This is a genomic window from Flexivirga alba (assembly GCF_042661025.1).
Lineage (GTDB): Bacteria > Actinomycetota > Actinomycetes > Actinomycetales > Dermatophilaceae > Flexivirga > Flexivirga alba.
In genome coordinates this window covers 3,235,433-3,291,209 of record NZ_JBHSWH010000001.1, presented here as the reverse complement: position 1 = coordinate 3,291,209, position 55,777 = coordinate 3,235,433, and the positions used below count along the sequence as shown (strand labels likewise).

At 66.9% G+C, this 55,777-nt stretch carries 57 protein-coding genes and 3 pseudogenes (2 of these 60 cut by a window edge); 25 read left to right on the top strand and 35 right to left on the bottom strand.

Going from position 1 to position 55,777, the window contains the following annotated elements; all coding sequences use genetic code 11:
• From ACFQDH_RS16165 to ACFQDH_RS16140, 6 genes are all read left to right on the top strand, one after another.
• Positions 1-68 carry the 3' end of a hypothetical protein gene (locus ACFQDH_RS16165; protein ID WP_382403438.1) on the top strand. The gene continues 439 nt to the left of window position 1, outside the view, so only the last 68 of its 507 coding nucleotides appear in the window; its start codon lies off the left edge, out of view; the stop codon is at positions 66-68.
• A gap of 204 nt (positions 69-272) precedes the next feature.
• Entirely contained in the window at positions 273-1,664 is a 1,392-nt protein-coding gene (locus tag ACFQDH_RS16160; protein ID WP_382403437.1) for a chymotrypsin family serine protease, read from the top strand.
• Between the two features lie 2 nt (positions 1,665-1,666).
• Complete coding sequence (locus ACFQDH_RS16155; RefSeq protein WP_382403436.1) at positions 1,667-1,978, top strand: hypothetical protein; 312 nt, start codon at positions 1,667-1,669, stop codon at positions 1,976-1,978.
• Positions 1,942-2,592 (top strand): aminoglycoside phosphotransferase family protein, encoded by a 651-nt coding sequence (locus ACFQDH_RS16150; protein WP_382403435.1) that lies wholly within the window; start codon positions 1,942-1,944, stop codon positions 2,590-2,592. The genes ACFQDH_RS16155 and ACFQDH_RS16150 overlap by 37 nt, the downstream gene beginning before the upstream one ends.
• Positions 2,589-3,485, top strand: a complete 897-nt coding sequence (locus tag ACFQDH_RS16145; protein ID WP_382403434.1) for a T3SS effector HopA1 family protein — start codon at positions 2,589-2,591, stop codon at positions 3,483-3,485. Before ACFQDH_RS16150 ends, ACFQDH_RS16145 begins: the two co-directional genes overlap by 4 nt.
• Positions 3,486-3,549: 64 nt before the next feature.
• A complete protein-coding gene (locus ACFQDH_RS16140) occupies positions 3,550-4,815 on the top strand; it encodes a lanthionine synthetase LanC family protein (RefSeq protein WP_382403433.1) in 1,266 nt (421 codons plus the stop codon).
• Positions 4,816-4,832: 17 nt separating this feature from the next.
• On the opposite strand, the gene ACFQDH_RS16135 is transcribed toward ACFQDH_RS16140, so the two are convergent.
• Positions 4,833-5,258, bottom strand: a complete 426-nt coding sequence (locus ACFQDH_RS16135; RefSeq protein WP_382403432.1) for a hypothetical protein — start codon at positions 5,256-5,258, stop codon at positions 4,833-4,835.
• Positions 5,259-5,460: 202 nt separating this feature from the next.
• Between ACFQDH_RS16135 and ACFQDH_RS16130 the strand changes: the two genes are divergently transcribed.
• On the top strand, positions 5,461-6,336 hold the full coding sequence (locus ACFQDH_RS16130) for a hypothetical protein (RefSeq protein ID WP_382403431.1): 876 nt from the start codon (positions 5,461-5,463) through the stop codon (positions 6,334-6,336).
• A gap of 87 nt (positions 6,337-6,423) precedes the next feature.
• Here ACFQDH_RS16130 and ACFQDH_RS16125 read toward each other — a convergent pair whose 3' ends face one another.
• The 11 genes and pseudogenes from ACFQDH_RS16125 to pdxT form a co-directional block, all read right to left on the bottom strand.
• Complete coding sequence (locus ACFQDH_RS16125; RefSeq protein ID WP_382403430.1) at positions 6,424-8,733, bottom strand: RelA/SpoT family protein; 2,310 nt, start codon at positions 8,731-8,733, stop codon at positions 6,424-6,426.
• Between the two features lie 23 nt (positions 8,734-8,756).
• A complete protein-coding gene (locus tag ACFQDH_RS16120) occupies positions 8,757-9,284 on the bottom strand; it encodes an adenine phosphoribosyltransferase (RefSeq protein WP_382403429.1) in 528 nt (175 codons plus the stop codon).
• Positions 9,277-10,434 carry a protein translocase subunit SecF gene (gene secF, locus ACFQDH_RS16115; RefSeq protein WP_382403428.1) on the bottom strand — a complete coding sequence of 386 codons (1,158 nt, stop codon included), beginning with the start codon at positions 10,432-10,434 and terminating at the stop codon, positions 9,277-9,279. The genes ACFQDH_RS16120 and secF overlap by 8 nt, the downstream gene beginning before the upstream one ends.
• Entirely contained in the window at positions 10,434-11,531 is a 1,098-nt protein-coding gene (gene secD, locus ACFQDH_RS16110; RefSeq protein WP_382403427.1) for a protein translocase subunit SecD, read from the bottom strand. The genes secF and secD overlap by 1 nt, the downstream gene beginning before the upstream one ends.
• A 539-nt stretch (positions 11,532-12,070) precedes the next feature.
• Positions 12,071-12,373, bottom strand: a pseudogene (locus tag ACFQDH_RS16105) (protein translocase subunit SecD); the annotation flags it as partial.
• A 30-nt stretch (positions 12,374-12,403) separates the two neighbouring features.
• The gene (gene yajC, locus ACFQDH_RS16100) at positions 12,404-12,742 is read right to left on the bottom strand and encodes a preprotein translocase subunit YajC (protein ID WP_382403426.1); all 339 of its coding nucleotides are present in this window, start codon (positions 12,740-12,742) and stop codon (positions 12,404-12,406) included.
• Positions 12,743-12,964: 222 nt separating this feature from the next.
• Positions 12,965-14,080 (bottom strand): Holliday junction branch migration DNA helicase RuvB, encoded by a 1,116-nt coding sequence (ruvB, locus tag ACFQDH_RS16095; protein ID WP_382403425.1) that lies wholly within the window; start codon positions 14,078-14,080, stop codon positions 12,965-12,967.
• Positions 14,077-14,672: pseudogene (ruvA, locus tag ACFQDH_RS16090) on the bottom strand (Holliday junction branch migration protein RuvA). Before ruvA ends, ruvB begins: the two are co-directional and overlap by 4 nt.
• Positions 14,669-15,202, bottom strand: a complete 534-nt coding sequence (ruvC, locus tag ACFQDH_RS16085) for a crossover junction endodeoxyribonuclease RuvC (RefSeq protein ID WP_382403424.1) — start codon at positions 15,200-15,202, stop codon at positions 14,669-14,671. The pseudogene ruvA and the gene ruvC overlap by 4 nt, the downstream one beginning before the upstream one ends.
• Before the next feature lie 493 nt (positions 15,203-15,695).
• A complete protein-coding gene (locus tag ACFQDH_RS16080) occupies positions 15,696-16,466 on the bottom strand; it encodes a YebC/PmpR family DNA-binding transcriptional regulator (RefSeq protein WP_382403423.1) in 771 nt (256 codons plus the stop codon).
• Positions 16,467-16,574: 108 nt separating this feature from the next.
• Positions 16,575-17,180, bottom strand: coding sequence for a pyridoxal 5'-phosphate synthase glutaminase subunit PdxT (gene pdxT, locus ACFQDH_RS16075; RefSeq protein WP_382403422.1), 606 nt, complete (start codon positions 17,178-17,180; stop codon positions 16,575-16,577).
• A 159-nt stretch (positions 17,181-17,339) separates the two neighbouring features.
• Here pdxT and ACFQDH_RS16070 point away from each other — a divergent pair, with 159 nt between their 5' ends.
• A complete protein-coding gene (locus ACFQDH_RS16070; protein WP_382403421.1) occupies positions 17,340-19,472 on the top strand; it encodes an MMPL family transporter in 2,133 nt (710 codons plus the stop codon).
• A gap of 46 nt (positions 19,473-19,518) precedes the next feature.
• The gene (locus ACFQDH_RS16065) at positions 19,519-20,352 is read left to right on the top strand and encodes a class I SAM-dependent methyltransferase (RefSeq protein ID WP_382403420.1); all 834 of its coding nucleotides are present in this window, start codon (positions 19,519-19,521) and stop codon (positions 20,350-20,352) included.
• A gap of 293 nt (positions 20,353-20,645) precedes the next feature.
• On the opposite strand, the gene ACFQDH_RS16060 is transcribed toward ACFQDH_RS16065, so the two are convergent.
• Positions 20,646-20,975, bottom strand: a complete 330-nt coding sequence (locus ACFQDH_RS16060; RefSeq protein WP_382403419.1) for a hypothetical protein — start codon at positions 20,973-20,975, stop codon at positions 20,646-20,648.
• A 427-nt stretch (positions 20,976-21,402) separates the two neighbouring features.
• Here ACFQDH_RS16060 and ACFQDH_RS16055 point away from each other — a divergent pair, with 427 nt between their 5' ends.
• Positions 21,403-21,693: a hypothetical protein gene (locus tag ACFQDH_RS16055; protein ID WP_382403418.1), complete on the top strand. Its 291-nt coding sequence runs from the start codon at positions 21,403-21,405 to the stop codon at positions 21,691-21,693.
• A 103-nt stretch (positions 21,694-21,796) separates the two neighbouring features.
• Here ACFQDH_RS16055 and ACFQDH_RS16050 read toward each other — a convergent pair whose 3' ends face one another.
• From ACFQDH_RS16050 to ACFQDH_RS16030, 5 genes are all read right to left on the bottom strand, one after another.
• Positions 21,797-23,776 carry a S53 family peptidase gene (locus tag ACFQDH_RS16050; protein WP_382403417.1) on the bottom strand — a complete coding sequence of 660 codons (1,980 nt, stop codon included), beginning with the start codon at positions 23,774-23,776 and terminating at the stop codon, positions 21,797-21,799.
• Between the two features lie 168 nt (positions 23,777-23,944).
• The gene (locus tag ACFQDH_RS16045) at positions 23,945-25,954 is read right to left on the bottom strand and encodes a VWA domain-containing protein (RefSeq protein WP_382403416.1); all 2,010 of its coding nucleotides are present in this window, start codon (positions 25,952-25,954) and stop codon (positions 23,945-23,947) included.
• Positions 25,944-27,284, bottom strand: a complete 1,341-nt coding sequence (locus tag ACFQDH_RS16040; RefSeq protein ID WP_382403415.1) for a bifunctional metallophosphatase/5'-nucleotidase — start codon at positions 27,282-27,284, stop codon at positions 25,944-25,946. The genes ACFQDH_RS16045 and ACFQDH_RS16040 overlap by 11 nt, the downstream gene beginning before the upstream one ends.
• A gap of 25 nt (positions 27,285-27,309) precedes the next feature.
• Positions 27,310-28,431 (bottom strand): WD40/YVTN/BNR-like repeat-containing protein, encoded by a 1,122-nt coding sequence (locus ACFQDH_RS16035; RefSeq protein WP_382403414.1) that lies wholly within the window; start codon positions 28,429-28,431, stop codon positions 27,310-27,312.
• 49 nt (positions 28,432-28,480) lie between these two features.
• Positions 28,481-29,905, bottom strand: a complete 1,425-nt coding sequence (locus ACFQDH_RS16030) for a sigma 54-interacting transcriptional regulator (RefSeq protein WP_382403413.1) — start codon at positions 29,903-29,905, stop codon at positions 28,481-28,483.
• 102 nt (positions 29,906-30,007) lie between these two features.
• Here ACFQDH_RS16030 and ACFQDH_RS16025 point away from each other — a divergent pair, with 102 nt between their 5' ends.
• A complete protein-coding gene (locus tag ACFQDH_RS16025; protein WP_382403412.1) occupies positions 30,008-30,802 on the top strand; it encodes a deoxyribonuclease IV in 795 nt (264 codons plus the stop codon).
• Between the two features lie 106 nt (positions 30,803-30,908).
• Here the strand turns inward: ACFQDH_RS16025 and ACFQDH_RS16020 are convergent, their stop codons facing one another.
• The 3 genes from ACFQDH_RS16020 to ACFQDH_RS16010 are packed head-to-tail and all read right to left on the bottom strand — an operon-like array spanning position 30,909 to position 32,453.
• The gene (locus ACFQDH_RS16020; protein WP_382403411.1) at positions 30,909-31,301 is read right to left on the bottom strand and encodes a VOC family protein; all 393 of its coding nucleotides are present in this window, start codon (positions 31,299-31,301) and stop codon (positions 30,909-30,911) included.
• On the bottom strand, positions 31,298-31,765 hold the full coding sequence (locus tag ACFQDH_RS16015) for a globin domain-containing protein (RefSeq protein WP_382403410.1): 468 nt from the start codon (positions 31,763-31,765) through the stop codon (positions 31,298-31,300). The genes ACFQDH_RS16020 and ACFQDH_RS16015 overlap by 4 nt, the downstream gene beginning before the upstream one ends.
• A gap of 34 nt (positions 31,766-31,799) precedes the next feature.
• Complete coding sequence (locus tag ACFQDH_RS16010; RefSeq protein WP_382403409.1) at positions 31,800-32,453, bottom strand: TetR/AcrR family transcriptional regulator; 654 nt, start codon at positions 32,451-32,453, stop codon at positions 31,800-31,802.
• Between the two features lie 64 nt (positions 32,454-32,517).
• Between ACFQDH_RS16010 and ACFQDH_RS16005 the strand changes: the two genes are divergently transcribed.
• The 3 genes from ACFQDH_RS16005 (at position 32,518) to ACFQDH_RS15995 (ending at position 35,099) form a co-directional block, all read left to right on the top strand.
• Complete coding sequence (locus ACFQDH_RS16005; RefSeq protein WP_382403408.1) at positions 32,518-33,504, top strand: alpha/beta fold hydrolase; 987 nt, start codon at positions 32,518-32,520, stop codon at positions 33,502-33,504.
• 55 nt (positions 33,505-33,559) lie between these two features.
• Positions 33,560-34,075, top strand: a complete 516-nt coding sequence (locus tag ACFQDH_RS16000; protein ID WP_382403407.1) for a GNAT family N-acetyltransferase — start codon at positions 33,560-33,562, stop codon at positions 34,073-34,075.
• Positions 34,076-34,148: 73 nt separating this feature from the next.
• Positions 34,149-35,099 (top strand): LLM class F420-dependent oxidoreductase, encoded by a 951-nt coding sequence (locus tag ACFQDH_RS15995; RefSeq protein ID WP_382403406.1) that lies wholly within the window; start codon positions 34,149-34,151, stop codon positions 35,097-35,099.
• A gap of 3 nt (positions 35,100-35,102) precedes the next feature.
• Here ACFQDH_RS15995 and ACFQDH_RS15990 read toward each other — a convergent pair whose 3' ends face one another.
• From ACFQDH_RS15990 to ACFQDH_RS15945, 10 genes are all read right to left on the bottom strand, one after another.
• Positions 35,103-35,516 carry a PIN domain-containing protein gene (locus ACFQDH_RS15990; RefSeq protein ID WP_382403405.1) on the bottom strand — a complete coding sequence of 138 codons (414 nt, stop codon included), beginning with the start codon at positions 35,514-35,516 and terminating at the stop codon, positions 35,103-35,105.
• Positions 35,513-35,731, bottom strand: a complete 219-nt coding sequence (locus tag ACFQDH_RS15985; protein ID WP_382403404.1) for a type II toxin-antitoxin system VapB family antitoxin — start codon at positions 35,729-35,731, stop codon at positions 35,513-35,515. The genes ACFQDH_RS15990 and ACFQDH_RS15985 overlap by 4 nt, the downstream gene beginning before the upstream one ends.
• 134 nt (positions 35,732-35,865) lie before the next feature.
• On the bottom strand, positions 35,866-36,759 hold the full coding sequence (pdxS, locus tag ACFQDH_RS15980; protein ID WP_382403403.1) for a pyridoxal 5'-phosphate synthase lyase subunit PdxS: 894 nt from the start codon (positions 36,757-36,759) through the stop codon (positions 35,866-35,868).
• Between the two features lie 120 nt (positions 36,760-36,879).
• Positions 36,880-37,155 carry a hypothetical protein gene (locus tag ACFQDH_RS15975; protein WP_382403402.1) on the bottom strand — a complete coding sequence of 92 codons (276 nt, stop codon included), beginning with the start codon at positions 37,153-37,155 and terminating at the stop codon, positions 36,880-36,882.
• Positions 37,152-37,454, bottom strand: a complete 303-nt coding sequence (locus ACFQDH_RS15970; RefSeq protein WP_382403401.1) for a hypothetical protein — start codon at positions 37,452-37,454, stop codon at positions 37,152-37,154. Before ACFQDH_RS15970 ends, ACFQDH_RS15975 begins: the two co-directional genes overlap by 4 nt.
• Positions 37,454-37,870 (bottom strand): glycosyltransferase family 4 protein, encoded by a 417-nt coding sequence (locus ACFQDH_RS15965; RefSeq protein WP_382403400.1) that lies wholly within the window; start codon positions 37,868-37,870, stop codon positions 37,454-37,456. Before ACFQDH_RS15965 ends, ACFQDH_RS15970 begins: the two co-directional genes overlap by 1 nt.
• Positions 37,765-38,628 carry a glycosyltransferase family 4 protein gene (locus tag ACFQDH_RS15960; protein ID WP_382403399.1) on the bottom strand — a complete coding sequence of 288 codons (864 nt, stop codon included), beginning with the start codon at positions 38,626-38,628 and terminating at the stop codon, positions 37,765-37,767. Before ACFQDH_RS15960 ends, ACFQDH_RS15965 begins: the two co-directional genes overlap by 106 nt.
• Positions 38,625-39,533 carry a phosphatidylinositol mannoside acyltransferase gene (locus ACFQDH_RS15955; protein WP_382403398.1) on the bottom strand — a complete coding sequence of 303 codons (909 nt, stop codon included), beginning with the start codon at positions 39,531-39,533 and terminating at the stop codon, positions 38,625-38,627. The genes ACFQDH_RS15960 and ACFQDH_RS15955 overlap by 4 nt, the downstream gene beginning before the upstream one ends.
• A complete protein-coding gene (gene pgsA / locus ACFQDH_RS15950) occupies positions 39,530-40,165 on the bottom strand; it encodes a phosphatidylinositol phosphate synthase (protein ID WP_382403397.1) in 636 nt (211 codons plus the stop codon). The genes ACFQDH_RS15955 and pgsA overlap by 4 nt, the downstream gene beginning before the upstream one ends.
• 29 nt (positions 40,166-40,194) lie before the next feature.
• Positions 40,195-40,728: an HIT family protein gene (locus ACFQDH_RS15945; RefSeq protein WP_382403396.1), complete on the bottom strand. Its 534-nt coding sequence runs from the start codon at positions 40,726-40,728 to the stop codon at positions 40,195-40,197.
• A 167-nt stretch (positions 40,729-40,895) separates the two neighbouring features.
• Between ACFQDH_RS15945 and ACFQDH_RS15940 the strand changes: the two genes are divergently transcribed.
• Positions 40,896-41,333 carry a nitroreductase family deazaflavin-dependent oxidoreductase gene (locus ACFQDH_RS15940; RefSeq protein ID WP_382403395.1) on the top strand — a complete coding sequence of 146 codons (438 nt, stop codon included), beginning with the start codon at positions 40,896-40,898 and terminating at the stop codon, positions 41,331-41,333.
• Between the two features lies 1 nt (position 41,334).
• Here ACFQDH_RS15940 and ACFQDH_RS15935 read toward each other — a convergent pair whose 3' ends face one another.
• Entirely contained in the window at positions 41,335-41,823 is a 489-nt protein-coding gene (locus tag ACFQDH_RS15935; RefSeq protein WP_382403394.1) for a GNAT family N-acetyltransferase, read from the bottom strand.
• Positions 41,824-41,936: 113 nt separating this feature from the next.
• Between ACFQDH_RS15935 and ACFQDH_RS15930 the strand changes: the two genes are divergently transcribed.
• From ACFQDH_RS15930 to ACFQDH_RS15885, 10 genes are all read left to right on the top strand, one after another.
• Positions 41,937-42,353, top strand: a complete 417-nt coding sequence (locus ACFQDH_RS15930) for a VOC family protein (RefSeq protein ID WP_382403393.1) — start codon at positions 41,937-41,939, stop codon at positions 42,351-42,353.
• Between the two features lie 97 nt (positions 42,354-42,450).
• Positions 42,451-42,846, top strand: coding sequence for an EVE domain-containing protein (locus ACFQDH_RS15925; protein WP_382403392.1), 396 nt, complete (start codon positions 42,451-42,453; stop codon positions 42,844-42,846).
• Between the two features lie 113 nt (positions 42,847-42,959).
• Positions 42,960-43,355 (top strand): VOC family protein, encoded by a 396-nt coding sequence (locus ACFQDH_RS15920; RefSeq protein ID WP_382403391.1) that lies wholly within the window; start codon positions 42,960-42,962, stop codon positions 43,353-43,355.
• A 74-nt stretch (positions 43,356-43,429) separates the two neighbouring features.
• On the top strand, positions 43,430-44,128 hold the full coding sequence (locus ACFQDH_RS15915; RefSeq protein WP_382403390.1) for a crotonase/enoyl-CoA hydratase family protein: 699 nt from the start codon (positions 43,430-43,432) through the stop codon (positions 44,126-44,128).
• An 85-nt stretch (positions 44,129-44,213) separates the two neighbouring features.
• Complete coding sequence (locus ACFQDH_RS15910) at positions 44,214-46,208, top strand: acetoacetate--CoA ligase (protein WP_382403389.1); 1,995 nt, start codon at positions 44,214-44,216, stop codon at positions 46,206-46,208.
• Positions 46,205-47,149 carry a 3-hydroxyacyl-CoA dehydrogenase NAD-binding domain-containing protein gene (locus ACFQDH_RS15905; protein WP_382403388.1) on the top strand — a complete coding sequence of 315 codons (945 nt, stop codon included), beginning with the start codon at positions 46,205-46,207 and terminating at the stop codon, positions 47,147-47,149. The genes ACFQDH_RS15910 and ACFQDH_RS15905 overlap by 4 nt, the downstream gene beginning before the upstream one ends.
• Positions 47,146-48,648, top strand: a complete 1,503-nt coding sequence (locus ACFQDH_RS15900; protein ID WP_382403387.1) for an acyl-CoA synthetase — start codon at positions 47,146-47,148, stop codon at positions 48,646-48,648. The genes ACFQDH_RS15905 and ACFQDH_RS15900 overlap by 4 nt, the downstream gene beginning before the upstream one ends.
• Positions 48,645-49,532, top strand: a complete 888-nt coding sequence (locus tag ACFQDH_RS15895) for an amidohydrolase family protein (protein WP_382403386.1) — start codon at positions 48,645-48,647, stop codon at positions 49,530-49,532. Before ACFQDH_RS15900 ends, ACFQDH_RS15895 begins: the two co-directional genes overlap by 4 nt.
• A 13-nt stretch (positions 49,533-49,545) precedes the next feature.
• A complete protein-coding gene (locus ACFQDH_RS15890; protein WP_382403385.1) occupies positions 49,546-50,013 on the top strand; it encodes a MarR family winged helix-turn-helix transcriptional regulator in 468 nt (155 codons plus the stop codon).
• A gap of 113 nt (positions 50,014-50,126) precedes the next feature.
• Positions 50,127-51,818, top strand: a complete 1,692-nt coding sequence (locus ACFQDH_RS15885) for an MFS transporter (protein WP_382403384.1) — start codon at positions 50,127-50,129, stop codon at positions 51,816-51,818.
• A gap of 21 nt (positions 51,819-51,839) precedes the next feature.
• Here the strand turns inward: ACFQDH_RS15885 and ACFQDH_RS15880 are convergent, their stop codons facing one another.
• The 3 genes and pseudogenes from ACFQDH_RS15880 to ACFQDH_RS15870 all read right to left on the bottom strand — a co-directional run.
• A complete protein-coding gene (locus tag ACFQDH_RS15880) occupies positions 51,840-52,673 on the bottom strand; it encodes an alpha/beta fold hydrolase (RefSeq protein ID WP_382403383.1) in 834 nt (277 codons plus the stop codon).
• A 102-nt stretch (positions 52,674-52,775) separates the two neighbouring features.
• Positions 52,776-54,757, bottom strand: a pseudogene (gene thrS / locus ACFQDH_RS15875) (threonine--tRNA ligase).
• A gap of 305 nt (positions 54,758-55,062) precedes the next feature.
• Positions 55,063-55,777 carry the 3' portion of a serine/threonine-protein kinase gene (locus ACFQDH_RS15870; RefSeq protein ID WP_382403382.1) on the bottom strand. The gene runs 380 nt beyond the window's last position, so the window shows 715 of its 1,095 coding nt (coding positions 381-1,095); its start codon lies off the right edge, out of view — the gene reads right to left on this strand; its stop codon occupies positions 55,063-55,065.

The following is a 55,777-nucleotide window of genomic DNA, read 5'->3' as shown; positions in this document are numbered from 1 at the left end:
TGTGTGTCTCCTCGAGACCGGACCCGGTGGCTCCAAGTATGACGCCGGGAGTCTCTCGCCGCCACTGATCCGTGCAGGTTGTGCCGGCTGTCTGCCGCCACCCATCAGGAGTGCGCCTCGCGCCCCGGTGATACATCCCGCGCCGAACTTTTCTCGGGTATGACGAACGGGCGCAGCATCTCCAGAATCCGCATGTATCACCCGGCCGGCCGGCTGCTCCTTCCTTGCATCCGGCCTGAACTCACGGGCCGCATCGAGGGAGGGAGAGTCCCATGGTTGACGAACGAGCACAGGCCAGGGCACAGATACGCGGTACGAAGCAGGGGGCGGAGTCCGACTTGTTGGCCCGTAAGAACGTCATCGGTGTCGACATCGCCGACAAGGAGACCGACGGAAAGAACACGGGGCAGCTGGCCATCGTGGTCTTCGTCGACGCCAAGCAGCCGATGTCGAAGCTCTCGGCCGCCGACCGGGTGCCGAAGGAGATCGACGGGATCCCGACCGACGTGCAGGAGATGACGGTCGAATTGCAGGGGCCGTCAATGGAACTGGTCGACGAGGTGACCCCGCAGGTCGACACCACGGCATACTCGACGTTGCACGGCGGCATCTCCATGGGACCGCTACGCAGCGTCTACCTCACCCCGCCCGACGTGCCGTCCGCCGGCAACTACATCTTCGCCGGGACCCTTGGCGCGATGGTGCGCGATCGCGGCAACGGCGCGACGATGGCGCTGACCAACTTCCACGTGGCGTGCGTCAACAACACCTGGTCGGTGGGCGACCGGATGGTGCAGCCGTCCCTGCTCGATGGTGGCTCCAGTGGCAACCAATTCGGCAGCCTCAGCCGCGCCACGCTCTCCGACGCCGTGGACGGTTCGGTGGTCACGGTCGACACCGGCAAGTCGACGACCGCGAGTGTCCAGGACATCGGTGACGTCGCGGGACACACCGCCGCAACAGTGGGCGCAGCGGTGCGCAAGCGTGGCCGGACCACCGAACTGACATACGGCACAGTGGTTTCCACCGATTTCACGGTGTCCATCAATTACGGCAGTGACGTCGGATCACACACCCTGCACCACCAGATCCGCATCCAGACGGACACCAGTCAGTCGGCCCGGTTCTCCGACCACGGCGACTCCGGGTCGGTGATCATGGACGGCAACCGGATGGTGGTCGGGCTGCTCTTCGCCGGCTCGAGCGACGGCCAGTGGACGTTCGCCAACCCGATCCAGTCCGTGCTGGACGAGCTGAACGTCGACCTGATGGTCGCGCCCGTGGTCACCCGGCCGATCATCAGCTGCCTGAACACCCGACTGGTCGTCTGCAACATCACCCGGCCGGCAGCGTGCGTGCTGACCAGGACGGCCGGCTGCAACGTCACGCGCACCGTCGTGTGCATCACCACCCGCACGGTGACCTGCAACATCACCACGCGCGCCGCGTCGTGTCCGGTCCTGACCCGCACGCCCACCTGCAACGTCCTCCTGACGCGGGCCGGTTGCAACATCCCGATCCCCGACCCGGGGCCGGTGGAGAACGGCCAGGTCGACGACGGGCATGGGTATGGCGCCACGACCGACCTCCCGGAGGAGTACTGGGCCGGTTACCTCGCAGCGTTGGAAGAGGTCAATGAGCTCGACCAGTCGGACGAGGTCTGACGATGCCGACGACTCCGGAGATCCTGTCTCTCGCTGTTCGGGCCGAGCTGGTTCGCGGCAGCGAGGTGCTCTCCGGAGCCGTCAGCGTCATACCCGTCACCCGAACCAACGGAGTGCACGGCGTCCAACGGGACGGGCAGGTCATTGCCTACGCCAAGCAGTCCGGACTCGCGAGCCGACTCGACGGTGACGACGTGGTCGCCGCCGAGCGGTTCGCGCTCGGCCGGCTGCAATCCCTCGGTCTGACACCACCGCTGATCCTTCAGGGGGACCAGCGGTGGTGTGGACCGGCGCCGCACCTGGACGGGACCTGATGTCGCTGGCACTCGACGAGCCGTCCGCCATACGGCTGACGGACGCTGTGGGCCGCGCACTCGCCACGCTGCACACGGCACCGGCCGGCGACGACGTTCCGGTTGCGCGCGCTCCCTGGCCGCTGCTGTCCGAACCGCTGCCGTCGATGACGACTCATCCACCGGACCGGGATCGGGACGCCGTCCTTGCGACCTGGCGGGAGTCTGCCGTTCAGGCCGCGCTGCGACCGCTCTCCGTCTCCTGGGCACACAGCGACCGCTGGACCCACGGTGACCTGTCGGCGTCCAACGTGATCACCGAGACCGACGGAGCCGTGACGTTCATCGACCTGGAGTCCGCGGGCCGTGGCGACCCGTGCTGGGACCTGGTCACCCTCGAGCAGACCTTCGCCTCGATCGGCCTGTCCCCGTTCGGTTTTCGCCGGGCGTATGCCGCAGCGGGCGGTCCCGCTTCTCCGTGCCCGCTTGCGTGGCGGACCGTGCGCGCACTCGTCACCGCCTGGCAGCACGCCGCGTTGCCCGGCGGCAACCATTCGATCGTCGAGCAGCAGCTCGACGAAGCCCGACGCTGCGCCCGAGACGTTGCGCCATCGATGCAGGAGGAATCGCGATGAGTTGGGATCGGCACACAGCCGAGGAGCTGCAAGCAGCGCACCACGTGCTCACCGTCATGTCGGACGCGGACGACCTGGCCATGACGCTCTACGAACATTGGTGGGCCGCGGCTCGACCCGGCGGGACGAGCCGCGGACGCTGGGACCCGCCGCTCGGCTGGGCCTTGCGAGCGGCTCACGCAGGTGCACTGGCATGGTCACCGCTGGATCACGAGGTCCTGGCCGTTGGCGCGTATGGCGCTGCGGTCGTTCGCGATCCGTCGTCTCATGCCAATCGGCGTGCGGTGGGCCGCGGCGACTACGTCACCGTCCGGTCCGGCGCCGGGCTCGCACCTGCGATCGGCGCACGGCTGCGCATCATCGGTCGGCGTGGCGCGCACGACGACCAGGGCTGGTGGCGCACCTGGGGTGACGAATGGCCGGCCGGCGAGTCATCTCCGCAGGGCCTGACCCGGGTCTACTTCGCACCACGCCGAGTTGAGGTCGCCCGGCTGGTGCACGAGATCACTCGCGTCATACCGCGTGTCACCCAAAGGTGGTCGCTCAAGGTCGCGACCGATCCGGCCGCGCTGGACCGGGCGGACGCGGTGGTGCTCTACCTGCCCGACGCTTGCCGCGCGGAGGCGTTCGGAGCGGTTCGCACGGCGTGTGCCGAGCGTGTCCGCAACTCCGCTCCGCCCTTCACCGAGGTCCTCGTCCCCGGTATGGCGTGGAGCGAAGACCCAGGCGACGGGCAGAGCTTCGGCGAACTCCGTTGCCGGTGGCTCGGCGAGGCCTACCGGCGGGCGGAAGCGCGCTGCGCCGCGTTCGCCGACGTCGTCACGGAGGTCTTCGGCGAGCACGGCGTCGACCCATCGACAGCGCACCTGCGCGGTGTCGCGGTGGCGGCATGAGCGAGCGCAGCGAGCGTCAATGGGGTCAGGCGCATGGCGGCACCCGACGAAGGAGGGGGCCGGCATGAGCATCCTGCTCGAGTCGCCGGACGTGCCCCGCACGGATGACATCATCGATCGCCTGCGCGACGAGGTGACAGCTTGTATGACGTTGCTCCAGGAGACCGCGATCGAAGTGGGGACCGAAGCCGGCGGCGAGGTGACCTGGCCGACCTGGATGCTGACGAATTCCGGTGTGCCAGAACGCTGCACGGGCGGACGGTCGTCCTTCTACGACGGTGATGCCGGCATCGCGTGGGCCTTGCGGAGACTCGGACCGGCACTGGGAAGGGAACATCTCGTGGAGCTGGCCGACCGCGCGATCATGGCTTTGAGCCGACGACCCGCACCGCCGGAGCTGGGTCTGCTCGCGGGCCGGATCGGGGTGGAGCTGGTTGGTCCGCCGAACACCGATTTGCCTTGGGAGCGCGACATCTCCACCGATCTGCCGGCCGCACTCCCCTGCAGCGACCTGACCTCCGGGCTCGCCGGTGCGCTGCTCGCACTGACCCGGATGCCGGATGCTGCACCGGAGGTCGCGTCTCCGATCGTCGACGAGCTGTGGCGACGATCCGAGAGGCAGCTGTGGGGGCGCGGCTGGCCGGACCTCACTCAGGCCGGCGACGGGTCACGGCCACTGAGCGGTATGGCGCACGGGGCCGGCGGCATCGCGTGGTCCCTGGCCGAATCCGCCTGGCGTTGGCCGGAATTGGCTGACTCAGCGTTGTCTCTCGCCGAGGAAGCGTTGCATTTCGAGGCCGCCTGGTCCGACCCGCTGCACGGCGGCTGGCCGGACCTGCGCGGTTCCGAGCCGGTGTGGACCGCCAGGTGGTGCCATGGCGCGGCCGGGGCGGGCGCCATACGACTGAGGCTGCTGGAGCTGTCCGCAAAAGGACTCGACGCACCCTGGCAGGACGAGGCGATCCGTGCCGAACTGGAGGTCGCGGTCCAGGCCTGCGGGGCGGAGGTATGGCGCGAACGCGAGGCGTGGCGGACGTATGGCGCCGCGGCTCTCGCCCAGGGCTGGACTCTCTGTCACGGGCTCGGTGCACCGGCAGCGGTTCTCGACCTCGCGGCGACGGCTCTCGACGAGCCGGCGCACCGCACACTCGCACTGGACGCAGCGACCGAATTCCTCGATCTCGCAGGCGATCCGAGTGACTGGCCGTGCGGGCTGCTCGCTGCGGATGGCGATCTGGGCTTGTTCAACGGTGTTGCGGGTGCCGCGGTATTGCTCGCTGACCTGGCGGGGATCACCGTCCCGGGCGGCCCGGCAGTGCTGCTCGGCTGAGCCGGTCGGCGCAGTCGTCAGCTGGCGAGCGAACCCAGCAAGTCGTCCGCGGCGAAGACCTGCAGACGGTTTCGTGTCGCCAGGTGGATGGGCCACCGTGGATGCTGGTCGCGCAGTGCCACGGTCAGCGCCGCCGCCCAGCGGCGATCACCCTCGGTCATCTCCGACGGGCCCGGGCGCGAGATGAGCATCGGCACCTCGGCCACACCGACCTCTTCCCGGATCCGGGCGATCAGATCGGTGATCGCGCCGACGTCGCGCGGGTCGGGCAGCATCGGTATGTCGTCGATCGGCACGATCAGGTCGGACTGTCGGCCCTCCTCGTCCAGGAAGATCAGCCACAGGCTGCGCAGGCCGAAGCCGCCGCTTCCCATGAGGTCCTCCCACCTCTCGAAGAGGTCGTGCTCGGTCCGGATCGGTTTGCGTTCTGGCGAAGTTGTCATGCCCAGAGAGCTTGCCCCGTTGCTCCATACGCCCGCAGAAGTTGTCCACAGGGTCGCCACGTGTGGACGGAATCCCATCGAGCGTGCACTTCTGGTCGTTCAGACCGCCACGGAACGACCACAAGTGCGCTCTCGGCGCGACGAGGCGCCCCTGTGGACAGCGCTCGGCGAGCAGGTCGCGAGTTCGGGCACACTATCGGCGATGGTCCGTAGCCCAGCGCCCCTACCGCCAGGTCTCAATGCGTCCTTCACCACCGACGAGGCCGCCGCGCACGGTGTCACACCACGCCGCCTGCGACACCCGGACCTGCAGCATCCGACACGCGGTCTCTACCTGACTGGCGCAGATCCCGACCTCGTCGAGCGGGCAACCGCCCACCTCAAGGTGCTGACGCACGGCCGTTCCGCATATTCGCACGGCACGTCGAGCGAACTGCTCGGCCTGCCCGATCGCCGTGACCCAGACCTGCATGTGACCGTGCCCGATGGCGTCTTCGTCCGACGCCGCGGTATGAAGATGCACCGCGGACTGGAACATCGCACTATCTGGTTCGTGCACGATCTACCGGTGGTGTCGCCGGTCGAGACGTGGCTGGACCTCGCGCCCATCCGCACGCTCGAAGAATTGGTCGTGCTCGGGGACGCGATCCTGCACCATCAGCCCGACCTGGCGAACTCGTTGCGTCATACGGTCGCCGGCCACCACGGAACGCGTGGCATCAGACGAGCTCGCGAGGCCCTCGAACTGCTTCGACCGGACGTGCTCTCGCCGCAAGAAACACTGTGGCGTCTTCGTTTTCGAGCTGTCGGCTTCCCCGAGCCGGAACTCAACGTAACGGTGCGTGACCGTTCGGGTCGGTGGTTGGGCGTCGGCGATTTCGTATGGCGTGAGCAACGCGTCGTCGCGGAGTACGACGGTGACTACCACTTCACCGTCGAGCAGCGACGCCTCGACCAGATCCGCCGCCGAGCGATGCGCACCGGGGACTGGGCCGTCATCGAGCTGAACGGTGCCGACAACCGCTCCCCCGAAGAAGCCCTGAACACTATCGGCGACGCACTCGACGGTCGACGGTGAACCGAGCACGCCGAGAGTGCACTTTCGGTCGTTTCGACCGACCCGGAACGACCACAACTGCACACTCGGCGGGTGGGGACGGCCGGGTCAGGCCTGACTGACCGGCTCCGCGCTGCGGTGGCCGGAGCCGGTGATCCGGTATACGTCGAAGACGCCGTCGATCTTGCGGACCGCCTTGATGACGTGCTCGAGGTGGTTGGGGTCGCCCATCTCGAAGGTGAACTTCGACAGGGCGACACGGTTGCGGGTCGTCTGCACGCTGGCCGACAGGATGTTGACGTGCTGCTCGGACAGCACCCGCGTCACGTCGGACAACAGCGCATTGCGATCGAGTGCCTCGACCTGCAGTTGCACCAGGAACACCGACGCCGCCGACGGCGACCACGCGACATTGATCAGCCGCTCGGGCTGGGCGAGCAGTTGCTCGGCGTTGGTGCAATCCCGCCGGTGCACCGACACGCCGTTGCCGGTCGTCACAAATCCGATGATGTCGTCGCCCGGCACCGGCGTGCAGCAGCGTGCCAGCTTCACCCAGACGTCGTCCGTGCCGACCACCGTCACGCCGGGGTCGGTCTCCGCCGAACGCCGGTTGCGGCGAACGGGATTGGTGGCCTCGGCAAGATCCTCGGTGGTGCCCTCCTCGCCGCCGAGCATCTCCACGAGCTGCTTGACGACATGGTCGGGCGACACGTGGCTGTCACCGATCGCGGCATACAGGGCATCGATGTCGTGGTACTTCAACCGCTCCGCGACCGACGTCAGAGACTCGTGCGACATCAGCCGCTGTATGCCGAGACCCTTCTTGCGGATCGTCCGCGCGAGCGCGTCCTTGCCGTTCTCGATCGCTTCCTCGCGACGCTCCTTGGAGAACCACTGGCGGATCTTGTTGCGGGCGCGCGGGCTCTTGACGAAGCCGAGCCAGTCGCGACTCGGGCCGGCGCCGTCCGCCTTCGACGTCAGGATCTCGACGACGTCACCGTTCTCCAGCGGGCTCTCCAACGGAACCAGCCGCCCGTTGACCCGGCCGCCGATCGTGTGATGGCCGACCTCGGTGTGCACGGCATACGCGAAGTCGACCGGGGTGGAGCCGGCCGGCAGCCCCATGACCGAGCCCTTCGGGGTGAAGACGTAGACCTCACGCGACCCGACGTCGAACCGCAACGACTCCAGGAACTCGCCCGGGTCGGCGGTCTCCCGCTGCCAGTCCAACAATTGCCGCAGCCACGACATGTCATTGCTGGGACCGGCGTCGTCGTCGGCGTCATTGGCGCCCTTCTTGGCGTCTTCCTTGTATTTCCAGTGGGCCGCGACACCATATTCGGCGCGTCGGTGCATCGCAAAGGTCCGGATCTGGATCTCCACCGGCTTGCCCTGCGGCCCCATGACCGTCGTGTGCAACGACTGGTACATGTTGAATTTCGGCATCGCGATGTAGTCCTTGAACCGCCCGGGCAGCGGACTCCACCGGGAGTGCAAGGTGCCGAGGACGGCGTAACAGTCACGCACCGACTCGACCAGCACGCGCACCGCGACGAGGTCGTAGATGTCCTCGAAGTCGCGGCCGCGGACAATCATCTTCTGGTAGACGGAGTAGTAATGCTTGGGCCGTCCGGTCACCGTGGCCTTGATCTTCGCGGTCCGCAGGTCGGAGGTCACCTGGTCGCGGACACCGCGCAGGTACTCCTCGCGGGCGGGAGATCGGTCCGCCACCAGGCGGGCGATCTCGTCATAGACCTTGGGGTAGAGCGTGGCGAAGGACAGGTCCTCCAGCTCCCACTTGATGGTGTTCATGCCCAGCCGGTGTGCCAACGGCGCGTAGATCTCCAGCGTCTCGGTCGCCTTGCGCTGGGCCGACTCGGCGGACACGTAGCGCCAGGTGCGCGCATTGTGCAGCCGGTCGGCGAGCTTGATGACCAGGACCCGAATGTCGCGGGCCATCGCGATGACCATCTTGCGGACCGTCTCGGCTTGCGCGGCGTCGCCGTAGGTCACCTTGTCCAGCTTGGTGACGCCGTCGACGAGCATGGCGATCTCCTCGCCGAACTCGTCCTTCAACTGCGTGAGGCTGTATGGCGTGTCCTCCACCGTGTCGTGCAACAGCGCGGCGGCGAGGGTCGGTGGCGTCATACCGAGCTCGGCGAGAATCGTGGCGACCGCCAGCGGGTGAGTGATGTAGGGGTCGCCGGACTTGCGCAGCTGGCCGCGATGCGCGTTCTCCGCGACGCCATACGCACGGTCGATGATCGCCAGATCGGCCTTGGGGTGGGTGGCCCGGACGATGGCCAGGAGCGGCTCGATCTCGCTGTTGGTGCTCGGCCGAGGAGCACCGAACCGAACGAGCCGGGCCCGCACGCGCGACGCACCCGACGGGTTGCTCGTGCGCTCGTCCTGACTCATTACGTCAGTCTAATCGCGGTGATTCAGTCGACCAGCGTGGCGTGCACGGTGCGGCCGGGCAGCTTGTCGCGGCCGTTCAGGAAACTCAGCTCGAGCAGCATCTCCAGCGCGACCACCTCGGCACCGGCACACTCGATCAGCTCACACGCAGCGGCGGCGGTGCCGCCGGTCGCGAGCACGTCATCGACCAGGAGCACGCGGTGTCCGGCGGTGAACGCATCGGTCGTGACTTCGATGGTCGCCTGGCCGTATTCGAGATCGTAGGAGCGGGTATGCGTGTCGCCAGGCAGCTTGCCCGCCTTGCGGATCGGCACAAATCCCAGGCCCATTCGCAAGGCCAGCGGCGCGCCGAGGATGAAGCCACGCGCCTCGACCCCGGCCACGACGTCGACCTTGCCGGCCCATCGGTCGGCGATGTCCGCCAGCACGGTGTTGAACGCCTCGGGCTCCCGGAACAACGGCGTCAGGTCCTTGAACATGACGCCGGGCTTCGGGAAGTCGGGGACCTCACGCACATGCGCTGCCAGCACCTCAGCGGCGCTGTCAGTCATCGGCGTCCCGCTTCGCGAGCGGGTGGATCTCGCGCTTGCGGACCTTGGTCGCCGCGGCCGCCTTCGCTGCCTTGGCGCGTGCCGGTTCGATGACACCGGAGACCGACTCGCCGGGCGTGTGCTCTTCCCGCGTTCCGGTCCGGGCCAGCACGCTCGCCTGGCTGGTCTGGTAGGCCAGCGCCCGTCGGTCGAGCTCCTTGATCGACGCCTCACGGTGCCGCAAGGACGTCAACAGCGGGGTGGCGATGAAGATCGACGAGTAGGTGCCGACGGCGATACCGAAGAACAGCGCGACGGCCAGGTCGAGCAGCGTGCCCGGGCCGAGGAAGACAATGCCGACGACCATGATCGCGGTGATCGGCAGCAACGCGACGACAGACGTATTGATCGACCGGACCAGTGTCTGGTTGACGGCGTAATTCGCCGCCTGCGCGTAGGTCCGATTGCCGTCCCTGATCGCTTCGTCGGTGTTTTCCCGGACCTTGTCGAAGACGACCACGGTGTCGTAGATCGAATAACCCAGGATGGTCAGGAAGCCGATCATCGTGGCCGGCGAGATCTCGATGCCGGTCAGCGCGTAGATACCGACGGTGAAGAAGAGGTCGTGGACCAGTGCGACCAGTGCCGCGACGGCCATCGTCCAGGTGCGGAAGTAGACCGACAGCAGGATCGCCAGCAGCAACAGGAAGACGATCAGCGCCTGGATCGCCTTGTGCGTGACCGAACTTCCCCACGAGGGCCCGATGAACTGCGTGGTCACCGAGCTCTGCTTGACGCCGAACTCCTTGGCCAGCGCTGCGCCGACCGTGTCGGTGGCCGCCGAAGTGCCGTTGCCGAGCTTCTTCGACTCGACCTTGATCGTGGTCGCGCCGGCCTTGGTCACCACCAGGTTGTCCGAAGCGCCGACCGCGGACTTCACGGCGTCGTGGGCGCGCTGGTCGAAGTTGCTGGTGCTCTTGATGTCGGACACCGACACCTGCGAACCACCCTCGAACTCCAGGCTGAAGTTCAAGCCGCGTCCGAAGATGCCGAGTGCCGCAATCACCAGGAGTATGCCGGTCAGGAGGTACCAGGTGCGGCGGCGACCGATGAAGTTGATCTGCCGCCGACCGGTGTAGAGGTCGTTACCGAATTGCGCGAAGCTCGCCATCAGGCGTGTCCTCCCTCGACTGCGGTGGAGTCCCCAGCCGCCTTGCGGTCGGCGATCGTGACGCGACCCCGTCCGGCATACGTGACTCCGGCGGCGCCGAGCCGCTCGGGATCGAACCCGGACCACTTGTGCCCGCTGCCGAAGAACTTCGTGCGCGCCAGGATGGTGAGCACCGGGTGGGTGAACATCATCACGACGGCGATGTCGACCAGGGTCGACAACCCGAGGGTGAAGGCGAAGGCCTTCACGTTGTCCTCGGAGAGCACGTAGAGCACTGCGGCAGCCAGGAAGTTGACCGCGTCGGAGACGATGATCGTCCGCCGTGCACGTGCCCAACCGGTCTCGACGGCGGCCCGCAGGGGCCTGCCGGATCTGACTTCGTCTCTCACCCGCTCGAAGTAGACGATGAAACTGTCCGCGGTGATACCGATCGACACGATCAGACCGGTCACGCCGGCCATGGTGAGCCGGAAGCCACTGGTGAAGCCGAGCAGGGTGACCAGGCCGTAGCTGGAGAAGCCGGCGACGACAAGTGACGCGACGGTGACGAAACCGAGTGCGCGGTATTGCAGCAGCGAGTAGAGCACCACCAGCGCCAGGCCGATCAGACCGGCCAGGATGCCCTTCTGCAGCTGGTCGGTGCCGACCTGCGGACTGACCTGGTTGGAGGTCAGCTCCTTGAACGAGAAGGGCAGCGCGCCGAATTTCAGCTGGTTGGCCAGCGTCTTGGCGCTGCTCTCGGTGAAGTTGCCGCTGATCTGCGCACTGCCGTCGGTGATGACCGCCTGCGACTCCGGTGCGGTGATCACCGAACCGTCGACGGTGACGGCAAAACGCTTCTTGGGGTTGCCCGTCGGGTATGGCGTCAGTCGCTCGGTGACCGCGGCGAATTCCTTCGCGCCGGTGCCGTCCAGCTTCAGGTTGACCACGACCTGGTTGGTCGCGACGCCCTGCTGGTTGGTGTTCTGCCCGTAATTGGCGTCAGTGAGGTGCTTTCCTCGACCTCGACCGGCCCCATCAGGAACTTCATGCCTTCGGCGTTGTCGCAACCGACGTTGGGTTGGCTGGCCGGCGCCTGGGCGGCGATCTCCTGCCACTTCAGGGCGGATTGGCCCTTCGGTGCGTCGGCCTGGGTGCACGGGAATGCCTGGAAGAGCTGGGTGTAGGTCTCCCCGGACGTCGCCAGACCGTTGTCGACCCAGATGGAGTCGACCGGGAAGTTCCCCCAGGCGTCGTCGCTGCCGTTGGCCGGCTGCGGTTGCGCGCCCGGCAGCTGCCGCTGCGGGGTGGTCGGTTGCGGAGTAGGCGTGGACGTCGCGGACGGCGTCGACGTCGCCGCACTCGGCGAGCTGCTCTTGCTCGTCGGCGACGGCGTCGAGGTGTCGGCCTTGAACGCCTGCGGCACGAGGTCGTTGGTGCCGCTCGACGTGGCGGTCGACGACTTGCTGCTCGTTGCCGGGCTCGTCGAGCTCTTCGGACTGCTGCTGGGCGAACTGCTCGGTGACGACGCCGAACCGCTGGGTGTCGGTGTCGGCGTGGTCGTCGGCTGCGCCGGGGTGACCGCCTGCTGGGTGATCACCGCACGGAACGACAACTGCGACGACTGCGCGAGCGCTTTCAGGGTCTGCTCGCTCGGGTTACCGGGCAGCGACACCTGGATGAGCGAACTGTTGACCGTCGTGACCTGCGCCTCCGAGACACCGTTTCCGTTGACTCGGTTGCGAATGATGTTGACGGCCTGGTTGACCTCGCCGCTGTTGACCTTCTGGCCCTTGCCGACGATCGGTTGCAGGGTGATCTGACGGCCACCCTCGAGGTCGAGGCCGAGCTGCGGGGTCCACTTGCCCTTGGGCGAGCCCCACGCAGCGGTGCCGGCGATCCCGGCATACAGGGCGACCAGCAGGAGCAACAGGATGGTCAGTATCTGCCGCGGCTTCACCGCGGTGCGTCGACGTGCTCGGGTTGCCACCTATTCGGCCTTCGTCTCGGGAGCTTGGTCGTCGTCGTGCTTGTCGAGGTCCACCGTCTCGGTCTCCTGCGACGGCGTCGCCGCGCGGGGTCCACCGACCTGCGCACGGGGAACGATCGCACGACGCACGAAGCGCAACTGCACGCCCGGAGACACCTCGATGGTGCCCTCTTCGTCATCGAGCGCGACGAGAGTGCCGAGTAGACCGGAGGTGGTGCTGATCTCCTCGCCGACCTGGATCTGGTCCTGTGCGGAACGCACCTGCTGCTGCCGCCGGCGCTGGGTCCAGAAGAGCCAGGCGATCAGCAGTACCGGCAGGAGAAAAATCAGATTACCCATGCCGGCTCCAGCGAAGTTGATTCTGAACGGGCACAGGAAGCTTGAGCTGCGCTGGCGTTGCGGGGAGCTTGCGACTCGCAAGGCCAACGCAGGTTAAGCCTCAGTGCATACATCGAAAAGTCAGTCCTTGAGATTGAGGGCGTCGGGCAGCATGAGCGGCCGACGGGAGAGTCTAAGTGAGTAACGTCGCCGCGGGGCGCCCGGGTTCCGAGCGTGTCCGTCTCAATCGCCGAATCGCCCGCTGACGCCGTCGTCGTCCAGTGGCAAGGGTATGGCGCCACCCGCCGCTGTTGGCGGAGCGGTGAGCCCCAGATGTGTCCAGGCGAGCGCGGCCGCCGCCCGGCCACGCGGCGTACGCACGAGGTAACCCTCCCGCACCAGGTAGGGCTCGGCGACCGTCTCGACGGTGTCCGGCTCCTCGCCGACCGCGACCGCAAGCGTCGACAGGCCGACCGGCCCGCCGCCGAACCGACGACACAACGCCTCAAGGACGGCGCGGTCCAGCCGGTCCAGGCCGCTCTGGTCGACATCGAACAGCGCCAGCGCAGCGCGAGCCGCGTCGAGATCGAGCACGCCGCTGCCGTGCACCTGGGCGTAGTCGCGCACCCGCCGCAGCAGCCGGTTGGCGATCCGGGGTGTGCCGCGCGACCGGCCGGCGATCTCGGCAATGCCCTGATGAGTGGCGTCGATGCCGAGCAACGTCGCGTTTCGGGTCAGGATCTGCGCCAGGTCGAAGGCGCTGTAGAAATCGAGGTGTCCGGTGAAACCGAACCGGTCGCGTAGCGGTGCGGGCAGCAACCCGGAGCGCGTCGTGGCGCCGACGACGGTGAACGGCGGCAACTCCAGGGGTATGGCGGTGGCGCCCGGTCCCTTGCCGACCACGACATCGACCCGGAAGTCCTCCATCGCGAGATAGAGCATCTCCTCGGCCGGGCGCGCCATCCGGTGGATTTCGTCGACGAAGAGCACCTCACCCTCGGCGAGCGACGACAGGATGGCGGCAAGATCACCGGCGTGCTGTATGGCGGGACCGCTGGTGATCCGGATCGGCTGCTCCAGCTCCGCGGCGATGATCATCGCCAAGGAGGTTTTGCCCAGCCCGGGAGGACCGGACAGCAGCACGTGGTCCGGCGGTCGCTGGCGTCGTCGTGCCGCTTCCAGCAGCAGTCCGAGCTGGTCGCGCACGCGCGGCTGCCCGGGGAAATCGGCGAGCCGCTTGGGACGCAGCGCGACCTCGAACCGGCGCTCCTCCTCGTCGCCGACCGGGTCCACGACACGCGCCGTCGCGTCATACGACCCGTCGGGGTTCAGCTCTGTCTCGTCCTCCACGCGGCTCATCGTCCCAGCTCACGCAGCGCAGCCCGCAACAGTGCGGAGATCTCGGTGACCTCGGGCGCTGCGGTGACGACCTTCGCGACGGCGTCATCGGCCTGCTTCGCGGACCAGCCCAACCCGACGAGCGCTTCGCTGACCTGGTCGTGGCCACCGCCGCTCGGCGTTGTCGGCACGTCAGGCGCGCCTTCGGCTGCGATCGGCCCGACCTTGTCCTTGAGCTCCAGCACGATGCGCTCGGCGCCCTTCTTACCGATGCCCGGAGTCTTGACCAGCGCTGCGACATCACCTCTGGCGATGGCGCCACGGATCTGATCAGGGGTCGCAACAGCCAGCATTGCCAACGCGATTCGCGGGCCGACGCCGCTGACGGTCTGCACCAACTCGAAGAGATCCCGCTCGTCGCCGCTGCCGAAGCCGTAGAGCGTCAGGGCATCCTCACGGACCACGAGCGTCGTAGAGAGGGACGCCTCTCCCCGGTCCGCAGCGACGCGGCAGTGCCGGGGGTCGTGTGGGTCAGCAGCCCGACGCCGCCGACCTCGACGACGACCTGGTCGAGCCCGACGTGCAGGACCGTGCCGCGCAGCGTGGCGATCATCCGCGTGCTCCGGTCGCGGCACGTTGCTTGGCGACAGCGGCCGCGATGCGGTCCTGGGCGCCGCCGCGCCATACGTGACAGATGGCGATGGCGAGAGCGTCCGCGGCGTCCGCCGGCTTGGGCGCGACCTCCAGCCGCAGGATGCGTGTGACCATGGCGGTCACCTGCGCCTTGTCGGCGCGACCGTTGCCGGTGACAGCGGCCTTCACCTCACTCGGCGTGTGCAACGCGAGCGGCAGGCCACGCCGCGCAGCGGCCAGCATCGGTATGGCGGAGGCCTGCGCCGTGCCCATGATGCCCTTGATGTTCGCCTTGGCGAAGACCCGCTCGACGGCCACCGAGTCGGGCTCGTGCCGCTCCATCCATTCGTCGATCTCGGTCTGCAAACTGAGCAGTCGCTCGGCCGGGTCGTCGGTGACCGGGGTACGCACCACGCCCACCGCGATCATCCGCACCGGCTGGCCGATGCCTCCTTCGACCACACCGAGGCCGCAGCGGGTCAGGCCGGGGTCGACTCCGAGCACTCGCACAGCGGGGCAGCTCCTTCTTCGGCATACGGGGTCCGACATATGTTCGGTTACCGCCAGCTTAGGCGGGACGGTCGCCATACCCGTGAAGGTGCGGGCGGCGCGTCGGCGGACCTAAGTACGCCGACACCGCTGCGTTCGAGGAACGCATCCGACCCCTGTTCCAGGATCGGATCCTCGACTTCGATGAGGACGCGTCGATCGAGTACGCCGCATTGCGGGCCGACTCGCGTGCCCGAGGACGTGCGATCGGCAACGTTGCTGCACTGATCGCTGGGATCGCGCGCGCCCGCACGTTCATCGTCGCGACTCGCGACGTCGCACCCTTCGAAGCATCCGGCCTCCAGGTCATCGACCCCTTCACTGTTTCCGGGGACTGACACCAGAGGCGGGAACCGCCAGCTCAGGGCAACCGGGCCGGCACCCGGATCTGCGATGAGGTTCGATCATGTGCGGCGTCGGGATCATCCGCAAGTGGGCCACGAACCAGGCCGACTCAGTCCTCTTCTTCGAGCTCCGCGAGCACCTCGTCGGGGACGTCACCGTTGGCGTAGACGTTCTGCACGTCGTCGCTGTCCTCGAGGATGTCGATGATGCGGAACATCTTCTTGGCACCCTCCTTGTCAAGGGGCACCTCGACGGTCGGCAGGAAGGAGGAGTCGGCGGAGTCGTAGTCGATGCCCGCTGCCTGCAGCGACTCGCGCACGGCAACCAGGTCATGCGCCTCGGACACGATCTCGAAGGACTCCCCCAGGTCGTTGACCTCCTCGGCGCCGGAGTCGAGTACGACCTCGAGAAGTGAGTCCTCGGTCACGTCGTCGCCCGGCTGCTTCTTGGGGACGATCACGACACCCTTGCGGTTGAACATGAAGGCGACGGAGCCGGATTCGCCCATCGAGCCGCCGTTCTTCTGCAACGCGGTGCGGACCTCGGCAACGGCGCGGTTCTTGTTGTCGGTCAGGCACTCGATGAGCAGTGCGACACCACCGGGGGCATAGCCCTCGTAGGTCAGCGCGAGGTAGTCGGCGCCACCGGCCTCGGCACCGGACCCGCGCTTGACCGCGCGGTCGATGTTGTCGTTGGGGACACTGGACTTCTTGGCCTTCTGCACGGCGTCGAACAGCGTCGGGTTCCCCGCCAGGTCACCACCGCCGGAGCGTGCCGCGACCTCGATGTTCTTGATCAGCTTGGCGAACAGCTTGCCGCGCTTGGCATCGATCGCTGCCTTCTTGTGCTTCGTCGTCGCCCACTTGGAGTGACCGCTCATACCTGCCTCTTTACGAATCGAACGTGCTGGTGCCTCGACCGACGATGTTATAACCAGCGCCGCTGGTCGAGTGCCGCGAGGGACGAGCGGCGTATCGAGACGCGGCGCTCAGCCTCGCGTCATACGCAGGAAGTATTCGTGGATCCGGTGGTCGCCGGTGACCTCGGGGTGGAACGACGTCGCCAGCAGGTTGCCCTGCCGGACCGCGACGATGCGTCCAGCCGCCGGACCGGTCGCGACCGTGCCGAGCACTCGCACCTCCGGGCCGACCGCCTCCACCCACGGCGCCCGGATGAAGACAGCGCGCACCGGCCGGTCGGACTCCCCCAGCATCTCCGGCATCGACAGGTCCTCCTCGAAGGAGTCGACCTGGCGACCGAAGGCGTTACGACGAACAGTCACGTCGAGCCCGCCGAGCGTCTGCTGGTCGGCGGTCGCGTCGAGCACCCGGTCGGCGAGCAGGATCATGCCCGCGCACGAGCCGTATGCCGGCAGGCCTGCCTGCAACCGGTCCCGCAACGGATCTCGTAGATCGAACGCCCGAAGCAGCTTGTCCATGGTGGTCGACTCGCCACCAGGCAGCACGATTCCGTCCAGGCCCTCGAGCTCCTCGGGGCGGCGTACCAAACGCGTTGTCGCACCGAGGGATTCGAGGGACCGCGCGTGCTCGCGCACGTCGCCCTGAACCGCAAGTACGCCGATCTGTGGTTTCACGAGGCAAGCGTGTCACAGGGCTCATCGGCAGGAGTCTGCGACCCGGATTGCGGAAAAGAACTTCCGACGCGGCATCCAACGCGATAAACTCACGATATATCGCGATAGTGAGAAAACCTAAGTATCTCCTGTCGTGCGGGCCGAACCCGAGGAAATGGGATGGATCGCAAATACGCCGGGCTGGTCTGCGGCCGGCGCAGCAAATACGTAGTGCTCGTCGTCTGGGTCGTGGCGCTGATCGTGCTCGGCCCGCTCGCGGGCAAGCTCTCCGGAGCGCAGGACAACCAGACGTCGTCGTGGCTTCCGGCGAGCGCGGAGTCGACCAAGGTCTACGACCAGTTGGGCGCCTTCGTCGATCGCAACAGCATGCCGGCGATCGTCGTCTATCACCGCGACGGTGGCCTGACCGCCGCAGACCGCGCCAAGGCGACGGCCGACGTCGCGACATACAAGAAGCAGGTCCCGCACCTCGGCGGTCCGATCGTGGGCCCGATCCCGTCGAAGGACGGCACGACCCTCCAGACGCTGGTGCCACTGCACGTCGACCCCAAGTCCGGTTGGAACGACCTGCCCAAGACCGCGAAGCAGATCCGCGCAACGGCCGCTGACGGCGCGCACGGGATGAGTGTGCACCTCGGCGGGCCGGTCGGCTTCGGCGCCGACCAAGCCGATGCGTTCGCCGGCATCGACGGCAACCTGCTCTTCGGCACCCTGGGCGTCGTCATCCTGATCCTGCTGCTGACCTACCGGAGTCCGGTGCTGTGGGTGCTGCCGATCCTCACCGCCGGAGTGGCGCTCACGGCCGCACAAGCATTCATCTACCTCATGGTCGATCACACCGGATTGACGGTCAACGGCCAGAGTTACGGCATCCTCACCGTGCTCGTGATCGGCGCCGGCACGGACTACGCCCTGCTGCTGGTCGCCCGATATCGGGAAGAACTGCGCAGACACGAAGACCGCCACGAGGCAATGGCTTTCGCGCTGCATCGGTCCGGTCCGGCCATCATCGCCAGCAGCAGCACCGTGATCCTGGGCATGCTCTGCCTGCTCGCCGCCCAGATGAACTCCACCAAGGGGCTCGGCCCGGTGGCTGCACTCGGCATCGTCTTCGCCCTGCTGGCAATGCTGACTCTGTTGCCCGCGTTGCTGGTGACCGTCGGGCGCTGGGTCTTCTGGCCGCGCCGCCCCACCTACCGCAGTCCGGAGCCGACCCAGAGCGGCGTGTGGGCACGGGTCGGGGCGTTCATCCGCCCGAGGCCGCGCACTGTCTGGCTGGTCACGGTCGGGCTGCTGTTGCTCTGCACGCTCGGCCTGACCCAGCTCAACTCGCACAGCCTGTCCACGACCGAGAGTTTCACCGGCAACCCGCAATCGGTGACGGCAACCAAGATCCTGCAGAGTCACTACCAGGACAACTCGTCCGACCCGGTCTACGTGCTCGTCGACTCGCCACAGGCGCAGCAGACGACGCAGCAGCTCTCGGCCGCCGGTTTCGCACCAGCGGCAAAACCGATCGTCCGAGGCGACCGCAGCCTGTTGCAGACGTCGGTGTCGGGAGATGCCTACAGCTCCAAGGCTTTTGACCAGGTCAAACAGATCCGGGGCATTGCCCATGGCGTTCCGGGATCACACGCACTGGTTGGCGGGAGCACTGCCGTGACGTATGACGTGCAGCAGGCGACCGACCACGATATTCGGGCCATTATCCCGCTGACGTTGCTGGTGGTTCTGGTCATCCTCGCCGTGCTGTTGCGGGCGATCGTCGCACCAGTGCTGTTGATCCTGACCGTGATCGTGTCGTTCGGTGCAGCGCTCGGCCTGTCGTCGCTGGTGTTCCATTACATCTTCGATTTCGCCGGCACCGACCCGTCGCTGCCGCTCTTCGTCTTCGTCTTCCTGGTGGCGCTCGGCATCGACTACAACATCTTCCTGATGACCCGAATCCGAGAGGAGGCGCGAGAACACGGCACCCGACGCGGGGCGATCGTCGGACTGTCCGCGACCGGCGGGGTGATCACCTCGGCCGGCTTGGTGCTCGCTTCCACCTTCGCCGTGCTCGGCACACTGCCGCTGGTGGCGTTCGCCGAGATCGGCTTCGCCGTCGCGCTCGGTGTGCTGCTCGACACGATCGTCGTTCGTGCCGTGCTCGTCACCGCGTTGACCCTCGACATCGGTCCGAAGATCTGGTGGCCCGGCAAGCTGCGCAACGTGCCGGACGCATCGACGGAGCAGATCGAGTCCGACGCAGCGGAGGATGCCGCAGCGGAGGATGCCGCAGCGCGGGTATGACGCAAATCGACTGGCCGATGGTGCGCGCTTTCTGAATGATGGCGGCATGCCCGATGACAAGTGCGACCAGGCCGACCTCGACCAGCGAGTGCTCGACTACTACGGAGGCGACTTCGACGAGAACGGCCGGCTGGTAGGGCGTTCCGACCAGGGCGTGCTGGAGTTCGAGCGCACCCAGGAGTTCGTTACCCAGCGGGTGCCGGCCGGCTCGCGAGTCCTCGATGTGGGCGGCGCGACCGGCATACACGCCGCTCCCCTGGCGGCACGTGGTGACGTCGTCACGCTGATCGATCCGGTGCCGTCACACGTCGCCGCCGCATCGCAGCACGGCACGTTCGACGCTCAGGTCGGTGATGCGCGGTCGCTTCCGCAGTCGTCGGAGAGCGTCGATGCGGTGCTCCTGCTGGGGCCGCTCTATCACCTCGCCGGACGCGACGACCGGCTTCGCGCCATCCGTGAAGCGGTCCGCGTCACCCGCCCCGGCGGTTACGTGTTTGCCGGTGCGATCTCCCGGACGATGGCACACGTCTTCTCCGGCAGCATCGCACCCGCGCGCTCGCCGGAGCCCATGCAACGCTCGCCCTACCCGCCCGACCTGCTGCAGTTGCTGGAGGACGGCTCGACGGAGCATCTTCGAAAAGGCTTCCCCGGCGGGCACTTTCACTACTCCGAAGAGCTGGCCGATGAACTCACCGAGGCCGGTCTGGTTGATGTCGAGGTGCACGGTCTGGAGGGTCCAGGCGGTATGCCGCTCGAGGTAGATCGCATCCACGACGACGAATTGCGTGCGGCAGCAATGCTGCTCGCCCGTCGCTTCAGCGACGCACCCGGCCTGCGCGATCTCAGCCAGCACCTGTTGGGCATCGGCCGAAGACCCTGACGTTCTCGGCCGCGGAGTTCCGGGAAGTCAGCTCACACCGGCCGCCGCCACGATCTCCGGGACGACACACGCCTTCGCGTATGCCGTCTCCCAGCGTGCGCGCTGCGGTTCAGGCTGCCCGCCATACGACCCCTTGATGCCGAGAGGACACGCGATGCACTGAGGGGACAGGCGATTCAGCCCATTTCGGCGAAAATTGGGTGTCCTCTCGATAAATCGCCTGTCCTGTCGGCGAAAGGGGCTGCCGCGATCGACGCGCAATTCGAGAGACCGCAACCCATCCGGATTGCCCATCAAGGCTTCTCCGGATAGGTGAACGAGACCGGCTTGCCCGTGGCGTGGGCATACGCGATCTCCCGGCTGGTGGACTCGCCGACATACCCGCCGGGGTTGACGACCAGAACACGGTCTGCCAGGTCGATCTTTCGCAAGTGGAGTGCGTCCAGCGCGGCCTTCTGTTCGGTGGTGATCGTCTCGCTCCACTCGCGGCCCGCGGCGTGCGTAAACACTCCGGGCGCGACGACGATGACACCCGCGAACGTCAGGTCGCGGTTCGCCGCGAGCATCTCTTCCACGAAACGGGTAGAACCGCAGATGCAGACGATCTCAGGTCGGTCGGGCATGGCTCGTCCCTTCTGGTCGACCGGCATAACCATCGCTCGTCGAGACAGCCATGGTTCAGCGCGGCGTGGGTTTGCTGCGGATCCAGTGATCCGGTGGCACTGATGGGCGCCCCGGCACTGGCAACTGCTCTTCCGTCCAGCCGTCCGTCCCGAAGGCGCAGTCGGCGACCTTGCGTCAAAAGGTAGCTGCCGGACGGTTCTCATGGTGAACGGCGATCGTCCACGGTCCCGGGTGGCGCTCTATGACCGCCTGGCCTCCCACAGCCACCGCACGATGTCCCATTGATCGGCCGCGACGATCCTGAGGCTCGTATCCATCGGGGTAGCCCACGGCAGCCACAGTATGCGAATGCCCCACAGACACGTCAGGGGCAGCAGCCGCCAAAATCTGGTGCGCGATCCACTGTTACCTAGTTACGTTGGTCCCATGAACGCAGCATCCAGCCGAGTCCAGCTCGGCGTACGCATGGACAAGGGCCTCGTGAAAGTGCTCAAGGGACTCGCCGACTTCAATGACGAGACCCTCGGCGAACTGCTGGAGAAGATCGTGCTGCACTCCTTCGACCCGGTCCCGGGCGATGAGGGTGAGTCGTGCGCGAGCCCGCACAGCAAGCGCGAGCTCGAAGTGATCGACACACTCCGGCAGCTGTATGACGTGTCGAGCGACCCGCATGCGAGCCGGGAGTTCCCGCGGGACGTACCCTCCGAGGTCGATTGACACGCGAATGCCCGCCGGCTTCAAGCCAATTCGACCAACAGGCGACGCACTGCGGGGCCGGGCGATCACGCCCGGCCCCGCAGTTTCGCTGCTTCAGCTTCAGCTACCTGCGCGCTGCGAACTGGAAGAACAGCGCCGCGGGTGAACCGACGCCGGTCTCGCTGTCCCAACCAGGTGTGTCGTGCAAGGTCGACGACTGCACATCAAGGCGCTGCAACTCGAAGTGCAGGCCACCGGACGAGTCCAGCCCGTTGACGTCGTCGGTGCGAACCTGCGACAGCGGCTGCGTCGGCGCCTTCAGGTCATGCACCGCCGGAGTGTTCATCAGCGAGTAGTAGAGCGGGTTGATGAACCCCAGCGCGTGATGCGCCCGCGAGCTGGCGACTGCGACGATGCCTGCCATAACCGGCGACGAGAGACTCGTGCCGCCGATCCGGTAGGTGTCCCAGTAGGTCCCGTCCGGGAAGGCCTGGGTCTCACCGACGACCAGGCCGGTGTTCGGGTCACCCACGGTCGAGATGTCCGGGATCGCCCGCATCGGAGTGCTTCCGTAGTAGTTCGCCACCGAGGACGGGACGACGCCCTTCTGGTACCACGGCTGCGCGAACAGTTGGCTCGTGCCGCCACCGCCACCGGACGAGTACGACCCGGGAGGCGACATCCACGACTTGCCGTCCGCGGACAGCTGGGCGTAGGCGTTCTGCCAGCCCCACTCGCCGGCCCAGGCGCCCTTCTTGTTGACGTCGAGGCTGGTGCCACCGACGCCCGTCACGTAGGGCAGGTCGGACGGGAAGCCCACCGTCTTGTCGGCCAGCTTGGTGCCGCCTGCCGTCTCGTCGCCGTCGTCGCCGGTTGAGAAGTTGACGGTGATGCCGCGCAGGGCGGCCTCGGTGGAGTACTGCTGGTAGAAGTCGATGTAGGACTGCCCGAGATCGGCGATGTCGTCGACACCGTCGGACCAGGAGTTGGTGATCACGTCACCGGTGTGGTTGTCGATCGCCGCCGCCCACGTGTTGTCGAGCCCGGACGCGCAGTCCGGCGCACCGGCATACACGATCTTGGCGCCAGGAGCCATGGAGTGCACGGCTTCGACGTCGAGCGTCTCCTCGCCATACCAGCCGTTGCCGCCACACTCGTTGACCAGGTCATAGCCGTCCGGTCCGGGCGTTTGCTGGGTGAACTGGCCCTTTTTGAACTGCGGGAGGCCGTACTTCGAGTTGTACTTGCTCAGGTCGGCCGCGATCGTCGGCGCCGCGAAGGCGTCGGTGATGACGACTGTCTGACCCTTCCCGGAGTAGCCCTTCTTGAGTTGCTTGTCCACGCCATACGCGCTCTGCAGTTGCTTCGGCGTGTAGCCGCAGACGGCATACGGCCACTTCTTCCCGTATGCCGATGGCTGATCCTTCGCGATCTTCTGGCCGTAGTACGACGAGCAGGGTTGCACGCCATAGCGGCCACCCGGGGGCGGACCGGGCAGCGTGTCAGCCGGCTTCTTGACCGTGGCACCGGTGTCCAGACCGACGACGCCCTTGACGGCCGACAACACCGTTGCCGACGTGCCGGCGGGCAGCGTCAGCGCAGTGGTGTTCGACCGAACCGTGACGCCGTGGAAGGAGTAGGACGCCATCTTGGTGGCGAAGACACGGTTGACCGTGTTGGTCGACCCGGAGACGTTGACGAGCATCCCGCTCGGCGCGACCGACGAGACACGCAGGCCTTGCGACTTCGCCCAGGCGGACACCGCCGCGACGTCCGCCTTGCTCGGCCCATAAGCCGCATTGAACTGCCCGAGGCTGAGCCACTTGCCATAACTCGCGCTGGACGGGTCGCTCAGAGCACGCACTTCGGCGTTCGCACCGGCCTGATCCCGCATGCCGAGCAGGATGCTGAAGCTGAGCCCCTCAGTCTTCGGAAGCGCACCTTTGGCGTGCGCCTTGGCCAGCCAGGCCGGCCTCGCTTGAACCGTATGTCGGGGGCCCGGAGCGGCCGATGCGGTTCCGACGGAGGCGAGACCCATGCCCGCCGCCAGAGTTCCTGCGGCTGCGAGTGCTATGGCCTTGGTGCGCGATGACGGCTGCTGCATATGACACCTCACGGGTGAGTGAAGGAGATGATTCCTGGCCGATTGGCTCAGCAACTGCAATAGACACCCAATGGAGTGTGCGCGTCAATCATTTGAATCAAGGCTGATAGCAACCTGATTCATCGCTGGTCGCCAGCCGGACGTCGCCTGACCAGTGCGGTGCGTGTGTCAGCTGACCCACCCGCCGCGCCAGCCGAAACCACCGAGGTCACCGTATGTCGGGCCTCCGCCGCGCCCGCCGAGGTACCCACCGACCACGGCGGCGCCGAGATCGTCGAGTTCAGGCGCCACCACACGCCCGTCAGCGCGCTTGGCCAGTTGATCGACGAACCGAGCAAGCCCTGGGTCCTCGCCCAGCCGGAAGATCGTCGTCTGCGCACCCAGCCGCACGGCGGTGTCGAGCTCACGAACGCTGTAGGCGATGGTCAGCGGGTGCGGCGGGTAGCTGAACCACGCCTCCCCGTCGGGTTCGAGGTGCGCGGTCGGCTCGCCGTCGGTGACGATCAGCAGGACGGGCTGCGCATTCGGGTGCCGGCGGAAGTGCTGGTTGGCCAGCATCAGCGCGTGGTGCAGGTTGGTGCCCTTGTCCCACTCCGCTGACAGACCGGTCAGCGTGTCGATGTCCATCGTCTGCGCGTGTCGGCCAAAACCGATGAGCTGCAACGAATCTCCGCGGAACCGGGTCTGGATCAGGTGGTGCAGTGCCAGCGCCGTACGCTTCATCGGCACCCAGCGGCCGTCCATCGCCATCGAGAACGACGTGTCCACCAGCAACGCCACCGCGGCCTGGGTGCGGGCCTCCGTTTCCTGCACCTCGACGTCGGTGATCGCCAGTAGTCGGTCGTCGCCCCCACCGGCACGGCGCAGCGCAGCATTGGTCAGGGTGCGGGTGACGTCCCACGGCTCGGTGTCGCCGAACTGCCACTCACGGCTCGCGCCGGTCGGCTCGCCCGCCATACCCGCTCGACGTGCGTCGCGCGACCCGGACCGACCACTCAACCGGGTGGCGACGTCCTTGAGCAGCGTGCGCCCGAGCTCTCGCATCGCCCGCGGCGAAAGCTTGAGCTCACCGGTGGAATCCTTTGTCAGATAACCGCGTTCGCGTAACGCCTTCTCGAGTTCGGCGAGCGTGCGCGCACTCGCGGCGGCCTCGTCGCCAAGCTGTCGAGCCAACGTGTCGAGATCGAGGTCGTCCATCTGCGCGCCCGCGTATTGCTGCGACAACTGCTCGGACAGGTCATCCAACTGCGCCAGATCCTGTATGACGCCAGTGCCGTCGCCGAGGCCCATCCCTTGGTCCCCGCCGAACTGCTCCGAGCCGGACCAGTCCTCCCCCGGTCGCAGTGACTGCAGGTTGCCGTCCAGTTGCGCAAGCTGGTCCATCAGATCCGGCGAGCCAAAAGCCTGCTGCGACAGCTCCATCAGCTCCTGGCGCTGCTCCGGCGTCATCGAGTTGAGCATCCGTTGTGCGGCTGCCGCCCGCTGCGCGAGAGAGTCGAGCAACTCGTCGATGTTCCGCGGATTCTCCGGGAAGAAGTCGCCGTGCTTGGCCATGAAGTCGGCGAACTGCTGGTCGGTGTCCTCACCGCGGCCGTGAGCCTCGAGCAGCTCGTTGAGGTCACGCAGCATCTCGCTGATCTGCTGCCGGTCCTCGTCCGTCGCGCCTTCCAACGCCTGTTTCATCCCGGCGAACCGCTGGTCGAGCATCTCGCGGCCGAGCAGGTCCTTGATTTGGTCATACTTCTCCCGCGCCTCACTGCTGCGCCACGGGTAGTCGGCCAGCTCGTTCACCGCAGCCGCGGTCGACGCTGGGAGGTTCTCGATCCGCATCTCGGCGAACCGGGCGTCGTCGTCCAGGTCACGCGCCAACTGCTTGCGCTCGGCGAGCACCGCATCGTCCAGCAGCTGCTTGATCTCCTGGAAGGTGCCGTCGAGATTGTGTTTGGCCAGCAACTCCCGGCGCTTCTCGGCAACCTGGCGGGCCAGGTCGTCGAGGCCGCGCTGCTGCCGACCGCCGCGTCGCAGGAATTCCTGCATCGCGTGCTCCGGACGGTAGCCGGCCATCACGTCCTCGCCGATGGCATCGAGTGCCTCGGCGAGGTCGACGGGCGGCGCCAGGGGATCGGGTCCCCCGGCATACCGGCCGTAGCGTGAACGATGAGTGTGCTTACGTGGCAACGAGATACGCCTCCAAGAGTTCCGGCATGATTTGCGGGACGAAGATCTCCATGTCGGGCGAGTTGTCCGGCATGAGCCCGCCGTATGACGAGACCTCGACGTCACCGCCGGAGACGCGGTAGGTGGCCTCGTCGTCCAGTGGTTGGCCGGCGATCAAGATCTCGCCATCAGCGATGGTTGCGCCGACGATCACCAACCGGCCCAGCATTCTTCCGCGGAACAGACGTGGCGTTCGCTGGGCGTTCTCCGCACTCAGCCCGACCTGCAGCATCGACCGCAGCCGTCGACCGGTGACGGTGATGACCGAGACATTGGCGGGCGATGAGGTCGCAGCCCAGATGTCGCCGCGGGTCACCTTGCCTGCGGGCAGCCCGTCGTCCAGATTCGCGGGGTAGAGCAACGTGACGTCTGCCGGCTGCGACTCGTGGATGGCCGTCGCGAGCAACCGGCCGACGGCACCGCCATCGGCCGGGTTGTAGTCGGCCGCTTCCGGGAGCGATGCGACGGGCGCGGCGAGCCATTGATCGATCTTCGACTCCTGGTGCACGACAGCGTCCAACACCCGTCGATCCGCCGGTCCGTCCTCGGCGACTGGCTCGAGGGTCATCGACCGGACCGCCACACCGTCTTCGCTGATGTCCAGCAGGATTCGACCGAGGTGTTCGGCGTAGTTGCCCGCTTGCGCGATCGGCAGACCGTTGAACGCCCTTGTCCCTTCGGGTAATTCGTTGTGGGTGTGCCCGCCGACGATGAGGTCGACGCGCCCGTCCAGAGTTGAGGCAAGGGCGGTGTCCTGTGGGAGACCGCAGTGGCTCAGCACGATCACGACCTCGACACCGTCCCGGCGCAGTTGAGCGGCTGCATCCGTGACCATGGTGTAAAGCGGGCGCTCGGTGAGTCCGAACGTCGAGTAGGAATCCATCAGCGGCACCGAGATGCCGATGATGCCGACGCGGACGTCGCCGCTGTCGATGATTTGTGTCGCGGCGACACCCGCAGGCAGTCCTCCGTCGACCTGGAAGTTGCCGAGCAGCGGCGGGCGACCGAATGCCTCGGCGTAATCCACCAGTCGGCCTGGGCCGTAGCGCAACATCCCGCCGTTGCCGACAACGGCCGCGTCAACGTCCGCCGCTCGCAACACTGCCCAGCCCGCGGCGCCATAACTGAACGCCGAGACGCGCACACTCGAATCCTCGATGTCACCGCCGTCGAAGAGCAGCACCGGATGGTCGGCTTCGGCCCTGATGCGGCGCGCCATCGCCGAAGCCCGGGCGAGCCGTTCGTAGCGACCGTGCACGTCGTTCCAATGCAGAATCTCCAGCGTTGTCAACGGTTCTCAACTCTCCTGGTATCGGCTACTTGTGGTGCGAAGACGTCAGGACCGCGACTGCGCCAGCCCGTCCGGATGCCCAGCAGGCTCCGTCGGACGCGCAATGGATGCCGTCGTAGTCGGTCGTGTCGAAGGTGGACCAGGTCCGGCCGCCGTTGCTGCTGACGTCGCTGCCGGTCGGGCCCACAGCCACCACGGCATTGCCGCCGACATAGGCGACACCTGAGCGATATCCGCCGAGCGGCCCACCCGCCTTCCACGGTGACCGGCCCTGTTCGACGGCTGCCGCGTCGCTCCCGTCGGTCGGTGCGGTGTAGTCGCCTCCCACGGCAACGCCAGTGCCGGAGTTCTTGAACGCGATGCTGTAAATGCCGGCTGCGTCCCCGGCCCGAATCGGGGTGGCGTCCGCGGTCCAGGTCTCACCGGCGTTCGTCGTGTGGAACACCCGCGGCGACTGGCCGCCGGTCGCGAACCAGAACTCGCCGGGGCGAGCGCCCCTGGCGTTCTGCGCTGAGACCAGACAGGTGCCCGACGCGGCGAAGCCGAACTCGTTGGCGAAGGCCTTCGGCATACCCGTCGTCGGCAGCGTCGCCCAGGTAAGCCCGCCGTCGGTGGTGCGCGCCATCCGGAAGTAGCCGTCGACTGGGTCGCTCATCGCCAGACCAATACCGTTGGCGCTGAACGCCATACAGTCGTAGAAGGCATTCGGGTCGGTGTTGGTAAATACCTGCTGCCAGGTCATGCCACCGTCGTCCGTGCGGAAGATGCGGGAGTCCGTGCCGTTCCCGATCGACAGCGCTTCGGCGTGCTGAGCATCCGTCGCCTCGATGTCGCGCAGCGCCAGCCCGTCGGTCTTCGCGGCCGCGGGCGACACGTCTGCCCAATGGCGGCCTCCGTCGGTGGTGCGCAGCACACTGCCCTTCTCGCCGCTCACCCATGCGACCCGACTGCTGACGGCTGCCAGGCCGCGGAATTGCTCCTGGACGCCGGTCGGTCGCGTCGTCCACGAGTAGCTCTGGGGCTGCGATGAGCCGTGCGGATCGGTTGGCGAAGCAGACGCCGGAGCGGCCAGCGCGGCGGCTGCGCAAACGGTCGCCACAAAGCCGGCGACGCGCAGGGAACGATGAGAAGCGGTGTGAGTGAACATCTTCAGACGCTAGTCCCGCGTGCGTGCTCGATGGGGGTTGTGCGCCGCGTCATACCTGCTCGCTCTCGCCATAGGTCGTGTTGCCGTCGTCGTCGGACTCCTTGCTGACCTGCTTGGCCAGGTAGAGACCCTCGAGGGCAAGCTCGACCGCGGCGGCGCGCTCACCCGGGGTGGTCGCGTCCAGCCGGTCGGCGACCTGGTCGTAGAGGTCGGACTCCCCCAGCACCGGCAGCTCGCCCAAAACTGCTGCGGCACTGATCTGTTCGCCGGTCGTCACTCGCGCGCCACGCTCCAGGGCACGCACCAGGAGTCCGAGGTCGATGCCGCGCAGCCTGCCCCGTGCGGTCTCCGCGGTGGCGGTGCGCAGCAGGTGCTCCAGGATCGCTTCCTCGCGCCCTTCATGCCCGGACTCGAACTCGACCTTCCCGGCGAGCACGTCGACCGCGGTCTCCAGGTCGATGACCCGCGCGACCGCCTCGACCTCGTGCTGCACGGTCGCCCGGTGAAGCGCTGCCGCGGCCACCGTCTCGGCAGCCGCAATCGCGAATCGCGCTGACACGCCTGAACGTTGGTCGACCGCGCTCGACTCTCGCAACGCGCGAGTGAAGCGGGCCAGGATCTCGATCAGGTATGACGGAACGCCCGCCACCAGATGCGCTTCCTGCTCGACGACCGCGATCTCGCCCTCGACCTCGAGTGGGTAGTGAGTGCGCACCTGCGCTCCGAAACGATCTTTCAGTGGGGTGATGATGCGCCCACGGTTGGTGTAGTCCTCCGGGTTGGCGCTGGCGACCACGAGCACGTCGAGGGGCAGCCGCAGCGTGTAGCCGCGGACCTGGATGTCGCGTTCCTCCATCACGTTCAGCATTGCGACCTGGATGCGTTCGGCCAGGTCGGGCAGCTCGTTGATCGCGACGATGCCACGATGCGCGCGTGGGATGAGACCGAAGTGAATGGTCTCCGGGTCTCCGAGGCTGCGCCCTTCGGCGACCTTCATCGGGTCAACGTCACCGACCAGGTCACCAACGGAAGTGTCTGGGGTTGCGAGCTTTTCGGCATACCGCTCGTCACGGTGCCGCCAGGCGATCGGCAGGTCATCCCCCAACTCGGCCGCACGTCGGCGCGATGCCGGGGTGATCGGCGCGTAGGGGTGCTCACCGATCTCGGACCCGGCGATCACCGGTGTCCATTCGTCGAGCAGCCCGACGAGGGTGCGCAGCACGCGCGTCTTGCCCTGACCGCGCTCGCCCAGCAGGACCACGTCGTGGCCGGCCAGCAGTGCGCGCTCCAGCTGCGGCAAGACGGTGTATTCGAAGCCCTGTATGCCGGGCCACGGGTCCTCGCCCGCTGCCAGCTTCGCCAGCAGGTTGGCGCGCAACTCCTCTCGGACGCCGCGCAACTCGTGCCCGGAGGCACGCAACTGGCCGAGCGTGGTGATAGTGGGTGCAGGGGTCGAAGTGGTCGAATCCGTCACGCGAACAACGCTACGCCTGTTCCGCAGGAAAACGGAGGGTATCCGGATCTGTCGCCGACCGACCCGGCACAGGTGTCCGATGGCCTCCGTACGCTGGGAGGTATGACGATCTCGATCGGTGCACACGTGGACCAGCAGGACCCGATCGCGGAGGCGGCTGCGCGCGGCACGGATGTCGTGCAGTTCTTCCTCGGCGATCCACAGAGCTACAAGGGCCCGGTGGTCGCGTATGACGGTGGCGCAGCGAAGCTACGCGCCGACGCAGAGACCGCAGGCGTCACGATCTTCGTGCACGCGCCATACATCATCAATGTCGCCACGTTGAACAACCGGATCCGGATCCCGAGCCGCAAGTTGCTGCAGCAGCACATGGACGCCGCCGCCGAGATCGGTGCCGCCGGTCTCATCGTCCACGGCGGTCACGTCAACGCGTCGGACGATCCGGCCAAGGGCTTCGACAACTGGCGCAAGGCGATCGAGGCGACCGACTGCAAGATCCCGCTGCTCATCGAGAACACCGCAGGCGGTGACAACGCGATGGCCCGTCACCTCGACCGGATCGCCGGCGTCTGGGATGCCATCACACAAGCAGACGGCCACGAGCAGGTCGGCTTCTGCCTCGACACCTGCCACGCGTGGGCAGGCGGCATCCAGCTGTCCGAGGCGGCCGCGCGCATCCACGAGATCACCGGCCGCATCGACCTGGTGCACGGCAACGACAGCCGTGACGCCTTCGACTCCGGCGCCGACCGGCACGCCAATTTCGGTGCAGGACAGATCGATCCGGACGAATTGGCCGCAGTGGTGCGGGCGGCCGATGCCCCGGTGATCTGTGAGACGCCTGGTGGCGCCGACCAGCACAAGGCTGACATCGCCTGGTTGCGCGACCGGGTCTAACTCAGTCGGCGTGGCTCACCATGTTGACCACCGTGTCGTCGACGCCGTCCAGATCGGCAACCGGCAGGTTCACCGTGAGGTCTCGAGCCTGCGCCGGCAGAGACTGTTACTTCGGGTCGTCCGGGCGCTGATTGAACATCCAGCGATGTCCGAAGGGATCGTGCAGCACGGCGATGCGACCGTTCGGAGTGTCCTCCGGCTCCCGATCAATCTGTGCGCCAACGGTTTTCGCTTGTCGGACCACCACGTCGACAGCCGTCGTCTCCACGTGCAGCGCGACGGAGTTGTGTCGCGCCGGATCAGGCGCAGCCACACCCGCGCTGTCGAACTCGTCCGACATCATGAAACGCGCGTCGTCGCCGATGGTCAGCTCCACGTGCCCGATGCGTCCGTCGTCCATGACAATCGGCTCGTAGGACACTCGCGCGCCGAAGGCGTTGCGATACCAATCGATTGCCGCCCGCGCGTCGTTGACGGTGATGTATGGCGTGATGCTCATGCTTCGCTCCTCTTCACGGTCCCCTCCCAGGTCCAGTGCGGCATCGGCAGAGCGGCCGGCACATCGTCCGCCGACCGGTGGAACTCGTACATCGGATACCAGGTTGCCCAGCTCCAGTAGTCCAGAATCGCCTGGTACGTCTCGGGATTCGCGTCGATACCCGCGTCGCGCAGCGCACCCGCGAAACACTCGACAGCACGCTCATTCATCTCGTCGTGCTCACCATTGCCACTGTGCATCCGGACCACTTCGGCGTGCTCGCCATACGCCTCGGTGTAGCGCGCCGGCCCACCGAGCGCCTCCCCCAGGTATGCCGCGAGCCGATCTACGTGGTCCGGTTTCGCGCCGTCGTGAAATGCGTGCGCGACCACCACATCGGCCATCGCCCGCCGGTGCCAGGCAGCCGCGATGCGCGTCATACCGTCGGCGCCGCCCGCCGCGTCGAAAATCGAACCGCTCGGCATGAAAACTCCCCGTCCTGGTGTTTACGCGTACACGTTACCGTTCGGCGCCATACACGATCAAGACCAAAGCAGTGCGTATGTCGAAGTTCGCCCGCTGATCTGCCAGCGCCGATCCACACCTGGCCAGCGCGTCCAGCCCGTTGCCGGCGGCGTCACGACGCACGGTTTCCTGCACGGTCGGTCGCTTCAGCTCCCGCTTGGCCTGCGCTGTGCGCGCGTCGAGTTGCGCAGCACCGAGGATCAGCCGCCAGGCCGCTGAGTAACGGTGCGCAGCCTGCTCCGGAGTGCAGCCCGCCGCCAGCAGGGATCCGAGGACATCGTCGGTGGCACTCGCGGCCGACGGTGCCATCAAGTCCCCGCGGGTGAGCGCGTCCAGCACCCAGGGTCGTTCGGCGAGCTCCCGATGCAGCATCAGCAGGACCTCGACGGCGCGGTCCGCGCCCGGCTCGGGCAACTCCGGCCAGGCGACCTGGCCGAACTCTTCGTCCAGCAGGGCTACCAGCAGTTCGTCGCGGCCGGCGTAGTGCCGGTAGATGGCCATGGGCGTAACCCCGAGCCGAGCACCCAGCGTCCGCATGCTGAGCACCGGGGCGCCGCCGTCACGGACGAGGTCACCGGCAACCTCGAGAATTCGTCCGCGCGAGAGGGCCGGACTGCGCGCTGCGCCCGATTTTCTGTCCCGTGCCACGCGCCGAGCGTATGACAACGAAGCAGAAACGAAGTTACTGATTCGTAGCCCCAGCGGTTCTCGCATGGTTGAATCCACGTTCATGAATGGTTCTCGCCGTGTCCGCTTCGTCGACATCCACGGCCACCGCAGGGCATTCGTCAAAACCGGTTCCGGCCCTGTCCTCCTGCTGCTGCACGGGGTCGCCTGCGATCACACGACCTGGGATCGCGTGATAGCGCCGCTGGCCACGGACTACACAGTCATTGCACCCGACCTGCTCGGCCATGGCCAGTCCGCCAAACCACGCGCGGACTACTCGCTCGGCGCCTACGCCAACGGGATGCGTGATCTGCTCGCGATCCTGGGCGTCGAGCGCGCCACGATCGTCGGGCACAGTTTCGGCGGCGGAGTCGCCATGCAGTTCGCCTACCAGTTCCCCGAGCTGACCGAGCGGCTGATCCTCGTCGCCCCGGGTGGCGTCGGACGCGAAGTCAGCCCGATGATCCGCCTGGCGACCGCACCGGGGTTCAAGCAACTCATGGGTGTGCTCACCGTCCCCGGCGTGCGCCACGTCAACCGCACCGGACTGCGGCTGGCGCACGCGGCGCGGTTGCCCGGCACTCGCGACATCGACGAGATCGCCAAGATCTACGACTCGTTCGCCCAGCCAGGCGCTTGCGCCGCCGTGCAGCAGGTGCTGCGCGGCGTCGTCGACCGGCGCGGTCAGTTCGTGACGATGGCCGATCGCGCGTACCTCACCGAATCGATGCCGATCTCGGTTGTGTGGGGCGCGCAGGACCCCATCATCCCCGCATCCCAGGCACACCTCGTCGAGCGGCTGGCGCCTGGTGCGCAGGTCGAAATCATCGATGACAGTGGGCATTTCCCGCACCGCGACCACAGCGAGCAATTCATCCGGATCGTGCAGGACTTCATGGCGACGACCACGCCCGCGCCATACGACAGGGAGCGTACGCGGGAGTTGCTGCGCGGCGAACGTAGCTCGCGCAGCGCGCGAGGCCGTGCCGTGCGCCGGCCGATCGCTGCGGTCGCCAGCTTGATCAACTGATCGACTGCAGGACCGCCTCACGCCCCTGCCGTATGGCGGACTAACGTCTCATGGCGTGGATCTCGTCATACGCGAACGGCAGGACGACGACCTGCCTGCACTTGCAAAACTCCTGGAGCGCCAGCAGCCACAGACTCGATACCCGTTCGTGTGGCCGTTTCCCGTGCCGATCGCGGAGTTCCTGAAGCGCCCGACGGAGCTTCGTGCGTGGGTGGCCGAGATCGAGGACGAGGTGGTCGGGCACATCGCCGTCGAGAGCGTCGGTGATGATCCGATCGGCCGGTCTTGGGCAACGGCGCACGACACCAAACTCACTGAACTCCGTTGCGTGTCAGTGTTTTTCAGCGATATCAGCAGAGCCGGCCAGGGCATCGGGTCACGCCTGCTGGCGACGGCTACTGAGTTCGCTTTGGCCGATGGCTATCCGGTGCTCGACGTCGTGGCCGCGCACGAGACCCCGGTCAACCTCTACCTGCGCCGCGGCTGGCAGCTCATCGAGACCACGCAGGCACCGTGGCACCCCGAGATCGACATCCCGATCCATCTGATGATCCTGCCTCGTCCTCGCTGACGGGGCGTCGCCCTGAGGAACCGCGAGGGACAAGCGGCGTATCGAGATCAGGGAGCAGGGGTAGCGTCGGAGTATGACGAAACTGGGCTACCAGATCCCCAACTTCACCTACCCCGATGTTCCGGCCGATCAACTCTTCCCGACCGTCGTGCAACAGGCCAAGGAGGCCGACAGCAGCGGTTTCGACACTGTCCTGGTGATGGACCACTTCTACCAACTCCCCGGGCTCGGTCAGCCGGACGAGCCGATGATCGAGTGTTACGTCCTACTGTCCGCGCTCGCCCAGCACACAGAGCGGGTCCGCCTGTCGGCCCTCGTGACGGGCAACACCTACCGCAACCCGACGCTGCTCGCCAAGGAGATCACTGCGCTCGACGTCGTGTCCGGCGGCCGCGCCCAGCTCGGCATCGGTGCCGGCTGGTATGAGCTCGAACACGACTCTCTCGGTTACGAATTCGGTACTTTCACCGATCGCTTCGAGCGCCTCGAGGAAGCACTGCAGATCATCCTGCCGATGTTGCGCGGCGAGCGACCGACCCTGAACGGCAAGCGCTACCAGGTCAAGGACGTAGTCAACTCTCCCGCGCCGCTCAGCCGCGTTCCAGTGATGATCGGCGGCGGTGGCGTCCGCAAGACCTTGCGGATGGTTGCCCAGTATGCCGACGAGTCGAATATCATCTGCGCCCGCGAGGACATTCCGGCCAAACTCAAGGCACTGGCGGAGCATTGCGAGCGCCTGGGCCGGGACCGCTTCGAGATCACCGTGAGCTACCAGACCACCGCCTGCATCGCGCCGACCCACGAAGAGGCGCAGCGCGACCTCGATGCCTACCTCGAGCGCAACCCGGCTGCCCGAGAACGTGCGGGGTCGGCGATCGTGGGTTCGCCGGACGAGGTGGCTGCGGCATACAGCAAGCTACTCGAATCCGGCATCGACGGCGTGACGGTGAATTCCCCTGCCAACGGTCATGTTCCGGGACGAGTGCAGCTCCTCGGCGAGACCATTTCGCCACTGATCAAGTAGCCGCTACAAGGATGGCGCCACGTACTCGTGCTTCAGGTCGGTGACCCTGGCGATGTGCTCGAAGTCGTGATCTGCGGCCAGCACGGTTGCGTCATTCCTGATGGCGTAGCCCGCGATGAGAATGTCCAGCGATCCGGCAGCACGGACGAGCCCTGCGTTCCACATTGCGCTCTGCACGTCCAGCACCAACGACTCGTCAGGCGCGTGCTCCAGCGGGAACCCGAGAGAAATCCGCTCCCGGTGACGCGCGTGCTCCTCGGGTGTCCGAGCACTGTGGCAGAACTCCAACACCTGCGGCGGGCATGTCACGAAGAGGTCAGCGGGCGCGCGCTCGATGCGCCGCAGCCGCGCCATGATCCCCGGGTCGCCGCTGGCTAGCCTTGCCCAGACAGAGTTGTCGACCAGATAGTCGGTCACGGGGTCTTGGTCGCGGACGAAGATGCGACAGGCGCGCCCAGCTCCGTCGGAAGGTCGGACAGTTCCGCTATGCCGTCGATCATCGCGGCCTTCTGCTTCGAGGCGATCAGTCGACGCAGCGCAAGGTCCAGCACTGCGCGGTTGGACTTCTCGCCCGTGAGAGCCCTCGCGCGTTCGATCAACTGCGGATCCAGGTCGACACTGGTGACAGCCATCGCATGCCCCTCTCCTCGCAATTATATTGACGACTATATACCCGTAGAAGGCGATGGAGCTCGCCGCGCGTATACGACGAGAGACCCGGCTCGTGCTTCGCCGGGTCTCTCGTCTACTTACTCAGCTTGGTGTGTCACCAACCGCGCTCGGCGAGCCGGTGCGGCTCGGGGATCTCCTCGACGTTGATGCCGACCATCGCCTCGCCCAGGCCCCGCGACACCTTCGCGATCACGTCGGGGTCGTCGTAGAAGGTGGTCGCCTTCACGATCGCCTCGGCACGCTGCGCCGGGTTGCCGGACTTGAAGATGCCGGAGCCGACGAAGACACCCTCGGCGCCCAGCTGCATCATCATGGCCGCGTCGGCCGGGGTTGCGATTCCACCTGCGGTGAAGAGCACCACCGGCAGCTTGCCGGCCTCCGCGACCTCCTTGACGAGCTCGTATGGCGCCTGCAATTCCTTTGCAGCGACATACAACTCGTCTTCGGGAAGGTTCTGCAAACGACGGATCTGCTGGCGGATCTGGCGCATGTGCGTCGTGGCATTGGAGACGTCGCCGGTGCCGGCCTCACCCTTGGAGCGGATCATCGCCGCACCCTCGGTGATGCGACGCAGCGCCTCGCCCAGGTTGGTCGCACCGCACACGAAGGGGACGGTGAACTCCCACTTGTCGATGTGGTTGGCATAGTCGGCCGGGGTCAGCACCTCGGACTCGTCGACGTAGTCGACACCGAGGCTCTGCAGGACCTGCGCCTCAACGAAGTGACCGATGCGCGCCTTGGCCATCACCGGGATCGAGACGGCCTCGATGATGCTGTCGATCATGTCGGGGTCACTGGCGCGCGAGACGCCACCTTGCGCACGGATGTCGGCAGGCACTCGCTCCAACGCCATGACCGCGACGGCGCCGGCGTCCTCGGCGATCTTGGCCTGCTCAGCCGTGACGACGTCCATGATGACGCCGCCCTTCAGCATCTCCGCCATACCTCGCTTGACGCGGGCGGTGCCGGTCTCGGTCGCTGCAGTCACTTCCGGGTCTCCTCATCGAACGACGACGTTTTCCCCAGAATACCGCCGCCTTCGGCAGGTTCATGCCATCCGGCTACGTATGACACTATTCGGCCACGGCGAAATGCGGCCAGGCTCGGCCTAGAGGCCGTCGGGAAGCTGGTCGTCGAACTCGACGGGTGACGGCAACGGGGTGTGACCGGCCAGCCCGAGGTAGCGAACCTGCGGACGGAGCCGCAGGCGTCGGACGTCGCGCACGGCTTCGTTGTGGAAACGCCGGGCGATCTCGACACGCTGGCCGGCCGAACGGAGCCGCTCCACGACCTCGGGCCAGCCGTCGTTCTCGTCCCGCAACTCGGTGATCACGTCGGCGGTCAGGGTCGTGCGCAACACCTGGGTGAGCATCGACTCCGTCACGGCACGCTGGGCACCGATGCCGTCGGATCGGACCGTCTCGCCCAGTGATGCCGCATCGGCGGCGTCAAGGAGGCGCTGGCCGCGTCGGCGAGCAATGCGGCACTCGCCGGGTCCAGTGCGCCCGAACCGGCCACCTCGCGCACGACCTCGGCACGGCGCACCAGCTGCGCATCGAGCGACGAGACCGACCCCTCGACCTTGGTGTGCAATCGGTCCAGCCGGGCGGCGGTATAGGAGAGGTACCAGGCGACCAGCGCCACGACCGCGATGACAACCGCGGTCCACGCGAAGATCCGCATCAGTCACGCCCCCGCAACACTCGCTTGGTCCGCCCGGTGGAGGTCGCTCGCACTGGTCCCGGCCTGGCCGCACGGCACGTCTCGTAGACGTCCATCACATCCGCCGATACGCGCGACCAGTCGAAGTCCCGCGCTCGCAACGCTCCCCGGGCTGCGAGTTCGGAGCGCTCTCCCGGGTCGTCGAGCAGGCGCAGCACGGTGCCGGCCAGCGACGCCGCGTCACCGGTGCGGAACATCGCACCCGCGCTACCCCCGGCGAGCACGTCGGAGAAGGACGGCAGGTCGCTCGCCACCACCGGCGCCATCGCACTCATCGCCTCGACCAGGATGATGCCGAAGCTCTCCGCGCCGGTGTTGGGAGCGACATACGCATCGACCGACCGCAACAGCGACGCCTTGTCCTGCTCGCTGACCATGCCCAGGAACTCGGTCGCCGCCCGCACGTGGGCCGCTGTATGACGTAGAGCTTCCCCGGATCACCTGGACCGGCAACGAGCAGCCTCAACCCGGGCCGCGCATCGAGCAGCTGCGGCATCGCCTCCAGCAGCACGGCCAGACCCTTGCGCGACTCCTCCAAGCGGCCGAGGAACGCAATGGTCGGGCGATCGTCACTCCCCCGCCAGTGCGGCACGAGCGGTGCGGTCGCGAAGCGGTCGACATACACACCGTTGGGGATGATCAGCGCGTCGGCCGCGCCTTCGTGTCGGTGGATCGTGCGTAAAGCCTCACGGGACACGGCGATTCGGCCGCTGAGCTTCTCCAGTTGCGGCTCCAGTAGCGGCATGACCGTCAGCAGCACCCGCGATCGCATGGTGCTGGAGTGGAACGTGCCGACCACGGCGCCGTGCCCGGACATCATCGCCAGCATCGACAAACTGGGCGCGAACGGCTCATGGATGTGCAGCACGTCGAACCCGCCGCGCTCGATCCAGCGAGAGACCCGCGCCGCGGTGACCGGCCCGAAGAGCAACCGCGCCACGGACCCGTTATAGGGCACCGGCATCGCGCGCCCGGCGGAATCGACGTATGGCGGCAGGTCGGCATCCTCGTCGGCGGGTGCCAGAACCCGCACATCATGTCCCTGCGAGATCAGGTGCTCGGCCAGGTCGCGCACGTGGAACTGCACTCCGCCCGGCACGTTGAACGCGTACGGGCTGACCATGCCGATCCTCATCGCGGGTACTCCACGAAGATTCGCTGCATCATGTGCCAATCCTGGGTGCGCTCCCTGATGGTTTCACCCAGGGCGTCCACGCACTGCTGCGTCATCGCATGCACCTGCGCATCGGCGCTCCCTTGTCCGGGCGGGCGCACCCGCGCCCCGAAGCGCGCCACCACCCGCTGCGCCGCCCGACCCGGGATCGGCTCGTAGGTGATGGCGAGCGGAAAGAGCGCAGCGCCGGTCTCCAACGCGAGTTTGGCCGGTCCGACTGCGGCGCGCGTCCGATGCCCGCACAGCGTGACTTCCACGCCGCTACGTGTCAGGTCGCGATCGGACAGCAGCGGCACGAAACCCCCGCGTGAAATCGCTTCTCGCAGTTGCGAATAGACGTGCTCGCCGCCGGTGAGCGGCAGGATCCGCATGCCGAGTGACTCCCGGAAGTCGACGAACGCGTCGAAGACCGACTCGGGCTTGAGTCGCTCGGCGACCGTGGTCACCGGCGCGAAGTGGTCGGTGGCCCACGCGCCGCAGTGGTCCCAGTTGCCCAGGTGCCCCAGGAAGAGGATCAACGGCTCACCACGGTCGACGATCGCGCGGGCCTCGGCGTCGTGTCCTGTCAGCCGGATCCGCTCGTCGAGGGTGGCCGGGGTCTCGCGCGGCAACCGGAAGGCGTCACACCAATAGCGCAGGTATGACGAAACCCCTTCCCCCACCAACGATTCCAGCTCCTCGGAGCTCAGCTCCGGCCGGACCGCCGCATAGTTGGCGCGCAGCTGTTGTACCGAGCGACCGTCCCGGCGGTGCAGAGAGCGTGCGACCCGGTCGAAAGCGCCATACGCGGCGCGCTCGGGCAGGCGGCAGACCAATCGCCAGGCCGCGCGATAGGCCAAGCCCTCCGCGCGCTCGCGCGGGGTCACTTCGGGAGTTCCCCGGCCCCGCCCAACGCCTGGGTTCGAACGGTGAGCATGCGCTGGAAAACGGTGATGAGGCTGGCGATCGCCAGCAGCGCCAGCACGACGCCGAGCACTGCGGTCGGCAGGTGCAGCCAGTGGATGCCGACCAGACCGGTCGTGACCAACACGGCGACCAGCCGCTCGGAGCGTTCGGCGATGCCGACATTGGCCGTCATACCAAGGCCTTCGGCGCGCGCCTTGGAGTAGGACACGACCATGCCGAGGATCAGGCAGGCCAGCGCGAGTCCGGCCATGCCGAGGTTGTCGCCGTCACCGGCATACCAGAGGATCAGTGCGCCAAAGATCGCCGCGTCCGCCACCCGGTCAAGGGTCGAGTCCAGGTAGGCGCCCCAGACGCTTGAGCGCCCCGACATACGCGCCATGTTGCCGTCGAGTGTGTCGGAGAAAATGAAGACGGTGATGACGACCGTGCCCCAGAACAGGCTGCCGCGCGGGTAGAACGCGAGCGCGCCGAAGCAGACCCCGAGCGTGCCGACGATCGTGACGACGTCGGGCGAAATGCCCAGCCGCAACAGAAGTTTCGCCAGTGGCGTGAAGAACTTGGTGATCGCCGCCCGGGCGTAACGGTTGAGCATGGTGCGCCCAGGTTACCGGGGAGTCGGGTTCAGTCCTGCGGCCAGGCTTCGGCGAGCCGCGACCTGGTGTCGTCCAGGAGCACCGGCAAGGCCTTGGTCTGGGCCACGATCGGCAGGAAGTTGGAGTCGCCGGCCCAGCGCGGGACGACGTGCTGGTGCAGATGAGCGGCAACCCCCGCGCCGGCGACCTCGCCCTGGTTCATGCCGAGGTTGAAACCGTGCGGCTCCGACGCCGTCGTGAGCGCGGTGATCGCCTGCTTGGTCAGCGCGGTGAACTCGCCTGTTTCCTCGTCGGTCAGATCGAGGTATGCCGGGACGTGCCGGTTGGGGCAGATCAGCAGGTGCCCGGGGTTGTACGGGAAGAGGTTGAGGATCACGAAACAGGTCGATCCGCGCTGCACGATGAGTGCTTCCTCGTCGGTCTTGGCCTGGGCCGCGCAGAAGGGGCAGGCGCCATCGTCGTCGTGGTCGGGCTTGTCCGCTTCGATGTAGGCCATCCGGTGCGGAGTCCACAGTCGCTCGAAACCGTCGGGCACTCGGGCGAAGTTGTCCTCTGGCTCCACCCCACCCCCGAAGTTCTCCGCTCCTCCGTCGCTCCGATACTTCGCGGGGACCCCGGGACCATGTGCTGCGGCATACGCCCGATCGTATGCCGAGCACCGACGGAACAACGCGAGCGGATCGGCGGTTGCTCTTGTCGGACCATTCGTTGAGCGCACGAGGAGAAAACATGCCCTTGCAAGGTGAATACGCCGAGGAGAAGACCGGCTGGGTCAAGGACCAGCTCGCCAAGATCGACGAGTCGGGCACGACCGGCGCCGTCGACGTCATGGGTATGCCGGTAGTCGTCTACACGATGCGCGGGGCCAAGTCCGGCAAGTTGCGCCGCGTTCCGCTGATGCGGGTCGAACACGACGGTGTCTATGCCGTGGTGGCTTCCAAGGGCGGAGCGCCACAGCACCCTGTTTGGTACAACAACATCACGGCCAACCCTGAGGTCGAGGTTCAGGACGGGACCGCGAAGCACGACGGCACTGCCCGGGAGATCACCGGGGCCGAGCGCGACGAGTGGTGGGAGCGCGCTGTTGCGGCATACCCGCCTTACGCGGAGTACCAGACCAAGACCGACCGGCAGATCCCGGTGCTGCTGGTCGAGCCGACGAAATAGCTCAGCTCGTCGGCAGGCGGTCCGTCAGGACACACTGCATGAGGGTGTCCTGCGGACCGCCGAAACCGACTCGCCGGTAGAGCGGCCGCGCCCGGTCAGTTGCGTTGAGCTGCAACCGGTAGAGGCCGCTCTCCGCCGCCCAGTCGATGATGTGTCGCAAGAGCCTCTCGCCGAGCCCGCGGCCGCGCAGGTCGGGAGCGACATACACCGAACTCAGGTGCACCCAGCCACCGGTCGGGCGACGCAGACTGGGCAGGCTGGTGGCGAGGATGCCGATCGCGAAGGCCACGGGTTCACCGTCGGCACGGCGTGCCAACCAGGCGGGCCGGGCCGCTCCTTGAGCCAGCCAGGCCTCGGCGAACTCGTCGATGAAGCCATCACGCCGCGGCGAGCCACCCTCCAGATCCCACCGCAGGGTCATCGCTGCCAACACGAAGGCGTCCTCGGGGGCGGCTCGTTCGATGCGTATGCCGTCCATTTCGTCGCTCACCCCGGCAGTTTTCCATGGCTTGCTCTTCCGGCCCAGCGATTGTCGGTGTGGACTGGTGTGATGGGAATCGCGGCCGACCCTGCCGCACCCGACGCCCGACAGAGGAGCCCCCGATGACCGCTCAACTCAACCCTTATCTGAGCTTCCGTGGTGAGGCGAAGGCCGCCATGGAGCTCTACCGCGATGTCTTCGGCGGGGAGCTCTCGTCCAACACGTTCGGCGAGTTCAGCTCCGCCGACCACCAGGTCGATCCCGGTGACGCGGACAAGATCATGCATGCGCAGCTCACGACGCCGGAGGGCTTCTGCCTGATGGGCGCAGACACACCCCAGGCGATGGAACCCTCCGCCAACGGCACGATCAGTCTGTCCGGCGACGACGCCGAGGCGCTGCGTGGCTACTGGACGAAGCTGTCCGACGGCGGAAACGTGCTGATGCCACTCGAGAAGCAGATGTGGGGCGACGAATTCGGCATGCTGGTCGACCGGTTCGGCGTGTCCTGGATGGTCAACATCGCCCAGGCGAGCTGACTTCGTAACGGATACGGATGGTTACGTTTCCGCTGAACCGTAACCATCCGTATCGATCCGGACCGATGCGGACCGGAAGGCTCTCTAGCCTGCCGATATGACTGCAACGCGTACCTGGGTCCTCGTCGTTTCGCGTGACCACGCCCGTCGCGGAGTCGACGAAGGATTCGTCATGGCCAACCACGGGAAGCGCGCTCCCCTGGCGCGGATGAGCGTCGGAGACCGCATCCTCATCTATTCGCCGAAGACGAGCTACCCGGACGGTGATCCGTTGCGGGCAATCTCGTTCGTCGGCGCGGTCACCGGCGATGCCCCCGAGCCGAGCACCGTCATACCGGGCGGTTTCCGGCGCGCGGCGTCCCTGCGCGAGATCACACCAGTCCCGCTCACCGACGTGCGTGGCCACCTGCCGACGAGTCGGCTGCGCTTCGGCTGCTTCGAGTTGCCGGCCGACGATGCGGCGGCGATCGCAGCCCTGATCTCCGCCCAGTAGCCGGCCACTGTCGGCCCTGATCCTTCGGCCACTGATGGCCATCGATCAGCCAGTTCCCCCGGGTCGAGTTGCGCGGTAGCGTCGTTATCTCACGCCGAGGTTCGGAGCCACCCATGACATTCCCCGCACTGACACACGTGGCGATCACCGTCACCAATCTCGATGCCAGCACTCGTTGGTACACAACGCTGTTCGGCGCTGAGCCGGTGCTGGACGAGGACGAGGAGTCGGGCACTTTCCATCACGTGGTCTTCGCCCTCGACGGCGGCACGTTGTTCGGTCTGCACACGCACACGGAGTCCACGACGACGGAGACATTCGACGAGCGTCGGACTGGCATGGACCACGTGGCGTTCGCGATCGGCCGCGACGAGTTGGACAGCTGGGTCACCAAGCTCAACGAGCTCGGCATACCGAACAGTGGCGTCAAGGACGCACATTACGGGTCGGGCATCTCGTTCCGGGATCCGGACAACATCGCCCTGGAGTTCTTCGCTCCGCCGGCCTGAGCTGAGTCCTTGCCCGGGCTGCCTTATCTTGGTTTAATCATCAGGATTCCTGTTGATTACACCTTGAGGTGCCCTTGTCGATCTCACTGAACCTTCCGGACACGCTCGCGCTCACCTGGGCCGGTGACGTCGCGGTGCTGACGTTGAACCGCCCGGCCAAGCGCAACGCGCTCAACGACGAGACCGTGCTGGGCATCGAGCACTTCTTCACCCACTTGCCGGACGACGTGCGCGCGGCGGTGCTGGCCGCCGAGGGCGACCATTTCTGCGCGGGTCTCGATCTGTCCGAACTCGCCGAACGCGATGCGCTCGCCGGCCTGCAGCACTCCCGAATGTGGCATCGCGCGTTCGAAGCAATCGAGTTCGGCCCCGTGCCGGTGGTTGCCGCCCTCAAGGGTGCGGTCGTCGGCGGCGGCCTCGAGCTCGCGGCCGCCGCCCATGTGCGGGTCGCCGACCAGACGACCTTCTACGCACTTCCCGAAGGCATGCGCGGCCTGTTCGTCGGAGGTGGCGCATCGGTGCGAGTACCCCGGCTGATGGGCGTCGCACGGATGAGTGACCTGATGCTCACCGGGCGCCGCTACGACGCCGCGGAGGGGATGGCGGCGGGTCTGTCGCAATACGTCGTCGACGAGGAAGCGCGCTCGACAAGGCGATCGAGATCGCGCAGCAGATCGCCACCAATGCACCGCAGAGCAACTACGCGATCATCCACGCACTCCCCCGCATCGCCGAGGCGAATCCCCGCGAGGGCTACTTCATGGAGGCGATGATGGCCGCGATCGCCCAGAGCAGCGACGACGCGAAGGACCGCATGCGCGCCTTCCTCGACGGCCGAGCGCAGAAGGTCACCGACCGATGAGCAGGACTGAAACTACCTCCAGCGCAACAACATTCAACACAGGTGACGTCGTATGGCGCCCGCCTGCAGATGTCCTCGACACCACGCGGGTCGGTGCGTTCCTACGCTGGCTGCGCCACGAGCGCGGGATCGAGCTGGCCGGCCACGAAGAACTGTGGCAGTGGTCCGTGGACGAGCTCGAGCAGTTCTGGTCGGCAATCTGGGACTTCTTCGAGGTGACCGACCACGGCAGCCGCGAGGTCGTGCTCGAGCGGCGCATCATGCCAGGCGCGCGGTGGTTCCCCGGATCGCTGCTCAACTATGCCGAGCAAGCGCTGAAGGGGTGCGGTGATGATGAAGCCCCCGCCATACTCGCCCGGTCACAGACACGTGACGACCTCGACCTGACCTGGGGTGAGCTACGCGATCAGGTCGGCCGGGCTCGCCGAGTCCTGCGGGATCACGGAGTCGGTCCCGGCGACCGGGTCGCCGGCTACCTGCCCAACGCGCCAGAGGCCGTGGTCGCGTTCCTCGCCGCGGCGGGCCTCGGCGCGATCTGGACCGGCTGCGCGATCGAGTTCGGCTCACGCAGCGTCATCGACCGTCTCGGTCAGGTCGAACCCACGGTCCTGCTTGTCGCCGGCGGCTACGCGTATGGCGACAAGCAGGTCGACCGCAGCGAGCAGATAGCTGCCGTCCGTGCCGAAATCCCCACTATCAGAACCGTTTTCGACATCGAGTACGGCGATTGGCGATCGCCGGATGCCGTGTCCTGGCCCGCCGCGATGACGGCTGTCACCGAGCCGATTCTCGAGACGACACCGGTGCCCTTCGACCATCCGCTGGTCGTGCTCTTCTCCTCGGGTACGACCGGCAAGCCGAAGCCGATCGTGCACGGGCACGGCGGGATCGTGCTGGAACACCTCAAGAACCACGCCCTGTCCTGGGACCTCGGCAGCGGCGACGTCATGCTCTGGTACTCCACGACCGCCTGGATGATGTGGAACGCACTCGTGTCCGGTCTGCTCGTCGGCTCCACGATCGTGCTGCTGGATGGCAACCCTGGTCACCCGGACCTCACCTGGCAGTGGGATCTCGCCGAGCAGACCGGAGCGACCTTGATGGGCGCCAGCCCCGGCTTCATCATGGCCTGCCGCAGCGCCGGCATCGACCTCACCGGCCGTGACTTGCGGATCCGGGTGGTCGGGTCGGCGGGTTCGCCGCTGCCACCGGAGGGATACACCTGGATCCGCGACCAGCTCGGTGAGCGCGTGCAGCTCAATGTCGGCAGCGGCGGCACCGACGTGTGCACCGGTCTCGTGCAGAACAACCCGTTGCTTCCGGTGCGCGCCGGGATGATCTCGGGTCGAGCGCTCGGCGTGGACGTGCACGCCTTCGACCCCGAGGGACACGAGCTCATCGGCGAGCCGGGCGAACTCGTCGTCCTCTCCCCCATGCCGTCGATGCCGGTGGGCTTCTGGGGAGATGACGGAACCCGTTTGGGGGCAGCCTATTTCGACACCTACCCCGGTGTATGGCGCCACGGCGACTGGATCATCTTCGAGGCTGACGGCCGGTGCATCGTCACCGGTCGCAGCGACGCCACGCTCAACCGTGGAGGCGTCCGGCTGGGCACCGCCGAGTTCTACCGGGTGGTCGAGGAACTCCCGGAGGTCGGCGACAGCCTCGTCATACACCTGGAGGACCCGGAGGGTGGCAACGGCGAGTTGATCCTGTTCGTGACGACCACCGGCGACATCGACGCCGCTGACCTGCGAGCCCGGGTGTCCGGCGCGCTGCGTTCGGCGCTCAGTCCGCGTCACGTGCCCGACGAGGTCGTCGAAGTCCCGGCGATCCCGCGCAATCTCACCGGCAAGAAACTCGAGGTCCCCGTCAAGCGGATCCTGCAGGGCGCGGACGCTTCCGACGTCGTCAGCGCCGATGCCCTGGCGGATCCGAGCTCGATCGACGCCTACGTCCAGTACGCGGCTCGGCGGAGGGAGCGGTCATGAGAACCGACGTGCAGGTCGTTGCCGTCGTCGGGGCCGGGTCGATCGGCTGTAGCTGGGCGGGGCTCGCCCTGGCCCACGGAATGGCGGTCCGCCTGGCCGATCCGGCTGGTATTCCACGTGATCGTGCTGCTGACACCGTCGCCGCACACCTCGCCGATCTCCATGCGCCCGCCGAGGCAGCAGCACGGCTGACGCTCCACAGCGACGCCGCGGAAGCGGCCGGTGGAGCAGATCTGGTGATCGAAGCCGGACCCGAACGGCTCGCCTTCAAGCGAGACCTCTTCGCCGCGCTGGACGCGGCCACCGCGCCGGACGTGCTGCTGGCCAGCAGCAGCTCGGGGTTCGGCCCGAGCAGTTTTCAGGACGCCTGCACGCATCCCGAGCGGGTCCTCGTGGCGCACCCGTTCAACCCACCGCATCTGATCCCACTCGTCGAGGTCGTCGGCGGTGCATCGACCTCGCCGGAAGCGATTGCAGCCGCGATGTCCGTCCTGCACGGGTGGGGTCGTTGTCCCATCCGGGTCAACGCGGAGCTGCCGGGACATGTCGTCAATCGCCTCCAGGCGGCGCTCTGGCGCGAGGCGTACGACCTCGTCGGCCGTGGCGCGATCTCGGTCGCCGACCTGGATCTGGCTGTGGCCAACGGACCTGGCCTGCGCTGGGCGTTACTCGGCCCGATCGCCACCCAACACCTGTCCGGTGGTCCGGGAGGTATGGCGCACGTCCTCGAGCACCTCGGCCCGCCGATGGTCGAGTGGTGGAACGACCTGCGCGAGCCGGAGCTCACCCCGGAGCTGACCGCGCAGCTCGTCTCCGGTGTCCAGGAGGAACTGGCGGCTGGGGACGACGTCATACGCGCGCGCCGGGACGAGGCGTTGCGCGAGTTGCTGGCTCTCAAGAGCCGCCTCGGTCTCGACAGCGCAGGAGGTGACCGCGAATGAAGGATCAAGGACTCGGCTCATGGACCCAGCGCCGTGCCCGGATGACACCGGGCAAGACCGCGCTGGTGCAGGACGGTCACCGGGTCACCTACCGGCAGCTGCAACTGACCTCGACACGACTCGCGCACGGCCTACGGTCGCGTGGTGTGGCGCCTGGCGACCGGGTCGCGTTCCTCGGGCTCAACTCGATCGAACTCGTAGCGGCGATGTTCGCCACGGCTTCGCTGGGCGCGGTCTTCGTGCCGCTCAACACCCGCTTGGCGCCGCCGGAGCTGAGCTACGTCTTGGCCAATAGCGAGCCGACGATCGTCCTCGCAGAGGACAGCCTGACGACCGACCTCATCTCCCGGATGATCGACGAATTGTCAATCCCCACGGTCATTTTCACGCGTGCAGCCGGCGCGGGACTCGCAACCCTCGAGGCTGATGGCGAGACGCCGATCGATGACCCGATCAGCCACGACGACCTTTTCATGATCCAGTACACCTCCGGCACCAGCGGCCGCCCCAAGGGTGTCCAGCTGACTCACGGCAACATCATCTGGAACGTCATGAACCTGATGGTGGACATCGATCTCGGCAGCGAGGAAGTCGCGCTGGTCACCGCCCCGCTGTTCCACACGGCGGCACTCAACCAGCTTCTCTTCCCCACGATCCTCAAGGGCGGCACCGCACTCGTGGAAGCCCGCTTCAACCCCAACCGAGCCATCGACCTGATCGAATCAGAAGGTGTGACACTGCTTTTCGGCGTCACGTCGATGTATCTCGCGCTGTCCGACGCAGAACGGTTCGCCACCGCCGACCTGAGCACCCTGCGCACCGCTCTCAGCGGCGGCGCGCCCATCCCGGAAGCGCTGCTACACGTCTGGCTCGACCGTGGCCTGATGATCGTTCAAGGCTATGGGCTGACCGAAGCCTCTCCGGGCAGCACGATGCTGCGCGCTGCCGATGGCATCCGCAAGCTCGGATCCGCAGGAACGGCATGCTTCTTCACCGATGTGCGCGTCGTCGACGGCGACGGCAAAAGTGTGGCCGGCGAGCCCGGGGAGGTGCAGGTCAGCGGACCGAACGTCACGCCCGGTTACTGGCGCGACCCGTCTTCGACCGAGCGCGCGTTCACCGGCGGCTGGCTGCACACCGGCGACCTCGCGACAACCGACGACGAGGGCTATCTGCGAATCGACGGCCGACTCAAGGACATGTACATCTCCGGCGGCGAGAACGTCTATCCCGCGGAGATCGAGAGCGCGCTGCACGAACACCCGGACGTGGCTGAAGCTGCCGTGATCGGCATACCCGACGCGAGATGGGGAGAGGTCGGACGGGCGTTCGTGGTGGCGACGCCCGGCTCGTCCCTCGACGAGCAGGCGATCATCGCTCACCTGGAGGGGCGGCTGGCACGCTACAAGTTGCCCAAGTCCGTTGTGTTCCTTACTGAATTGCCACACAACGCATCCGGCAAGTTGATGAAATCCACGCTGAGAGAGGGGAATTCGTGACCGGATACGAGCCCGCTGTCGACCTGAGTGCGATTCGCGCCATCGACATACATGTGCACGTCGAGGCTGACTCGCACGGGCACTTCTCCTTGGACCAGGAGTTGCTCGACGCCTCGGCCGCGTACTTCAAGGGCGACGAACCACGCACGCCCACCGTCGGCGACCTCGCCGAACGCTACCGCCGCGCAGGTATGGCGGCAGTGGTCTTCACCGTCGACGCGACGACCGCGACCGGCCACCCCGCACTTTCGAGCGCGGTCATCGCGCAAGAGGCGTCCGAGCACGCCGACGTGCTCATCCCGTTCGGCTCGGTGGACCCGCTGCAGGGTGACGCGGCGGTCGAACTCGCCCGCCGCCTCGTCGAGGAACATGGCGTGCGAGGGTTCAAGTTCCACCCGTCCCTGCAGGCGTTCTCCCCGGACGATCCGGCCTTTCGACCACTGTGGGCGACGATCGAGGAACTCGGCGTGCCGGCGCTCTTCCACACGGGCCAGAACGGCATCGGAGCCGGACTCCCGGGCGGTCGAGGCGTCAAGCTGCGCTACTCCAACCCCTTGCTGCTCGACGATGTCGCGGCGGACTTCCCCCGGCTGACCGTCATCCTCGCGCACCCGTCCGTTCCGTGGCAGGCGGAGGCGATATCGATGGCCACCCACAAGGCGAACGTCTTCATCGACCTCTCCGGCTGGCGGCCGAAGTACTTCCCGCCGGAGCTGGTCCACGCAGCGGGCCGGATGCTCCGCCACAAGGTCTTGTTCGGCAGCGACTATCCACTGCTCACTCCGGAGCAGTGGATCGCCGACTTCGGGCAGCTGGGCCTCGACGAAGCCGTGCTGCCCGGGATCCTCAAGGACAACGCCGTTAAGGTGCTCGGACTGAGGTGAGGAAGGATCATCGATGAGCCAGGACCGGCCGGAACCACCCACGCTGCTCTACCTGATCAAACAGGTCGAGCTCGCGTCGCGAGCCGGTCTCGACGAGCTCACCCGACCGGTCGGCCTGACGGCGCTGCAGTACACAGCGCTCACGGTGCTCGAGCGACATCCCGACCTCACCGCCGCGCGTCTCGCGCGCAACTCCTTCGTGACCGCGCAGAGCGTGGCCGACATGGTGACCACACTGCTGCAACGCGGGCTCATCGACCGCCACCGCGACCCGAGCGACCGTCGTCGACTGGTGCTCGCACTCACCGCTGACGGTCGCCAACTGCTGGCTCGGCTGCGTCCCGATGTCGCGGCGCTCGAGGAGCGGATGCTCACCCAACTGCCCGTCACCGCATCGGCAGAACTGCGTCGCCTGCTGGAAGCGTGCCGGCAGGGCCTCGGCACGCGAGGCGACGACAGCGGCGAGCTGGAAACCGGCTGATCCGAGCGGATGCGGAGCATCGGACAGATCAACAGGATTCTTTAGCATTTTTCTTCCGCTCAGTGAAAGCGAAGTGATGCGGCCCACATCACTGACCTGCTTCGCTCCTCGGCATGGATCAGACCGAAACCACCGCACCCGATTCGGTGCTGCCGAAGCTGACGGCCGGGACGCTGATCGCAGCGATCGCCGCGTGCTTCCTGGCTCAGGTCGGCGTGAGCATTCCCGCCGTCATCAACGGATACATCAATCAGGACCTGCATCTGTCGTCGACGGCGCTGACTTGGGTCTCGGACGCCTTCATGGTGCCGGTGACCTTGCTGGAGTTGACCTTCGGCGTCGTCGGCGACCTCTTCGGCCGCAAGCGACTGCTCGCCGTCGGGTCACTCCTGGTCTGCGCCGGCGGATTGCTGTCGTTCTTCACCCCGTCGGGTGAGACTGCCATCCTGCTGACCGGACAGGTCATCGCCGGCACGGGCGCCGCAGCCATCTTCCCCACCTCGGTGGCGATGCTGGCCGCCGGCACGCACACGGTCAAGGACCGTGCGCACGCCATCTCGATCTGGGCGGCAGCGCTCACGGCCGGCGGATTCATGTCCCCCTTGATCGGCGGGCTGCTGGCCAAGATTCATCACGATGGCGGCGAATTCGCCAGTTGGCGGTATGCGTTTCTCGCCATGGCGGTGCTGGCGATCATCAGCACGATCGTCACGCTCACCTGCGCTCAGGACTCGTCCTCGCCCCAGGGCCGCTCGCTGGACTGGCCGGGACAGGTCACGGTCGCGATCGGCATCTTCGCGTTGCTGTTCGGCGTGATCCAAGGTGCCGAGGACGGCTGGGGCAGCGCGCGGGTCGTCGGCGCCTTCGTCCTCGCCGTCGTCTTCCTGGTTCTGTTCGTCGTGGTCGAGTTGCGCGTCGACAAGCCGCTGATCCAGCTGCAGCTCTTCAGCAACCGGATGTTCACGGTGTCCGCGATCGTGACGGTGCTCGGGATGTTCGCCTACCTCGGGACCGCCTACGCCACCAGCATCCGGCTGTCGGCCATTCAGGAGTACACACCCCTGAAGACGTCGATCGGGTTCATCCTGCTCAACATCATGGGTGTCGTCCTCTTCCCCGTCAGCACCAGAATGCTGCAGAAGCTCAACCCGGGTTGGGTGCTCGCAGGAGGTATGGCGCTCATCGGCGTCGGCAACGTGGCGATGGCCGCCATACCCGCTACGCACCTGGGGCTCGGCGCAATCGCCCTACCACTGCTGGTGATCGGTGCCGGGTTCAAGATCGCGGTCACCGCCATCACCGTTGTCGCGGTCAACAGCGTTCCCACGTCCAAAGCCGGTATGGCGAGCGGCGCCACCAGCATGTTGCGTGACTTCGGCCTGACGCTCGGGCCGGCGATCGTGGGTGCGATCGCACTGACGAGTGCCGCGAGCCGGATCAGCGACAAGATCGCGTCGTCCGGTCCGTTGCAGAAGTCGCTCAGCGAGTTCTACGCCGCACCCGGGCATGTTCCGGCCGCCGAGAGGCCGACGGTCCAGGCCGCGGTCGCAGCGGTGAAGTCGGGGCCGCTCGGCCAGAATGCGGTGCCGTCGCAGGTGCCGGGCGCCGACGGCAAGATGCAGCCGTTCAACCCGCTCAAGGACGTCGCGTTCCACGCGCTGTCCCATGGCTATGCGCTCGGCTACCTGGTTTGTGCGATCGCCGCCCTGCTCGCCGCTGTCATTGCCGCCGTGCTTCTCGGTGGACGCAAGCACGACCACGCCTTCGCCCCGCAGGAGGAGATGGCCACGGCCTCCGAGGTCTAGTTCTAGGTCGGCGGTCCCGCCTCAGGTCTGAGGCGGGACCAAGAACTTCGTGACGAGATCGGTTGTCTCGACGGCGAACTCGTCGAAGAAGCCATGCCGACCGGTCGCGTGGACGTGGAGTCGGCTGCCCCTGATCCGCTCGTGCAGCACCATCGCGTTGGCTACCGGCGCGAAGCGGTCTTCGGCGCCGTGCAGGATCAGGGTCGGTGCGTCGATCTGCTGCAGGCGGTCAGCGGCGTCGTGTCTCGCGCTCACCCGCAGGTGTCGGTTGGCATCGCGTCGCGTCATGGTCGGGTCGCCGAAGAGGTAGGTCGGCACTGCGTCATACCCGCCGTGCGCGGCGATCCAGTCCGGTGTGTAGAAGAGGTCTGCCGTAGTGCGCAGGCGCGCGGCTCGGTCCGGGCTCGAGAGTGCGAGACGTACCTCCCGGTCACGCTCCGTGGCGACAGGGCCGCCCGGCGTGGTGCAGGCGAGCACGAGCGCGCGCACCAGCTCCGGGCGTGCGATGGCCAGCTCCTGCGCAATGCGCCCACCCATCGACGTGCCGTAGACGAAGGCACTGCCGATGCCAAGTGCGGACAACACCGCCGCTGCATCGTCCGCGAACAGCTTTGTTGACCAACGGGTTTCGTCTTCGGATCCGGTGGCCGCCTGCAGTCGCGCGGTCCCTCCAGTGCCCCGGTAATCGAAGGTGACAGTCAGGAAGCGCTCGGTCAACAGCGGTCGTACATGTTGCCACCAGGCATGCGAATTTGCCTGTCCCTGCAGCAAAAGCAGTGCCGGGCCGTCCCGCGGCCCCTCGACCTGGTGCGCGACCCGGGCACCGGCGACCGGGCTGTTCCCTCGCAGCTTCATGACGCGAACCCGGACTCCCCGGACGTGGTGCAGCCCCCGGGGCCTCGAGTGTCCGTGGGGGCTGCACTTCGTCCAACTAGTGACGTTCGGGCTTGGTTCCCGTTAGACCTGTGCCTTGTCGCGGACCGCCGCTTCGATCTCGGCGATCGCGTCAGCGACCGGGACACCGTTGCGCTGGGAGCCGTCGCGGAAGCGGAACGACACGGCATTCGCCGAGCGGTCTTCGTCTCCGGCGATCAACGTGAACGGCACTTTCGACTTGCTGGCATTCCGGATCTTCTTCGGGAAGCGGTCGTCCGAGTCGTCGAGCTCGACGCGAATCCCTTTCTCCTGCAACTGATCCAGCACACCCTGAAGGTATGACGCAAACTCCTCGGCAACCGGCACGCCGAGCACCTGCACGGGTGACAGCCACGGAGGAAGGCCCCCGCGTAGTGCTCGACCAGCACACCGAGGAAGCGCTCGATCGACCCGAATTTCGCCGAGTGGATCATCACCGGCTCCTGGCGCGTGCCGTCCGCGGCCTGGAACTCCAACCCGAAGCGGTTCGGCTGGTTGAAGTCGTACTGGATGGTCGACATCTGCCAAGTGCGGCCGATGGCATCACGGGCCTGCACGGAGATCTTCGGTCCGTAGAAGGCGGCGCCGCCCGGGTCCGGCACGAGCTCCAGGCCGGTCTCGGTCGCGACCTGCTCCAAGATCGCGGTCGCGGTCTCCCACTGCTCGTCGGAGCCGATGAACTTGTCCTTCTTGTCGCCCTCGGTCTCCCGGGTCGACAACTCCAGGTAGAAGTCCTCCAGCCCGAAGTCGCGCAGCAATGACAGCACGAAGTTCAGCAGGTGCCGGATCTCCGCCGGCGCCTGCTCGGCGGTCACGTAGGAGTGCGAGTCGTCCTGCGTCATACCGCGCACTCGAGTCAGACCGTGCACGACGCCGGACTTCTCGTAGCGGTAGACGGAGCCGAATTCGAAGAAACGCAAGGGCAATTCGCGGTAGGAGCGCCCCCGCGACTTGAAGATCAGGTTGTGCATCGGGCAGTTCATCGCCTTCAGGCGATACTCGGCGCCCTCCAGCGACATGCCCGGGAACATCGTGTCCGCGTAGTAGGGCAGGTGACCGCTGGTGTGGAAGAGCCCGTCCTTGGAGATGTGCGGGGTGCCGACGTACTGGAAGCCCTCCTGCAGGTGCCGCGTGCGGACGTAGTCCTCCATCTCGCGCTTGATCACACCGCCCTTGGGGTGGAAGACCGGCAGCCCGGACCCGAGCTCCTCGGGGAAGCTGAAAAGGTCGAGCTCGGCGCCCAGCTTGCGGTGGTCGCGCTTCTCCGCCTCGGCCAGCCGGTCGAGGTAGGCCTTCATCTCGGCCTTGCTCGGCCAGGCAGTGCCGTAGATGCGCTGCAGCTGCGGGTTCTTCTCCGACCCACGCCAGTAGGCGGCGGCGGAGCGCATGATCTTGTAGGCGTTGCCGATCAGCTTGGTCGACGGCAGGTGCGGTCCGCGGCACAGATCGCCCCAGGCAACCTCCCCGTCGCGACGGACGTTGTCGTAGATCGTCAGACCGCCCTCGCCGACCTCGGCGTCGGCGCCCTCGGCTGCGTCGCCGGCCTTCGACTTCAGCCCGATGAGCTCCAATTTGTAGGGCTCCGAGGCGAGTTCGGCGCGTGCGTCGTCGTCGCTGATCTCGCGGCGCTGGAAGGTCTGGCCCTCGTTGACGATCTTCTGCATCGCCTTCTCGAGGGCCTTGAGGTCCTCGGGCGTAAAGGGTGTCTCGACGTCGAAGTCGTAGTAGAAACCGTCGGTGATCGGCGGCCCGATGCCGAGCTTGGCATCGGGATTGACCTGCTGGACCGCCTGTGCGAGCACGTGCGCGGTCGAGTGCCGCAGCACGTTGAGACCGTCCGGTGAGTCGATCGGGACCGGCTCGACGAGCGCGCCCGCCGGGATGTCGCGGAACAGGTCCTGCAGCTCGCCATCGACCGTCATCGCCACGATCCGCCGGTCGTCGCCGAAGAGTTCGGTGCCCGTCGTGGCCTGCTCGACCCGTCGGCCAGTGGCGGCAATGGGTTCGGCTTGACCTGCTGACACGGGTGTTCTCCTTATGGAATGGCGGGGTATGGCGAGCGCCGACTCGTCATACGGACGGGTGCCCGGCGCCACGCGGTGTCAGATTATCGCTTGACCCTCTCGCGACGTCAGGCCGCATCGTCATAGCCGTGACCAGGAGAATCGAAAGCCATGGATGAACTCACGGTCGGTCAGCTGGCCGAGCTGTATGGCGTGACGGCTCCGACCCGAAGTTCACCGAGATGCTGCCGGCGCCCGACGCAGCCGAATGGATTCGGTCCGCATTTCACGCGAACGCCGATCGGCTGACTGCCGACTGACCGCCCTCAGCGCGTCGCGACGGCGTAGGCGACGACCGCCACGCAGATCAGCGCCAGCACAGCCGCGACGACCCACAGGGTCCGGGAAGCGCTGCTGCTCGAGGCCGCCGCAGAGTCGCGAGCCGATGAGACTCGCGGGGCGCGGACCGGCTCTGCGCGCCGCGACGAGGCGTTACCGGGCAGCGGGGCGTTGCCTCGCGGCACTGGTCGCGTTGGCCCCGAAGCGGGGCGTCCCGGTGGTGCCGGGGTGACCGTCCGCCTCGGTTGCGACATCGCCGACCGGGCGGCATTCATCAACTCGGACGCTGTGGCCGGGCGACGGCCGGGGTCTTTCGCCATACCCGATTGCACGACGCGGTCCAGTGCGCTCGGCAGGTCGGTGCGGTGCTCGCGCAGCGACGGCGGTGGCGCGTTCAGGTGCGCGGCGATCAGCTGCACCTGCTGGCCGACGCCGAAGGGTTTGCTGCCGGTCAGCGACTGATAGAGCACGCACGCCAACGAATAGACGTCGCTGCGCGCGTCGGAACGCGGCGGCACCTGCAACCGCTCCGGTGCCATGTATGACGCACTGCCCACGACCTGCCCGGTGGAAGTCAGGTCCTGCTGGCTGGCACTCGCCGCGATGCCGAAGTCGACCAGGTAGGCGAACCCCTTGGGGTCGACCAGGATGTTGGACGGCTTGACGTCGCGGTGCACCAGCCCGGCACGATGCGCAGAATCC

Excerpts from the sequence above, each read along its gene's own strand:
- ACFQDH_RS16120 (WP_382403429.1), bottom strand. The coding sequence starts at position 9,284 with ATGACTGACAGCGCCGCTGAGGTGCTGGCAGCGCATGTGCGTGAGGTC.
- ruvB (WP_382403425.1), bottom strand. The coding sequence starts at position 14,080 with ATGAGCCGCGTGGAGGACGAGACAGAGCTGAACCCCGACGGGTCGTAT.
- ACFQDH_RS15900 (WP_382403387.1), top strand. The coding sequence starts at position 47,146 with ATGAAGGATCAAGGACTCGGCTCATGGACCCAGCGCCGTGCCCGGATG.
- ACFQDH_RS16080 (WP_382403423.1), bottom strand. The coding sequence starts at position 16,466 with ATGAGCGGTCACTCCAAGTGGGCGACGACGAAGCACAAGAAGGCAGCG.
- ACFQDH_RS16005 (WP_382403408.1), top strand. The coding sequence starts at position 32,518 with ATGGTTGAATCCACGTTCATGAATGGTTCTCGCCGTGTCCGCTTCGTC.
- ACFQDH_RS16130 (WP_382403431.1), top strand. The coding sequence starts at position 5,461 with ATGGTCCGTAGCCCAGCGCCCCTACCGCCAGGTCTCAATGCGTCCTTC.
- ACFQDH_RS16125 (WP_382403430.1), bottom strand. The coding sequence starts at position 8,733 with ATGAGTCAGGACGAGCGCACGAGCAACCCGTCGGGTGCGTCGCGCGTG.
- ACFQDH_RS15960 (WP_382403399.1), bottom strand. The coding sequence starts at position 38,628 with ATGAGGATCGGCATGGTCAGCCCGTACGCGTTCAACGTGCCGGGCGGA.
- ACFQDH_RS16160 (WP_382403437.1), top strand. The coding sequence starts at position 273 with ATGGTTGACGAACGAGCACAGGCCAGGGCACAGATACGCGGTACGAAG.
- ACFQDH_RS16155 (WP_382403436.1), top strand. The coding sequence starts at position 1,667 with ATGCCGACGACTCCGGAGATCCTGTCTCTCGCTGTTCGGGCCGAGCTG.
- ACFQDH_RS15930 (WP_382403393.1), top strand. The coding sequence starts at position 41,937 with ATGACCGCTCAACTCAACCCTTATCTGAGCTTCCGTGGTGAGGCGAAG.
- ACFQDH_RS15985 (WP_382403404.1), bottom strand. The coding sequence starts at position 35,731 with ATGGCTGTCACCAGTGTCGACCTGGATCCGCAGTTGATCGAACGCGCG.
- ACFQDH_RS15910 (WP_382403389.1), top strand. The coding sequence starts at position 44,214 with ATGAGCAGGACTGAAACTACCTCCAGCGCAACAACATTCAACACAGGT.
- secF (WP_382403428.1), bottom strand. The coding sequence starts at position 10,434 with ATGGCGAGCTTCGCGCAATTCGGTAACGACCTCTACACCGGTCGGCGG.
- ACFQDH_RS16055 (WP_382403418.1), top strand. The coding sequence starts at position 21,403 with ATGAACGCAGCATCCAGCCGAGTCCAGCTCGGCGTACGCATGGACAAG.
- ACFQDH_RS15905 (WP_382403388.1), top strand. The coding sequence starts at position 46,205 with ATGAGAACCGACGTGCAGGTCGTTGCCGTCGTCGGGGCCGGGTCGATC.
- ACFQDH_RS16025 (WP_382403412.1), top strand. The coding sequence starts at position 30,008 with ATGACGATCTCGATCGGTGCACACGTGGACCAGCAGGACCCGATCGCG.
- ACFQDH_RS16070 (WP_382403421.1), top strand. The coding sequence starts at position 17,340 with ATGGATCGCAAATACGCCGGGCTGGTCTGCGGCCGGCGCAGCAAATAC.
- ACFQDH_RS15920 (WP_382403391.1), top strand. The coding sequence starts at position 42,960 with ATGACATTCCCCGCACTGACACACGTGGCGATCACCGTCACCAATCTC.
- ACFQDH_RS16145 (WP_382403434.1), top strand. The coding sequence starts at position 2,589 with ATGAGTTGGGATCGGCACACAGCCGAGGAGCTGCAAGCAGCGCACCAC.
- ACFQDH_RS15995 (WP_382403406.1), top strand. The coding sequence starts at position 34,149 with ATGACGAAACTGGGCTACCAGATCCCCAACTTCACCTACCCCGATGTT.
- ACFQDH_RS16060 (WP_382403419.1), bottom strand. The coding sequence starts at position 20,975 with ATGCCCGACCGACCTGAGATCGTCTGCATCTGCGGTTCTACCCGTTTC.
- ACFQDH_RS15925 (WP_382403392.1), top strand. The coding sequence starts at position 42,451 with ATGACTGCAACGCGTACCTGGGTCCTCGTCGTTTCGCGTGACCACGCC.
- ACFQDH_RS15940 (WP_382403395.1), top strand. The coding sequence starts at position 40,896 with ATGCCCTTGCAAGGTGAATACGCCGAGGAGAAGACCGGCTGGGTCAAG.
- ACFQDH_RS16035 (WP_382403414.1), bottom strand. The coding sequence starts at position 28,431 with ATGTTCACTCACACCGCTTCTCATCGTTCCCTGCGCGTCGCCGGCTTT.
- ACFQDH_RS15880 (WP_382403383.1), bottom strand. The coding sequence starts at position 52,673 with ATGAAGCTGCGAGGGAACAGCCCGGTCGCCGGTGCCCGGGTCGCGCAC.
- ACFQDH_RS15965 (WP_382403400.1), bottom strand. The coding sequence starts at position 37,870 with ATGGTCAGCGAGCAGGACAAGGCGTCGCTGTTGCGGTCGGTCGATGCG.
- ACFQDH_RS16020 (WP_382403411.1), bottom strand. The coding sequence starts at position 31,301 with ATGAGCATCACGCCATACATCACCGTCAACGACGCGCGGGCGGCAATC.
- pgsA (WP_382403397.1), bottom strand. The coding sequence starts at position 40,165 with ATGCTCAACCGTTACGCCCGGGCGGCGATCACCAAGTTCTTCACGCCA.
- yajC (WP_382403426.1), bottom strand. The coding sequence starts at position 12,742 with ATGGGTAATCTGATTTTTCTCCTGCCGGTACTGCTGATCGCCTGGCTC.
- ACFQDH_RS15890 (WP_382403385.1), top strand. The coding sequence starts at position 49,546 with ATGAGCCAGGACCGGCCGGAACCACCCACGCTGCTCTACCTGATCAAA.
- ACFQDH_RS16140 (WP_382403433.1), top strand. The coding sequence starts at position 3,550 with ATGAGCATCCTGCTCGAGTCGCCGGACGTGCCCCGCACGGATGACATC.
- ACFQDH_RS16015 (WP_382403410.1), bottom strand. The coding sequence starts at position 31,765 with ATGCCGAGCGGTTCGATTTTCGACGCGGCGGGCGGCGCCGACGGTATG.
- ACFQDH_RS15885 (WP_382403384.1), top strand. The coding sequence starts at position 50,127 with ATGGATCAGACCGAAACCACCGCACCCGATTCGGTGCTGCCGAAGCTG.
- ACFQDH_RS16135 (WP_382403432.1), bottom strand. The coding sequence starts at position 5,258 with ATGACAACTTCGCCAGAACGCAAACCGATCCGGACCGAGCACGACCTC.
- ACFQDH_RS16050 (WP_382403417.1), bottom strand. The coding sequence starts at position 23,776 with ATGCAGCAGCCGTCATCGCGCACCAAGGCCATAGCACTCGCAGCCGCA.
- ACFQDH_RS16065 (WP_382403420.1), top strand. The coding sequence starts at position 19,519 with ATGCCCGATGACAAGTGCGACCAGGCCGACCTCGACCAGCGAGTGCTC.
- ACFQDH_RS15970 (WP_382403401.1), bottom strand. The coding sequence starts at position 37,454 with ATGCGGATCTTCGCGTGGACCGCGGTTGTCATCGCGGTCGTGGCGCTG.